We start from the raw sequence: 49,391 nt of genomic DNA, 5'->3' as shown, positions 1-49,391 counted from the left end.
CCTGAAATATTGAATACAGACCAAGGCAGTCAGTTCACCAGTGATGCATTTATTGATGTATTGAAATCAAATGGCATTCAAATCAGTATGGATGGTAAAGGTCGATGGGTAGATAATGTGATGGTTGAACGATTATGGCGGAGCGTTAAATATGAAGAGGTGTATCTCAAAGCTTATAGCAGTGTCACAGATGCGAAAAAGCAATTGAGTGCATATTTTGAGTTTTATAATCTGAAACGACCTCATTCGAGTCTAGACAAAATGACACCAAATGAGTTTTACTATGATCAGCTACCCCAACAAAACAAGGTGGCTTAACTAGAGCGGAATATCACTTATAAATACGCTTTTAGTTGTTCAAACAAGTGGAACCACCTCTGAACCGATGCCAGTAATACCGACGCATATGCCCAAAAACCCACCAAAGGTAACCATTGGATCAAGACCGGCCCACACGTCATGATTGTCGGTGCCGAATCTGGTTTTTATAACATGTATCCCCAAAATGCCCAGCCAGATACTGCCGTACCTTATGTCATGTGGCCCGGAACGCCTTATCAGCACTTGATGATTCCGGTTAAATAAAGGTCATCGTGCGCTGTCGTGGTCATGATTCTTTAAACGCAGATTATCTTTGGAGATAAACACTTTATCTTGTATTGCAGCGGTTTGCTGAGTATGCCGCTGCAATTTAAATCCCGTTCAGGACTGCAACATGCCGCTGCGATTAGATGTGATGAACTTAACACCTATACCTGTAGTCAATTGGAAGAGCTAAAGAATATAGCCACCAAGACCTGTACAAATTAAAAAATGATGCGACTTGGATTTGCTTGTTTTTAAAGTTATTTTACCGCTAAGGACTATCCAGTGTCGCCATTTCTATGAATGATTTTGCATCATTCTTTTGTAATTTGATCTTTATTAATATCCTGATCGGTATTCAGCCATTCAATTTTTTTCACCCGATCGTTCACGATGGTAATGGTGTAAAGCATATTTTCAACTGTATAGGTATAGTCCATGGCTAGATAATGGTTTTTTCCTTCTTTGATTTCATGTGTGCTCATGGAGTTGGGGGATAAAGACATACGGTTTTGCATGTCGGAATAAGAATCTCCCAAACTGATGGACTGACCAGAAGGCGTGTGGATGGATGATGTCTCATTCGCTGCGTGATTAAATGACACTACTGACAAAAAAATCACTGGAATTATATATTTAAGTAACATGTTATCCCCAAAATAAAATGACAATCAAAACAATTTATCAATATAAAGAACAAAATAGCAGCATGTCTGTAGCAGAATTATTAACAGAAATAAGGCTGGATGCTGGATAAATTAATCTGACCTGAAGCTGTTTTACCGCCCTATATGCTTACTAGGTAAACGACTTAAACAAGGGTTTTGAAGACATAAATAAAAATACAATATGAAATAGTCCAAGCTATCGATTTATTTGGATTTATTCATACATTCATCAAGCTATAGAGAACTATGCTTAACCTTCGAGGCATTTAAAGCTAAACTATACTATTCAGCTGTATGTCCGTACTTGGAGTAAACTTATGTCGTGGCTTTCTTCGCTTAAATCTGTGTTTTCACCCGCGCAAGAGGTGAAGGAGGAAGAAATCCAGAATGTGTTACAGGGCTATATCTTGCCCAATTCCAAGCATGCCCTGAAAGACCGGATTACTCAGGTCAATGTAGAAGGTCAGGTATTACAAATCACTCTTCATACTTATCCTGAAGAAGCTGATCATTTACAACAAATTCATGATGATTTGGCCGATGCACTGGAAAAATGCGGCATCCGGGAACTGAATATGCATGTTATTCAACAAAAGCATAAACAGGATGAAAGCTGTTCTAATCCTGAGCATGGCAAACAGGGGCATAGCTGTGCAAGTGATGCACAGGCTTCAACGGCAGCTTCAGCGCAAAAACTTCCCCCTGTGGTAGATGCTGCCGGACAAACTGCTCCAGCTGAAAGCAAAGCTGCAGAAGATCCGAATAACCCACCAATCCAGAAACCGGCACCGCAGCAAAGAGATGTGCCCAAGCATCCACGCATTCAAAATGTGATCCTGGTTTCATCAGGTAAAGGGGGAGTGGGCAAATCGACCACCACCGTCAATCTTGCATTGGCTTTACAGAAACTTGGCTTAAAAGTCGGTGTTCTGGATGCAGATATCTATGGGCCGAGTATTCCAACCATGCTGGGCAATGCCGGACGTACGCCCATGATTGAAGCAGAAAACTTTGTTCCGCTGGATGCCTACGGTATGGCAGTACTCTCGATTGGACATCTAACCGGAGATAACAATACCCCGGTTGCCTGGCGTGGTCCCAAAGCGACTGGCGCTTTAATGCAATTATTTAATCAGACTTTGTGGCCAGACCTGGATGTATTGATGATTGATATGCCACCAGGGACAGGGGATATTCAATTAACTTTGGCGCAGCGTATTCCGGTGACCGGGGCAGTGATTGTCACCACCCCGCAAAATGTTGCCTTACTGGATGCAACCAAAGGCATTGAACTGTTTAATAAGGTCCAGATTCCGGTAATTGGTGTAGTGGAAAATATGTCGACCCATATCTGCTCTAATTGTGGTTATGAGGAACAGATTTTTGGTACAGGTGGAGGTGACAAATTGGCTGAACAATACCATATTCCTTTACTCGGGCGTTTACCGCTCAATGTGCAAATCCGTGAAAATGCCGATGCTGGTAAACCTTCTGTACTCGTGGGGGATGATGCAGCTGAAAGTTATATGGCGATTGCGCAAAAAATTGCCGATCAATTGCCGAAAGTAGAAAAACCACACAATAGAATTTTTTAAATTTACTGTCTGATTAAAGCAATATTTTCGAAAAGCCCAATGTTGTTTGGGCTTTAATTCCTTTAATTTTCTCTTGATGGGAGGAAATAAATCGGGGGATCAACAATTAGACAGAAGTTTATTTTATTGTTAAAGCGAATATGAATAGGCTAAATAGTGAAATATAGTTAAAAGATGCAATGATTATTGAAAATATCGGCGCCGTTTATGGTGCTGAATAATATTCCATCGCCACAATAATCGGGTAATCACGAAGAATATAATTGCAAAGATGAAAGCCTCTAGTACCAACCCGAATAATAAAATTTTCGCCAGACTCAAGTCGATGTGTCCATGCCCAAAGTGGGTGATAGCGTGGCTGATCTGATGCAACACCCCCAGCATCATATCCTGATCAATCATATTGACCTGGAAAATTTTGCTGCCTAACCAGAACCCCAGATACAGAATTGGAACCAGGGTAAAAGGATTGGTCAGCCAGGCAAGACATAAGCTCACAGGTAAATTGACTTCAAATAGCAATACCGTCAATACAATCAAAATACTGTGAAATGGTAAAGGTAGCATGCCCCAAAACGTGCCAATAAAAACAGCTTTTGAAATGGACTTTCTGTTCACATACCAAAGTAAAGGATTTAAGGTACGCTCACCAAAAATTTTCATTACTTTCATCCCTGCAACTTTTTGCGGTGAGGGAAGCCAGGACTGAAAGAACTGTTTTGCCATAAAAATAGGCCGCTTAAATGATGATGTATTGTGCCTGAATCGATCCCTCAGAGACAGATCAAGCCAGATAAATATAAATGATCAACCTTAAAATAGTATTTGTTGAAATTTTTTTTAACAAATGACTCAGGAGTTAAACTACAAAAATAACTTTAATTTATTGAAATTTAATAAATTAATAAAACAGATTGGGCAATTTTAAAAGATGTGAAATTTCTGATTTGCCAAGTACAATAAACTGATTTACTCTTCGTGCACTCTATAGAGAGATCGCATATGATTTCATGGTTATTCATTGGTTTAGTCATTACCATTCTATTGACGCCTGGTCCAACAAATACCTTGCTTGCATCTTCCGGCATTCAGGTCGGTGTACGTAAATCATTACGATTGATTCCTGCTGAAGCGATTGGTTATTTAATTGCAATTACGCTTTGGGGCATGATTATTGGTAGCGTTTCAACTCAATTTAAAATACTTCCTACAATCTTACAGCTCATCAGTGCAGTTTATATTATTTTCCTCGCCATTAAACTTTGGAAAACTGCTGATATTGAAGCAAGTTTTAATTTGCCGACCATCCGTGCCCGCGAATTGTTCTGTGCAACTTTACTCAATCCTAAAGCCTTACTGTTTGCTTCAGCTATCTTTCCAGGCACAGCCTGGCTAACGCTGAATAATTATTTAGTTCATATTGTCATGTTTCTGCTACTGATTGTGCCTATTGCTTTGTTTTGGACATTTATAGGTTCAATTTTGGCTTCTAATAAAGTACGCTGGTTAAATCAATCCAATTTACAAAAGACTGCTTCTATCATCTTAATCAGTTTTTCAATTCCATTAAGTTATTCTGCTATTTTGAGTCTTTAAACTTTTAAGTCTTGAAATTACGGCGATGAAAATATACATTTTGTAAAAAAACACCTCATCGCCTGATCATTATTTTCATTGTAGCCAATTTCAGTTAAAGTACAGCGCAATAATCGAATTAACTATTTTTGGATTGAAATAATGGCAATTAAGTCTGATCGTTGGATTCGCGAAATGAGCGAAAAACACGGCATGATTGAACCGTATGCGGAAAACCAGGTACGTTATGATGAAACTGGTGAAAAACTCATTTCTTATGGTGTTTCAAGCTATGGTTATGATGTTCGTTGTGCACGCGAATTTAAAGTATTTACCAATGTTCATTCAGCAATTGTCGATCCAAAAAACTTTGATGATAAAAGCTTTATCGACATTGAATCCGATGTCTGTATTATTCCGCCCAATTCATTTGCTTTGGCCCGTACCGTAGAGTATTTCCGTATTCCGCGTAATGTTTTGACTGTATGTTTGGGTAAATCGACTTATGCACGCTGCGGTATTATTGTGAATGTCACTCCACTTGAACCAGAGTGGGAAGGACATGTGACACTGGAATTTTCAAATACTACCAACTTGCCAGCGCGTATTTATGCAGGTGAAGGCGTTGCGCAAATGTTGTTCTTTGAATCTGATGAAGTATGTGAAACTTCATATAAAGACCGGGGTGGTAAGTATCAAGGACAAACCGGTGTGACTTTGCCAAAAGCATAAATATTACAAATAATTGAATAAGCGGATCATTTTGGTCCGCTTATTTTTTGCTTGCTTCATTCATCGGAAACTGTGTTCATTTGCCTAGTTTTTTTTGCAATTGCAATAATATTCAGCATAATAAAAAGTTGAACAGACTTGGTCAGAACATTGTCGTCATGACAAATAAATAAAAATTCGACATACCAAGCATAGGACGAATTAAAAAATAATGATGCGGAGCATCTGATAAAAAGGAAGGTCGTGATGACTCAGAGTTGGAATAATACAAGATTTAAAAAATCTTGTTTGGCGAGCATGCTCGCAGCTTTACTTAGCCCATCAGTTTATGCGCTTGAATCCTTGTCAGATGATCATCTTTCTGAAACTACAGGTGAAGGCGTTGCTTTAGCCCTTGAAAATTTTAAGATGGTCTTTCAAGGTCCAAACGAAATTTCACAAGCTTCAAGTTATGGCAAAGGAATTGCCGATCCGGGACAGTATGATACGGGCTTTATCCGAATTATTCCGACCGGTGAAAATTATGAGCTGCTTGGTCAGCGTGCTTATACTAAAATTTATAATAAAGCTTATACGGATGCTTACTTAAGCGGGAAGGCTGCTAATTATAATGGTGTTTACGAAAATACTTATCAATCTGCTTATAATACTTATAGAACAAATAATTATACGACTGTTAACACAACTGTAAAGAATAACTATACAGCAGAATATCGGGGGAATGTGGTACAAAGTTATGTCGACTCTCCTTTGATGAAGCAATATTATCAACAACGTTATGATGATTATTATGATGGGAATTTGTGGCCATTAAGTGTAAAAGATGATGGTACAACTGAACCGGGGTCTGCCGAATCGACATTATGGTTAAAAGACAAATCCCAACAATATGCTACAAAAAATACATTAGAAATGATTGAATTGCTTTATGGCAATCGTTCAACTGAAAGTATACCTACAACTACCTATTCACAGAGTGTAACCAGGCAAAATACGATCGACACCACTGTTGCGAATCAACTGGAAGCTAAAACCCAAGCAGTACTTAATCAACAAGCCGCTGAATATGCGAAAAGCGTAGCCACTACAGCAAGTAATACTGCACTTGCTGAGGTTGAAGCTGAAGCCATTCGATTGGCAAAATTGGCAGCAGCTCAAGCTACAGTAGGAAGTTTAAGAACCAAAGCAGACGTTTTTATTTATGGTCTGGCTCTTTCTAAAAGTGATGGGTCCTTAAGTACCCGATACAGTAATCAAGGTTTTAATTGGGGAACAGCAGCAAATCCATGGCTGATTCGTGCAGGTAATGTGGATACGATTCAGTTTGCAAAAGGCAATAAGGCCAATGTTGGTTATATCGCATTGGAGGCACCTTTAAAGCTAAAAGGAACAGATACCAGTGATACTTTTAAATTAGGCTTCTGGAGCGATATTTTTTCACGCCAATTAAATTCAAGTAATATGGTGGATCCGTTAACTGGAGCACCCACTTCTGGACTAGATAAAGATTATCGTTTAAGAACCCAGTTTATTGCCAATGGCTTGAATTTAAATGGGTCACAAGTTCGATTATTCCAAACATTACCAGCAACGAGCAATGCCAATTACAATCAAACTTTAGGCATGGCTGCAATTTTACGTTTAAATACTCATGATGATCCATCCACGCTAAAAGCAACGGATGCCGACCTGGATGCTCGTGGAATTAGAATGAGTACTGCTGCAAAAAAAGGCCCGGACAGCACTCCTGATCTATATGATGGTACCGCCGTCACTCCAGCGATTGACCGCTCATTAGCCCCTATATTTAATAATGTGGAAGGGATGTATTTATATAGTCCCAATATTAACTTGGTATTGGGGAATATGTATCAGCCTTTTATTTTAGGTTCTGAAGGTAACAATATTATTTTAGAAATTACCCGTATTCCAAATGTGCCAGAAATATATTCACAAATTTATACTTATTATAGTGACACAGACTCAACAACTGTATTGAAAGATAAAAATAATCAGAATATTGCGATGATCGATAAAGATGGAGTGACCTACACGAAACTTTCTGATTATTTAAAAGGTTCAACCTGCAATGTTTATAGTTGCGGTACTGAAATTGCCACGACGGCAAATAATATTACTACGACTTATCAAGGCCGAAATGCAACCCATAGTAGTATCAGTATTGGTACAGTAGAACGGTCAGCTACAGGTAATTTGTTAAACGCGAACAAAACTGCAGATGCAACCGGGGTTGTCTTTAAAAATATTAATGGCCAGGCGACAAATTTAGGCTCAGTTGCAATTGATGGTGTACTCATTCAGCACCTAAAAATAAAAACAACAGGTTTATAGGAGAATAGGCTATGTATTCACGTATTAAAACTTCTATCCTGAACCTGGTTTGTTCAATTTCTATGTTGGCTTTTACCCCTATTGCAAATGCACAGTTAGTAGGTATGGCTAATGATGAGATGACTGATATATCCGGACAAGGTGGTGCAGATTTAAGTTGGACTCTATCGTTAAATCATCGCTATGCTAAAGATTTATCTCTAAAAAATATTTCAGTTTTTGATGCAACAGGTAAGGCAACAGAGGCATTTTATACTTATAGTTGTACTGATAATGTATTTTGCCGTTTAGCGATCGCACCGAATAATCATAAAGATGCTGCGGGTAATAAAAAATGGTTGGTTTTTAAAGGCATTCAAGGCACCTTACAAATTGATCAGTTTTCATTAGATGGTGCGACCATTATTAACCGTGACGGTAATCCTCAGACTGCATTACAAATTTCTTTTTTTGATGATAAGCCACTGAAAATTAGGAATTTAGGTTTTAATACTTTGGCGGTCGAAACAGGTGATGCAGGTGTTGAAGGGTATGCCAATAATATGATTTATAGCACCTATACAGAAAAAAAATCTGATGGAACAACAGTTGCAGGCTTAGATGTACCGACGTTTGATAAAAATACAGAAAAAGGCTTTATGGGCTTAAATACGCATGGCAATTTGCATATGTCAGGTAATTTAAAAATATTCAGTTTTAACTGTACAGGTGCAGGAACTGCGCGCTGTTAATTGAATAAAGCCAGATAGGGATATAAAAATGAAAAAAATAACAAAGTTAAAAATACTTACGGCAAGCATTTTGATTGCACAACAAAGCCATGCATTTGAGCAACTTTCCGATGATTATCTTGGCTCAGTAACCGGGCAAGATGGTATCAGCATTACACATGAGATCTCCAAGGCAACTATAAATGCTGTCAATTGGGTTGATTCTTCTTCAAAAAGCAATGCCAACGATTCATTGCTACGTCCTGATACTATGAAAATGGGGCTGAAAGATGTGACCCTGTCAGGTGTCAATAATCAATCGATTATTTCTACGCTTGACTTTGATGTGGGGGCAACTGATCGAGGGGCGGGGATTCGCATAGAAGCCAATATTTATCCATTTGAATTAGCTGTTAACAACCTCATGTTACTGTGTACTGATGCAACTAAATGTCAGACTTCTGAACAAAGTTTGGGTTCTCTCGATATCAAAACCAGTTCACCACTTCGTTTACTTCTTCAAACGCAAGCAGGATTATTTAATCGAGATGAAACGGCACACCTTAATTTTCAATTGCAAAATGCCAGTATCAGTCATGGTTTAAACGGGCAAAAGCTCACTTTGAAAGATTTTAACTTCAATTTTTCTGGTGATGGCTATATGTATCTGAACTCTTATCAAGAAAGAACATCAAGCAGTTACATGGATGAAGGGATTGTCCTGACCACAAAGAGTCGTAATGGTGCGACAGATCATGTTGTAATGTTTGGACGAGTGGATGACAGCGATCCTGTCGCCAGTGCAAATTCACTGCCTGGTCGTGATACGGTACATTCATCAAGAACCAAGGCAACCAACCCAGGGATAAATATTGACCTGCGTTATGGCAGTGATCCGAATCAGCAACGAAATTTAATTCGTATGGGAGCATCGGGTGCGGTAACCAATGCCACAATTTTCTTAAATGCCAATCAAAGTGGGATTACAGATTTTGGCCGTACTTCAACAGCGACGTTAACAGGTTATGATGCGGTAGGGCTAGGCGGGCTGCATTTTGGTATTTCTGCCGATTTTACCCGTGAAGGGAATGCACTTTTAGGTACGAATCAGCCCCCAACAACCCTTGAGATTGGTCATACTGGTAATGGAAGTTATGCCATTGAATTTTCCAATTTATCACCATTAACTGTTCGTAATTCGAGTTCTAACACAGATTTAAATACCAAAAATGCCTATATTGATTTTGGTGACATTTATATTAATGCGATACAAGCAAAAAGTTTAGATTTTTTAATTAACGATAAAATTAAAAAGACTTTAGGGGTGAGCAATTTAGTTCAGACGCAGCAATTATCATTGCTTGAAAAAGCTAATGACTTTGCATTAATCGCTATACGTGGTATGGATTTTCAATCGATTGCACGTAAAGCACGGTTTATTGCGGATAACTCTTTAGCTGAAATTACTAATGATACCAGTAGCTGGGGAATTGGTATCCCTGTTTATAATCTGAATGCGAATGTTGCGCTTGCAGGCACAGAATATACATCAAAAGTGGATGGTGGGACTAAAAAAGGAATCGCCTACAATGTGATGGCAACTACCGATGGTTATGGAATTGACACAAAAACGGGGGCAGCGAGTACCACATCATTAATTTTAATCGATGGAAAGAAAGGGCTGCACAATGAAGAAGTAAATTACTATGCCGGTTTACGTAATATTGATGCATTTGTCAAAGCCAAAGGCGTGATTGGTTACGAAGAGCAAGGAATCTACATTAGCGCCGATGATTTGTTTGTCGCTGCAAGTGCAGAAATGGCGATTGGTCAATTACCTGGTTCGCTCTATAACTGTACCAGTGGTTCTGTTAAATGTGGCAGTGTCGTTCCTGTTGATAATTTCGCCCGCAAAGATGATGTGCTGACTTCCATTGCTTTTAAACTGGATGGTAAAGGTGATTTGTTTATTATTCCCGGTATGAATGATAATGCAGAAAATAACTTTTTATCTTTCCGTGCTAATTTTGAATTTAATGCATTATCAGACACAGATAAATTGAACCCCAATATTTTGGGAAGCTACTTTAGTTTGATTAACGAAGATGTTGATGCGAATAACACGGTTGTGAAAACTTCAAGTATTAATTTGAATAAATTGCAAGGTGTTCTAGCGCTTGAATCACAAGTCAGGATGCAAAAAGATACTGTGGTATTTGATAATAAAGTGGATATTAATCCGGCCAAATCTTTGAATCAGGTATTCAGGACCGAATTATCGATGTCTACCATGCCGAATCAAATGCAGAAAATGGCAGATATTGCAATTACAGGGGGAAGTATTAGAAGTAATTTAGGTATTACTCCACGTTAACCTGTTTGAGAATAAATAAAAGAATAGGGATAGAATTTTATGAAAAAATTATTATTGGCAAGTTTGATTACTTCATCTATTGCAATACCAAGTTTAAGTCATGCAATGGTTGCTATGGATGATGATTCATTATCTGATGTAAGTGGTCAAGCATTATTGTCTATGGAATATAACGTGGGTTATAACGTTATTGATGCTAAAGGACAAAATGTAGACCAGACGAATCTGGGATTTTATAAATTGGGCCTGGAAGCTGAAATGGAAATCAACGCCAATATTAAAAAGCTACAATTAGGTTGTGGTGGGGTGAATGGTATTGGCAAATGTGATATTGATATTGATAATATTTCTTTAAGTGGCTTGCAAGGCGCAAACTATACCTCTGATGATCGTGCGGCAAGCTCAGCCCTTATTACCAATCCATTTGTTGAGTTTGCTATTAAAAATCCAAAATCTGCTTCTACTCGTGAGGTTCTTGGCTTTCGTTTAAGTGCTGAAAAAATTGCTGGCTTAATGACAATAGGAACAGAAAACAGTAGTACGCCTAATGGTATTAACTCCTTTAGTGGTTATATGAAAACCAAGGCCTCTTCTGGGGTGGCAATTACAGATCCTCGAATTATGGATTATGCAGCAACGGGTCAATATATCGAAGGTGCTGTAACGGGAACATTGGTTGGTATTCCTTTAGAATTGCATTACAAGTCAAATGATTATTCATTTAACTTATCTTCAACAACTGCACCTTTTACCATTCCATCTACGATTGTATCTGGAACACGTATGACAGAGGCCGTCCTAAAAGGAACAGGAACAGTAAATCAAATAGATTTTTCTGGACCTTTAGCTGCACAGATTTCAGCATTAGGTTTAAATCTTACTTTGAACAAACAAATCGATGGTTATTTAACTGGTTTAAAGACTGATATTACAGTAAATCAAAATTTAGGTTTGATTCATTCTTTGTATTTAAATAACGCAAGTTCATTATCACTACAGACACAGCAAATATTGTGGCCAGGTGCATCGGTTGCTGCCAATCGAGGGTGGTGGTTAGCAATTGAAGATGAAGTGGATTTAGGGAGTATTAGTCCAACAACCAATGTAAAAATTACCGACGAAGTGCTTAAACAAACGATTGCAGGAATTAATCACGACTTAACCTCTAAGCCGCGTGCATGTGGCGATTTACTGTTTGGATGTGTTGCAGGTACCGGATTATCTGTGGGTGAAATTAAAAATCCAACACTTATTGATTTTCCATTACAGAACTTAACCTTGCAAGGACAGAACTTTAAGTCTAACTGCTTTGGTGGGCTGAAATTCTGCTAATGAGGAAATAAAAAATCCCGCACTTAGCGGGATTTTTTATTTTAAGAACAACTACTTTGCAATTTTAGCGAGCAATTCTTCTTTTGAAATATTGACAGATTCAGCATCACGGCGACCTTTATATTCAAAAGTCCCTGCATCCAAACCTTTCTCACCAATTACAATACGGTGTGGAATCCCGGTAATTTCAAGGTCAGAGAATTTTACCCCTGGACGCTCGTCACGGTCATCCAAAATCACGTCATAATCCGCAGCTTGCAGTTCTGCATAAAGTGCTTCAGCAGCTTCCAAAGTACGTGGTGATTTATGTGCATTCATTGGAACAATCGCAACTTCAAACGGTGCAATTGCAGAAGGCCAGATAATCCCTTTGTCATCGAAGTTCTGTTCAATGGCAGAGGCTACCACACGCGTTACACCAATACCGTAGCAACCCATGGTTACAACTGTCGGTTTGCCGTCTTTACCAAGCACTTTGCAGCCTAAAGCTTCAGAGTATTTTTGGCCCAGCTGGAAGATGTGACCGACTTCAATACCACGCTTAATTTGCAGTGTTCCTTTACCATCTGGAGATGGATCACCTTCCACCACATTGCGCAAGTCATACACTTCAGTGAATGTCGCATCACGTTCCCAGTTGACACCTGTTGCATGTTTGTCGGCTTCATTAGCACCGGCAACAAAATCAGAAAGCACAGATGCCGCGCGGTCAACAATCACGGTAATGCCTTTTTCAACCAGACCTTGTGGACCAATGAAACCAGTGGTTAAGCCAAGCTCAGCAATTTGAGCTTCAGTTGCGAATGTTAAAGGTGCAGCAATTAACGGATGCTTTTCAGCCTTAATTTCATTCAGTTCATGGTCGCCACGTAAGAATAAAGCAATTACTGGAGTAGCTTTACCTTCTTCAGCAATACCTTGAACGAGTAGTGCTTTTACAGACTGCGCAGCATCGGTACCTAAGAAGGCAGATACATCGGCAATGGTTTTTTGAGCTGGTGTATCGACCAGTTTTAATTCCTGAGTTGCGGCTGCACGCTCACCGACAAGAATTGCTTCAGCCATTTCAACGTTGGCAGCATAATCAGATTCGGTAGAGAAGGCGATATCATCTTCGCCACTTGATGCTAAAACGTGGAATTCATGTGAACCTGAACCGCCAATCGAGCCAGTATCGGCCTGTACTGGACGGAAGTCTAAGCCCAAGCGGCTAAAGATGCGGCAGTACGTGTCATACATCACGTCATAGGTTTCTTGTAGTGAAGCTTGATCGATATGGAAAGAATAAGCATCTTTCATGATAAATTCACGTGAACGCATCACACCAAAACGTGGACGAACTTCATCACGGAATTTGGTTTGCACCTGATAGAAATTGATTGGCAGCTGTTTGTAGCTTTTCAATTCGTTACGCGCAAGATCAGTGATCACTTCTTCATGTGTTGGACCAAGCACAAAATCATTATTATGACGGTCTTTGAAACGTAACAGTTCTGGACCATATTGCACAAAGCGGCCGGATTCTTCCCAAAGGCTTGAAGGCTGGGTTACTGGCATGAATACTTCCAGCGCTCCGGCACGGTTCATTTCTTCACGGACAATCGCTTCAACTTTATTTAGCACGCGTACGCCCATCGGCAACCAAGTGTATAAACCCGAAGCCAATTTACGAATCATCCCCGCACGTAACATGAGCTGATGTGAAATTACTTCAGCATCATTTGGGGTTTCTCTTAACGTAGCAAATAAAAAGCGACTCGCGCGCATGGAAACTGTCCTAATAATTAAGCGTTAAAGCATAAGATTATACGATAAAAAATGAGGTGAACATTTCAGAATGTCACCTCATGTCAAGTGGGTTTATTATGCCATGATTTTTCGGATTTGGCGCGTCATAAAATTCTTCAAGTCATCCAGGTAGGTGAAGATCACAGGAACCACAACCAGAGTCAATAGGGTGGAGGTGATTACGCCCCCAATCACGGCATGGGCCATGGGTGCACTTTGTTCGCCACCTTCACCCAGACCCAATGCAAGAGGAATCATCCCCATCACCATGGCACTGGTGGTCATTAAAATAGGGCGTAGACGGGTTTTTCCCGCTTCTATAATGGCATCATAACGATCAACCCCACGATCCATGGCTTTTTTGATGAAGTCAATTAACAGGATGGCATTTTTGGTCACTAATCCCATCAGCATGATAATGCCAATAATGGAAAACAGGTTCATGGTGGAATTAAACAGGAATAAAGCCAGAAACACCCCAATCAGCGAGAGGGGAAGGGAAGCCATAATCGCAGCAGGATGAATGAAGCTGTTAAATTGTGAACCCAGTACAATATAAATAAATACAATGGAAAGGGTAATGGCGGTTAAGGCATAACCTGCCGATTCCGCCATGTCTTTATTTGCACCTTGAGTCGCAAAGCTATAACCGGGTGGCAAATCAAAGTTATCTTCAATTTTTTTAATATCCCGCCCGATATCACCGGCAGGTCGTCCAGCGGTATTGGCTTCGACCAGAACTTCACGAGCCAGATCACGACGGGTAATTTGTGAGGCACCCAGCGTTTCGTTAAACGATGCCACGCTTGCCAGCGGTATTAAAATAGGTTGACCTGAAGCATCGGTTTTTTGTGAATTCAGATAAAGATTTTCAATGTCGCTCGGCAGGGTGCGTCTGTTTTCCGTCAGGCGAAGATTAACATCATAAATTTCACCTTTTTCATCTTGCCAGGTGGTAACGTTGTCGCCTGCAATTAAGGGACGAATGACATTGGCGATTTGATTGACAGAAAGACCTAAATCACTGGCAAGGACACGATTGATATGAACCGCCAAGGTGGGCTTAGGTTCTTTAAGTGAACTTTCAAGATCGACGATACCTTCGACTTTGGAAATTTCTGCCAGAAAGCGATCGGAGATTTTTTGCAGTTCGTTCAAGTCGGTGCCTTTAATGGAAATCAGGATCGGTTTTTGCCCTCCCGAAACCGTTTCATCTGCCGAAGCCACCGAGGTAATGGTAATACCCGCTACACTTTGCAAGCGCTGGCGAAACTCATTATTCAGTTGGGTCAGGGTCTTATCACGCTCCAGACGAGGAGTGACCTTGACTCGTATGCTGACATGGTTTTTACCACGATCTGTTACCCCATTGATAATGCTGTAGGTATTACGTACATCTGGATGCTGGCGCAGAATCTTTTCCACTTGCAGTAACTTGGCTTGTGAATACTCGAGTGAGGCATCTACAGGTGTTTCAAATTTAATCCGAATTTCGTTTTTATCTGGAACAGGAACAAATTCCGTACCAATCAATTTAGATAAACCCAATGCACCAAAAAGTGAAGCTACAGCCACTATCAGGGTTAAAATACGGAAGTGTAGTGCCAGCTTTAACAGTTTTTCATAGTAATGACTTAAATGATCAAGCCTGTTGGATATCCAGTTAAAGAAGCACTTGATTCTGCTGGGTTTCTTTTTGGGATTATGTTTTTCAGCCCAGTGTGCAGAAAGCATGGGATCGAGGGTAAAGCTGACAAACATTGAAATCAGCACGGCAGCACTGACCGTTACGCCAAATTGATAGAAGAATTTACCGATAATACCTCCCATAAATGCAACCGGTAAAAATACCGCAACAATGGTCATTGTCGTGGCTAAAACCGCCAGCCCAATTTCTTTGGTGCCATCGAGTGCTGCCGTTACTGCATCTTTGCCCATATCGGCATGACGGACAATATTTTCCCGCACTACAATTGCATCATCAATCAACAGGCCAATACTGAGGGATAATGCCAGTAAGGTCATCATGTTAATAGTGAAGCCGAAAGCCCAAATAAAGGTTAATGTCCCCAACAGGGAAATCGGTAAAGTCAGTCCGGTAATGGCAGTGGAACGAAAAGAACCCAAGAATAGCAAAACAATCAGAACAGCGAGAACCGCACCTTCAATAATGGTCCGTGCCACATCTTTAATACTGCCACGAATGCCTTTGGAGCTATCGACGGCAACTTTAGCCACAGTACCCTCGGGTAGCTGTTGCTCGATTTTTGCTAGGGCTTTATAGCTGGCATTGACCACATCAATTACATTGGAATCCGAATTACGCAGAATATCAATCGCGACCGCAGCTTTACCATTTAAATAAGCACTTGATTCCAGATCGGCTTGACCATCTTCAATGCTTGCCACCTGTTTTAGAAAAATAGGAGCACCATTTTTATTGGCAATAATCAGGTCACCAAACGATTGCGGGTGAATCACTTTGGATTTGATTTCCACCACCAGTTCAGACGTCGGCTGTTTTAAGGTTCCCCCCGGAACCTCAATATTTTCACCTTTCAAGGTATTGATGACTTTATCTACACCAATATCAAAGCTTTGTAGTTTATGCGGATCGACTTCAATACGAATCTGGCGTTGTGCATCGCCCAGTAAATTGACTGTACCCACGCCCGGCACGGTTCGAAGTTGCGGGACAATCTGCTGACTTAAATAGGAACTCAAGTCTCGTAACGGCATGGTCTCTGATTCAAACACAATCGATATCACCGCATTGGCAGTAGGGTCATAACGTTCAACAACAGGATTCTTAATTTCATCTCGAAACTGGGCGGTAACTGGAGCAATCTTATCGCGAATATCCTGGGCGGCCACTGCAGAAGACATATCCAGATTAAATTCGACAATAATGGTCGACAGCCCTTCACTAGACTGGGAAATAATCTGTTTTAAACCTGAAATGGTATTGATCTGGTCTTCCATTTTTTTTGTAATTTCAGATTCAATGGTTTCAGGGGAGGCACCCGGATAGGAGGTATAGACCACAACAAATGGAAAATCGACATCGGGAAATTCTTCTACGCCCATGCGTTGCCAAGATGCCAGCCCCAGTACCAGTAAACACAACATCATCATGATGGTGAAAACAGGATATTTAACGCTAATTCGGGTAAACCACATAAGAACAATCCTGTACTTATTTTTTATTATTTATTGATGACGACCGCTTGATGAATGTCCTGGTCATTAAATTTAATACGGCTAATCTGGTCGGCGTTTTGCAGTCCTTGCACGACAGCCAAATTGTCCCGATAGCGCTGTTCCAGAATGACCAGATTGACCTTTTCAATTTTGTTCTGGCGGATCACCCAGACATAGGGTTTATCTTTGATATTCTGGATCACATCGAGCGGAATGAGCTGACCTGAAACTTGAGTCGAAGCAAGAATGTTGCCTTCCACGAAAGAACCAATACTCAGTGAGTTAATGGTTTCATTCGGTCGGGCAAAGAATTCAATCTGGCGACTGGCAGGATCGGCAATAGGGGAGATGCGTGTTAAAACAGCAGTCAGTTGAGCTGGATTGCCTTGAATGGTGTATTCAATATGCTGTCCCACTTTTAAAGCGGCTTGCATGTCACTTGGCAATTTGGCCTGAATTTCTAGCTGACTCGGATCCACGATTTCAAACAGGGTCTGGCCAGCAGCAACGGTTTGACCAGCATCGACTTGGCGCTGTGTAATTACTCCGGAAATGGGACTATAAATAGTCCCTTCACGCTCGGCTTTTTGGGCAATATTGACACTGGCCTGTTGCGCATGCACATTTTCCAGTTGCGCCTGATAGTCAACAGCAGCCTGTTCATATTCAACTTTGGAGATAAAACCTTGATCCAATAAGCGTTGTTTGCGCTGCATCATATTTTTAGCCAGATTTGCCTGCGCTTGTGCTGCTGACAAATTGGCCTGAGCTTGCGCTAAACGTGCAGCATTATCTTGATTATTCAGGCGAACCAAGATCTGTCCCTTAGCGACTGACTGTCCGACCTGGACATAGACCTGGGTTGCAGTGGCAGTGACCTGAGCCTGTATGCTACTTTGATTGACTGCACGAAGCGTGCCGGTAAAAGCACTTTTTGCGACAGAAGTGCCATTCTTCACGGAAACTAGATCTTTTTCAATTAATTCAATTTTTGTTGTGGTTTCTACAGGTTTTTCTATTTCATTTTTTTTGCAAGCTGTTAGAAATAAAATTAAACACAGAACGCTGCCGGTTAAATATTGCTTATGGTCACTTAATTTAGATTTTTTCATATGCTGTCCAGATAGCATGTAGCTTCATCCTTTTTATTTATTGTGACTTAAATTAAGTGCTTCATAGCCTAAATACAATTTATTCAAGCGCTTTTAAGCGAGCGATAATATTGTCGTATTTTGCTTGAGTATTTCGATAGTTAATTTGTAATGATTGAATCGTTGCTTTTTTTGCTTCAATATTCTTTTGATTATTCTCGATTGTATTTTTCAAGCTGGCTGGAATGTCTTCAGCTTTACGTAAATGTTCAATCTGTTGACGCTTAAAATAAATACGGTCAGTTTGTAATTGCTTTAACTGGTCTTGCTGAAAGGCAATTTGCTTTTTGATGCCGGTTAATGCGTCATTACGTTTTGCGAATGCAACTTGACTATTACCATAAGCCTTTTTTAGTTTTAAGTCCGCTGCCTGCTGTCTGGCGTGGGCTGCACGTTGCGGTGCCTGTTTAATATCGGCTTCAGTATTATAGGCACGATTACGCCGGATGACCTGCATGTTCTGGTCCAAAGCTTCGTAGCCATAGCGAATATGATTGGGGGTGACATTGGTGCTAATATTGGCTATACCCTTACTGTCATAATAGCGATACCAGGTGGCTTTAGGTGGCGGATTTTCAGCATATGCGAATGCCGATTGCAAAACCAGAAAAGAAAGAAAAATGAATCTAAAGTTCATTTTTTTTTGTGCAATGAAAGCAAGTTTGTATTTAAACTGACTTTGCATTGTAACCCCCGAATAAAAGTTGACTAAATTACTTATTTTAAAAGTAATAAATGAGCTATATTAGACTCAAAATAAGTAATAAAAAACCTCTGTCTGTCAAAAAAAAATCATTGGTCGATGGAAAGTGTGAAGTCGTTATTGAAAATAGACTAAAGTGAGTCTTCGTGCGGAAAATGTTCATTGAAAAGGCAAGTAAAGATATGTTAAAAATGTTTGTAACTTGTAATAAAATTTTTGACTAAAATTGTTTGTACATTCTAAAAATGGGAAGGATCATTAAATGGACGAAAAATTCCAAAATCTAAAAGTGATGGTGATTGATGATTCAAAAACCATTCGTCGTACAGCAGAAACATTACTCCAACGTGAAGGTTGTGAAGTCGTGACCGCAGTAGACGGGTTTGAGGCTTTGGCAAAAATTGCTGAAGCAAATCCGGATATTGTTTTTGTAGATATTATGATGCCACGTTTAGACGGTTATCAAACTTGTGCATTAATTAAAAATTCGCAGAATTATCAAAATATTCCAGTCATTATGCTGTCAAGTAAAGATGGTTTATTTGACCAGGCAAAAGGTCGTGTTGTTGGTTCGGATGAGTATTTAACTAAACCCTTTAGTAAAGATGAATTGTTAAACGCAATCCGCAATCACGTAACAGCATAAGTTTATTTTTATTGGGGAAAAGCATGTCACGTATCCTTATCGTTGATGATTCACCTACGGAAACATTTCGTTTTAGAGAGATTTTAACCAAGCATGGCTTTGAGGTGATTGAAGCAGCAAATGGTGCTGATGGTGTCACAATGGCACAAGCAGAATTGCCAGATCTAGTGCTCATGGATGTGGTCATGCCTGGTGTAAACGGTTTTCAGGCAACACGTCAGATTGCCCGTGGTGCTACTACTAAACACATTCCGATTGTGATTGTCAGTACCAAGGACCAAGCCACTGACCGCGTTTGGGGGAAACGTCAGGGGGCAAGTGATTATTTGACCAAGCCTGTAGACGAAAACCAATTAATTGATGTGATTAAACAACACCTCAATGCAGGATAAGCTCTATGGCAGCAAATGGATTTATCGAATTACTTCGGATTGCTAAACGTGGTAACAAAAACTACGTTACAACTGAAAATGAAGTAAACCGATGGTCAGGCATTGCTTTTGAGATGATGGGGCAATATTTTGTTGCCCCTTTGGGTGAAGTATCTGAAGTGATATATCCACCAAAATATACTCCGGTTCCAAATACTCAGTCATGGGTGATGGGACTGGCCAATATTCGGGGACGTTTACTTTCCGTCGCTGATTTGGCGCATTATATTTCAGGACATCGAAGTCAGTTTTCACCGACTCAAAAAGTATTGTGTATTAGTCATAATGACCATTATGTCGGTTTGGTGGTAGATCAGGTTTTGGGGATTCAACACTTTAATAAGAAGAGTTTCTTTTCTAAAAACAGTGAATTAGATAGCAATTTACAAGAATATTGTCAGGGTTATTTTTATCAGCATAATCAGCACTGGCATGTTTTCTTATTTAGTCGTTTATTGCAAAACCCAAAATACATGAATGCCTCTATAAAATTTATAAATTAATAGTCGCAAGCTAAAGAATGATAGCGCAACTCGGGGAGAAGCTGGATGGGCTTTAAACTTAAAAAGAAAAATACAGGTGAAGGCACCAGCCATAATGGCGGGAATGCTTTAGTCGCAAAGATTCAATCACAAACAGAGCAATTATCACGTGTATTTGGTGACAGTGAAAAGTCCAAACCATTAATTTTGGGGGCAGCATTTTCTCTGGTCGTAGCACTCTTCCTGTTATTGTACTTATTCTATAGTGTACCGCGTAATAATGAATTGACACGTAGTGTGGGTGATTTGCGTCTATTGTCACAAACCATTTCACGTCAGGCAACTGATGCAACTGCTTCAGGAACCAAAGAGTCGATTGATAAATTAATTAAATCGCAAAAAGAATTTGCTGAAAACCTGGAAACGGTTAAAGATATTCATCCACATACAGCTGCATTGGTTGAGGTGGAAAAGCAGTGGAAATCGCTATCAGAAGGGATTGATTTAATTTCGTCTCAACAGAAAATGATTAACAAGCTGTACGATACCAATATTGCAATTGGTGAGTCGATTCCGGGAATTCAGGCAGAATATAACCTGATGGTTGACCAAATGGCGCGTCAAAACATGCCGTCTAACCAGGTGGTTATTGCCAAAAACCAGGTATTCATTGCGGAACGTATTTTGCGTTCGATCAGTTCGGTACTCACAGGTAACGATAACTCGCGTGAATCTGCGGATGACTTCAGTGCCGATACTGAAACTTTCGGTTCTTACCTCAATGCCCAGCTCAATGGTAGTGCAGAACTGGGTGTAGAACGTATTGATGATCCGGCATTGCGTGAATCACTGACAGGCATTAAAAGCGAATATGATGATGTACTAAAATCAGCTTCTGCAACAATTCTTTCAAACTCGGCGCAAATTGTAAAAGTACGTCAAGCTTCTGCTGCAATTTTTGCCCAGTCGGATGAATTGTTAGCCAACCTGAATAAGCTATCTGGTGGTTCGAGCTTGGCTATTGCGCTTCCTGCCTTGCTTTTAATCCTGTGTCTGGTTGCTTTCCTGTTTTCTGTATTCAAGTTGCTTGCATTACGTGGCCAGTCAGATAAACAGCGCGTGGCAAACCTGCAAGAAGAATATGACCGTAACCAGAATGCGATTTTACGTTTACTGGATGAAATTGCCGACTTGGCGGATGGTGACTTGCGTTCATATGCAACGGTATCGGAAGATTTTACCGGAGCAATTGCCGACTCCATTAACTTCGCGATTGACCAGTTACGTGACCTGGTATCACGTATTACTGAAACGTCTCAAGAAGTTGCGCAATATACAGCGAATACCCAAGGCATTACCCACCAGCTTGCTGAAGCATCTGAACACCAGGCACAAGAGATTGCCGGTGCATCTGCCGCGATTAACGAAATGGCGATGTCTATTGACCAGGTATCTGCAAACGCGGAAGAATCTGCAGTGGTTGCGGAGCGTTCGGTACAAATTGCTGCCAATGGTGCAGAGGTTGTAAACCGTTCTATTGAAGGTATGGACACCATCCGTGAGCAGATCCAGGAAACATCTAAACGTATTAAACGTCTGGGTGAATCTTCTCAGGAAATTGGTAACATCGTTGCCCTGATTAACGATATTGCCGACCAAACCAACATTCTGGCATTGAACGCTGCAATTCAGGCATCTATGGCGGGTGAGGCTGGTCGTGGTTTCGCCGTGGTAGCCGATGAGGTACAGCGTCTTGCGGAACGTTCAGCCTCTGCAACCAAACAGATTGAAGGCTTGGTAAAAACCATTCAGACAGATACCAACGAAGCCGTAATTTCGATGGAGCAAACCACTTCCGAGGTTGTTCGTGGTGCAAGCTTAACCAAAGATGCCGGTGTGGCACTGGATGAAATTCAAAACGTATCGACCAACCTGGCGCGATTGATTGCCAACATTTCGGATGCTGCAAAACTTCAGTCTGCTTCTGCTGGTCACATTGCGACAACGATGAATGTCGTACAAGAAATTACCTCGCAAACCACAACAGCAACCTTCGATACAGCACGTTCGGTATCGGAACTGGCAAATATGGCCGAATCATTACGTGAATCTGTAACCGACTTTAAATTACCTGACTAAGTTAATTAAAAAGCGTTGCAGTGATATTCCCTGCTTTTGGGCAGGGGATATCTATAAGACACAGATCAAGCATCGACAAGATGAACTTAACTTCAAAGTTAGGTCTCGCGTGATGGTGACAATTAAGTTTGAGCAACCTTCTTGGTGGCAGATAAACGTAAGAAGCCTAAGCTATGAAAGAAATATTAAAAAATTTAGTTGAAACGACTACGCTTCCTGAAGATAGTTATCTTGATCAAGATGCAGAAATTCTAGAAATTTTTGTTGAAGAAATAGAAGAAATCTTCGTTGAATTAAGTACTTTATTTACAACTTGGTTGGAAAATCCGAATGACCAAGAAACTTTAACGACCATTCGCCGTCATTTTCATACCCTTAAAGGTTCTGGCCGTATGGTTGGAGCAAAATCTGCGGGTGAGTTGGCATGGGCGGTTGAAGATACTTTAAATCGGGTTATTTCCGGCACAGTACCTTTGGACAGCACAGTTCAACGATTTGCCCAAACTGTATTTAATATTTATCAATACAAGTTATACCCAATTTTTAAAACTGTTCAAAATGCTGATATCGACTTAAGACCTTTAGTATTATTGGGGCAGCAAATTCAGCAGCAGGTCAGTTTAGAACCTGCACTAGAAGAATTGCTTGAACTGTCTAGCACACTGACCAGTGTCAATAGTCTTACTGGTCTGGAATTGCAGGATCAATCATTTAGTGAAGCAGCGCCTGAAATGGCAATCGAAACTACTGCTACAGCAGCGTCAGTCGCAGCAGACGACAACAATGATATTGAAGAAACGGTCGCGATCTTTATTGAAGAAGCAGAAGAACATCTGCTCACGATTGACCAGTTCCTGAAAAATGAACAGGAACAATATCAGGATTATAATGGCCTGATCCGTGCCTTGCATACCTTGCGTGGCAGCTCTTCTATGGCACATATTGATCAGATTTTTGCAGCCAGTACCAAGGTTGAAAACTTATTTAAAACACTTTTACAAGAAGAAATTGTCTCTACCTCCAGCCAGACTGCGTTGCTAATTCAATATGCTGAATTTGTCCGTGATTATTTACATACTTTAAGACAGGGTCAGACTCAGAAACTTGATGCGATATATGCCACCTTTAATTCGGCATGGGACGACTATGGTTTCAGTTCTGCAGAAGTGGATGAGGACGTTAATCCGCAAGGTCTGGTGTCCAAACTGGTCGAATTGAATATTGATTTACTTCTGGATGCCGAATTCGAATTTGAAAAACGTGCCAAAGTAGAATATCCGGAATACATTCAGGCCTTAAGCCAGCAGGCACAGCAATTATTGGACAATACTGATAATCGTGCTGCGATGGGCATCTATCAATTTACCCATGAATTGAAGTCTGGCTATGAAGCTCTGGTATTAAAACCGGAACTGCTCAATATCGACTATGCATATGATCTGTTTGGGCAGGCACATCAAGAGTTCATTCATCTGTTTGATACACTGGCGGCAGGTCAGCGCGTTATTTTAACGGAAGATATCCAGAAAGTTCTGAATGATCTGGCAGCCTTTGTTCAGCAGGATCTTGAACAGTTCGAAGTTCAGGAACCGAATCCTGAAACTCAAGCTGAAGCCTCACCAGCTGCTGCTTCAGGTATTGTAGATCTGGCACAGATTTCACAAAAAATTGGTTCAGACCGCGAACACATGCATGCTGCTGATGCAAATCGTGATTTTGATGAAGATTTGTTGGATATCTTCCTGGAAGAAGCAGAAGAATTACTGGGCGGGATCGATCAAGACTTGAATACCTGGTCGAAAGATCCGTCCGATACTGCAGCACTGAATAATTTAATGCGTTATTTGCATACCCTTAAAGGGGGTGCCAATATGATTCAGGCGACTCATATTGGCTTAATTGCGCATGAATTGGAAAGCATTTATGAACGCGTGATCCGTCATCAAATTGAGGTCAATCCGCAACTCATCAGTATTATTCGCTTAGTACAAGATGATGTATCAGACCGTATTCAAGTCATTCGCGATGAGCAGATTGATTATTCAGGTGCTGAATCGATTGAAATTTTGCGTAATATTCAGGCGATCGCTCAAGGTAGTGTGGCTGTAAGCACCGCAGTTGCGGAAGTCGAAGTTCAGGCTGAACCTGAAGTTGCAGCTGAAATTGAAGAACTTGAAACTGCAACGACAGTAGAAACAGAAATTGAACCTGAAATAGCTGCTGAAGTTGCCTTGGCAAGTCCAGACCATGTTGAAGAGCCGGATGACAGTATCCGTTTAATTGCAGAAGAAACCTTCTGGGAAGAAGCAGAAGAAATTCTGGAGTCTACAGATAGCCTGTTGAAACAGTGGTTTGAGCAGCGTAGTGACCGTAGCTTGCTGCTTCAATTACAGCGTGCAGCCCACAGTTTGAAAGGTGGCGCACGTATGGTGGAAAATGAACCAGTAGGGGCAATTGCTTACCAGCTGGAAACCACCTTCGAACGCTTTGCGGTGCATCAGTTCAACTCCAATGTTTATGACCTGTTATTGCAAACGACTTTGGCATGGTTAAAGCAGGCTATTTTCGAGCATGATTACAGTAATTTTGACAGCGTCAAATTAAGTTTAGAGTCGATTGAATTTGTTGATGTCATTGCGCAGTTACCTAAGCGCGTGGCCGAATCTGATACGCTGTCTACGGCTAAAGTCTTTGAATTTGTTCAGGGTGATGGTACCGAACCTCCAGCAATGATGGGTGAGTGGGATACAAGTAATCAACAGGACAACAGCAATGAAATGATCCGTATTTCTGCCGATCTGGTCGAGAAAATGATCGACTTGTCTGGTGAAAATGCGATTAACCGTTCACGTATTGAAATGGACTTGGGACAGTTTAGTAATACCCTGAACGAAATGGAACTGGCGATCAAGCGTCTGGCTGACCAGTTACGTCGAATGGAAGGTGAGCTCGAGTCTCAAATTATTGCCAAACATGGTGATAATTCACGTTATGCCGATTTTGATCCCCTGGAGATGGACCAATATTCATCATTAAACCAGTTGTCAAAATCGCTGGCGGAATCTGCATCTGACTTGGTCGATTTCAAGACGACCCTGTCAGAAAAGATTCGTGATACGGAAGGTTTACTGTTACAACAATCCCGTATTCAAGCCGAGATTCAAGAAAGCCTGATGCGTACCCGTCTGGTACCATTTGATCGTTTATTGCCACGGTTACAACGGATTGTGCGTCAAACCTCATCGACCCTGAACCGTCCGGCCGAGCTGGTGGTGCAAAACACCGAAGGTGAATTGGACCGTAACATTCTAGAGCGTCTGGTTACACCGTTCGAGCACATGCTGCGTAATGCGATTGACCATGGTCTGGAAGACACTCACGTACGACATGAGTTACAAAAGCCTGAAGTCGGGAAAATTGTTCTCAATATTAGCCGTCAAGGTACAGATGTACTGGTGTCATTCAGTGATGACGGTAAAGGGATTGATGAAACAAAAATTAAAGAAAAAGCACTCAGCTTGGGTTTAATTAAAGCCGATCAATCCATGGATAAGCAGGAAATCCTGCAATTAATTTTCCATCCTGGATTTACTACTGCCAAAGAAGTGACCCAAATTTCCGGACGCGGTGTAGGTCTGGACGTGGTGCAAAGCGAAATTAAGGCGCTGGGCGGGCATATTTCCATCGATTCTGAATTGGGTAAAGGGACCACCTTTACCATTCGCGTACCAACTACGGTGGCGGTGAGTGACGCCTTGATGGTTAAATCAGGCGACCAGCAGTTTGCGATTTCACTGGCACAAATTGACCGTATTGTACGTATTGCACCATCAGCACTGGAAAAATATTTCAACAGTAAAGACGACTTCTTTAAAATTGATAACACCAGTTACAAACTGCGTTATTTATCCGAATTTGTGTCCAATCAGCCTTTACCACGTTTAAGTAATGTTGCCCATTCTTTACCTGTATTGCTGATTAAAGGCAATAGTGGTCAAACTATTGCACTACTTGTGGATCAGCTGATTGGTTCGCGTGCACAAATTGTGGTGAAACCGATCGGTCAGCAATTCTCAAGTGTTGGCGCTGTTGCCGGAGCGACTATTCTAGGTGATGGTCAAGTCTGTCTGATTCTGGATGGTCAGAATATTGCCCGACAAATTCAGAACACCCAACGTCTTAAACATGTGTCTGATCAACGTGAGCATTCGCGTTACAGTAATACACGCCGCCTGATCATGATTGTGGATGACTCGGTGACAGTACGTAAGGTGACCTCACGTTTACTTGAACGTCAAGGCTTTGATGTGGTGACGGCCAAAGATGGTATTGATGCCATGGAGCAGCTGGAAAATGTCAAACCAGACTTGATGTTGCTGGATATTGAAATGCCGCGCATGGACGGTTTTGAAGTCACGAATCTGGTTCGTCACCATGACGTGCATCAAAACTTGCCTATTATCATGATTACGTCAAGAACAGGCGAGAAGCACCGTGAACGTGCATTCAGTCTTGGGGTAACGCACTATATGGGTAAACCGTTCCAGGAAGCGGAATTGCTGGAAAATGTGGAAAGTTTGTTAGAAATCAGTCAGGGATAACTCAATGAGCCAAAATAGTGTTTCAAACTCTGCTGTTGACCGAATTTCACAACAGGAGTTACACCACCTTATTACGGTATCTACCGGATTTATCGATACCTATATTATCGATTGTTATGGTAAGGAAGCGATGATTCTTCCGCAAAACATTGTCTTGTCTGCGCTGGATAGCGCTACACAGGTGCCTTTTGTGGAATGGCATGAATTGAAGCTGCCAGTGTATGCTGTGAATGATCCGGAGCGCAAAACGGGTGTAGCATTGGTCATTGAAGGCGATGATGTCAGTCAGCGTTTTGCCCTGATGTGTAATGAGATGCCAAAAACGATTCGTCTGCGTATTTCTGAAGTGGTAGATGAAGAACGCACGGCAACAGACCCTGATGTATTCCAGTATGTACGGATGGGAGATCAGGTGTTTTATGTGCCTAATCTCGAACACATTCAGTCTTCTTTAGGATTGTAATGTTGAAGCATTTATAAAAGGTGGGTAATAAAAAAGGAACTGTTCAGTTCCTTTTTTATTTTATGTGGTTACTGTTTTAGCGAGCTAATAAGCCTTCTAGAATTTGTTCGTAAATTTCAGCAAGCGGTTCCAGGTCAGCAACATTTACATGTTCGTCAATTTGATGGATGCTGGCATTTAATACACCGAGTTCCAGCACCTGTGCACCTGTAGGGGCAATAAAACGACCGTCGGAAGTACCGCCACTGGTAGAAAGTTCAGTTTCAATACCGGTGACATTACGAATGGCATTTTTAGCAGCATTGACCAATTCGCCTACTGGGGTAAGGAATGGCAAGCCAGATAATGTCCATTCAATATCATAATCAAGATTATGACGGTCTAGAATTTCTAAGGTACGTTCTTTTAAATGTTCAGCAGTCACTTCAGTTGAATAACGGAAGTTAAATAAAAGATTCATACTGCCCGGAACCACGTTAGTTGTACCGGTACCTGCATTGATATTGGAAATTTGGAAAGATGTTGCAGGAAAATATTCATTGCCATTGTCCCACACCGTATCGCACAGTTCAGCCAGGGCTTTAGAGGCAGTATGAATCGGGTTGATGGCAAGGTGAGGATAAGCCACATGTCCCTGTTTACCTTTCACGGTTAATTTAGCATTCAATGAACCACGACGACCATTTTTGACCACGTCACCCAACTGTTTGGTACTGGATGGTTCACCAACCAAACACCAGGTCATTTTTTCATTACGGGCTTCTAAAGCTTCCACAACTTTCACGGTACCGTTAATGGATGGACCTTCTTCATCGGAAGTAATGAGAAATGCGATAGAACCTTTATGGTCTGGGTGTTTTGCCACAAAACGCTCTGAAGCCACTACCATCGCTGCCAGTGCTGTTTTCATGTCGGCACTGCCACGTCCATACAGTTTACCATCGCGAATTTCCGGTACAAAAGGGTCCGAATTCCAGGCATCTAAACTCCCGGTAGGTACCACATCGGTATGGCCTGCAAAACATAAAACAGGTGCTTCAGTACCTTTACGTGCCCACAGATTGTCCACGTCTTCAAAACGCATCGGTTCAATATTGAAGCCGATTTTTTCCAGACGTTCCGCCATGATATTTTGGCAGTTATGATCGATTGGTGTTACAGAAGGCTGACGTAGCAGTTGCAGGCTTAAATCAAGGGTAGCGGAAGAGGTCATGCGATTTTCATAAGTCGATAAATTTGTCTGCACTATAATAGGCGAATATGTCCTTGAATGTGAATGACTGCCCTAAAATTGGCATAAAAAAACCCTATCTTGGATAGGGTTCTGTGTGCTGAAGACAAACTAGTTTTTGCGGATTTCCTCAGAAGTTTTTTCTGCAGTATCGGTTACAGCCTCTCCAGCTTTAGATACATCTTTACCCATACCTTTAAACGTATTACAGCCAGTTAAAGCAAATGCAATAATGAGGGAAGCAGCAAGAATTTTTTTCATCATCATCTCCAAGTCATTCATTATTTTGATGTGAATTCAGGTTAATTAATACACAGTCTAAACAATAGGGTTTTTTGATGGTAGAAAAGTAAGCATTTGTTATAAAAATAGACAATTCTCATAAAATTGGCGATGTATTGCTTGAGAGAGTAAAGGTGGATTGCGGTACATATAGAAATTATTTTGATCTTTTTGCAGATATAAGTCGTTACTCCACCACTGTGCGGTATCGCTACTGATATGCTGCTCTGGACAGATCCATTCGAGTCGCTGTAAGCGGTAAAATTGAGCATTTTGCGGAGGAATATCGCTTCCCCAACAGCCTAAACGTCGCTGTCGATTGACCCAGTTGGGAAGGCTGTTTGTTGTGCTTCCAATAGGTAGATAAAGTTGCCCTTTGAGTACTGCGAAACGCTGCTCAATGTTGTGTTCCAGTGCATCCTCAAACTGAAACTGCTTTTGGCTAAAGTGATTTAATTTTCGCAATAAAGTATCGCTGCGGTTTAAGCCATACCAGTAGGGCAAAGAACAATCCCGTTCTGCCAGATAATATTTTAAAGCCACTTCCCAGTGTTCAATGGCTTGGGTTTCGGTATTCAATAACAGAAAATCGAGTTCACCCAGAGTTCTGGGTCCTGCAATTTTCTGAATGCTATGACCGATTAACTGATACGGATGATAGTCTTGGTCGAGCAACCAGAACCAGACCAGCATTTCAAAACGCAGACCCAAACGTGTACTTTTCAGCTGCTGTAAAAAGCTTTCTAATTCTTGTGGATGCTGATCTAAATAAAGCAATCTGGAGTGATAATTCTGAAAATGGCTACGCCATACGGCATCATCATGAAATTGAAAAGCATGCTTGAGTACCATTTCGGACGGGATGTGGGATAAAATATTTGGACTGCATACACAAAAGGCCAGTTGCCGAACCAGTAAATTTTTAAATTGCAGCCAGGGTTCTTCAATATGAGAGACTTGATTTAAAGCAAACATAGCAACCCCGGGCGATAAATTAAAAAGTGCAGAATGACAACGGATAATATGCAAAAACACTTTATACTACCGCAATTAGTTGTATAGGGTAGTGCTATGAAAATGTTGTTTTGGCGAAGTTTAGTGATGATTTTTGTCATCCTGGGCTTTATCGGGGCACTTTTACCGGGTATGCCAACAACAGTATTTCTGATTTTAGCTGCCTGGTCGGCTTCGAAAGGCTGGCCGCAAATGGATGCCTGGTTGCTGAATCATCCTAAATATGGGGCGACCTTAAGGGCATGGCGTGAAAATGGCACCGTACCACGCAAGGCAAAATGGTTCGCCACTATCATGATGATGATCAGTGGAATCATCATGTTATTTACCAATGCACCGCTTTTGGTGAAAATCTTCACTGACCTGACCATGCTGACAGTGGCCATCTGGTTATGGCTACGTCCTGAACCTTCAGCAGAACCAATCAAAGATGGTGAGTGATTTTGTTATGGCATATTCTTTAGAACAGGCGGATATATGGATTGACTTAGCTGAGCAAAGTTTGATCTTACCGAAACATGACAAGACTTATGTCATCTCTACAGGCAAAAACGGGATTGGCGAGCAGGAAAATTCCGGCAAGACTCCTCGGGGCTGGCATAAAGTGGCGCTTAAATTTGGTCATAATGCTCCGAAAAATGCGGTGTTTAAAGCACGGCAGCAAACTGGTGAAGTCTATGATGCAGCATTGGCTGCACAATATCCTGAACGTGACTGGATTTTATCGCGTATCCTTTGGTTAAGTGGTCTGGAAGAAAATTTTAATCAGGGTGAGGGCTGTGATACCTTTCAGCGTTATATCTATATTCATGGCACCCCCGATACAGAGCCTATGGGGATTCCGTTGTCACATGGCTGCATCCGGATGCGTAATAAGGATGTGATTGAATTATTCGAACTGATCACTGAGGATGCTTTGGTGTTTATTTCAGAACAGCGTTTGAATTTGAAGGATGGTACACAGGCAATCGCCGATTAATAATGTGATAAAGTATTAAAAGCTTAATACCCAGCTGAATATATAGCAGATAAAAAATGGCGGTATTCGCCAGCAGTTCAAAAAATATTGCAATATTTTGCTTAAAAATGACTCGGTGATTTTTGGGTTTTTACGGAAAATAGTAAATAAGTTATCGAAATTGTTTGTTTTTATAGCAAACAACCTATTTTTTAATCACTCAAACGTAAAAAACCAAAAACAGTCAGAAAAGCGTTTGACAGTCTGTCAGGATTCTCTATAATGCACCTCATCAAACGATGAAGACGTTTAAAGGGCGCTTAGCTCAGTTGGTAGAGCGTCTGCCTTACAAGCAGAATGTCGGCGGTTCGATCCCGTCAGCGCCCACCAAGCTCTTTAGCGTTAAGACACTTTAGTGCAGCGGTAGTTCAGTTGGTTAGAATACCGGCCTGTCACGCCGGGGGTCGCGGGTTCGAGTCCCGTCCGCTGCGCCACTTCAGTTCTTAATATTCGTTTGCCACAATAGTGACATTGTGTAAGTGCAGCGGTAGTTCAGTTGGTTAGAATACCGGCCTGTCACGCCGGGGGTCGCGGGTTCGAGTCCCGTCCGCTGCGCCATTTACATGATAGACCTTTTGAGGGCGCTTAGCTCAGGTGGTAGAGCGTCTGCCTTTCCAGCAGAATGTCGGCGGTTCGATCCCGTCAGCGCCCACCAAGCTCATTAGCGTTAAGACACGTTAGTGCAGCGGTAGTTCAGTTGGTTAGAATACCGGCCTGTCACGCCGGGGGTCGCGGGTTCGAGTCCCGTCCGCTGCGCCATGTACATGATAGACCTTTTGAGGGCGCTTAGCTCAGTTGGTAGAGCGTCTGCCTTACAAGCAGAATGTCGGCGGTTCGATCCCGTCAGCGCCCACCATATCTTTTAAAGATATTTTCTTTTTCAGATATAACTTACTTAGAAATAAGTATCGTGATGCAGCGGTAGTTCAGTTGGTTAGAATACCGGCCTGTCACGCCGGGGGTCGCGGGTTCGAGTCCCGTCCGCTGCGCCATTTTTAAAATGTCTTAAATCCCTGAGTTTAAGATATCAATACCAAGACTACGCACTTCGCTTGTCTTGCGTCATAAAAAATAACGATGTTATTTTTACTCTTCAGGGCGCTTAGCTCAGTTGGTAGAGCGTCTGCCTTACAAGCAGAATGTCGGCGGTTCGATCCCGTCAGCGCCCACCATATATTCTCCTTGATCAAATTCTATTTTTCTCCTAAAATCCTTAGTTAATAATAATTTTAACTATTGAAAAATCATGAGAAATCCATATCAACGCAAGGCTGCGTCTAAGACCCAAAATAATACTTATAATGCCCAAGAAATCTATAAAAAATTTGTTGAAATGATTGTAGGCCAAGGTTACGTCCATGCCCTGTATGATGATGGTTGGGCATTATGTGCAACGCCTACCGGTCAGCGTGCATTTGCTATTTGGCAAAGCAAAGGGCTGGCAAAATTGCTGGTGAAAGACAATTGGGCAAATTATCATGTTGAGAATATTTCACTTAAAGATTTTGTTGAAAAAGTCATTCCTTTTTTACGTCAGGAAAGTACCTGTGTATCGATGGATTTGACACCAGAAGGGCAAAATGTGCTGGTGGCACCAGAAAAATTATTATTGGATATCAAAAATTATCTGTATCAGATTTACCTGCAAAAACCTGAATTGTTTAAAGATGAAAAACTGCCTTTACCCCGTAGCATTCGTTTGAACTGATTTTAGTATTCCTGTAACAGCCAGCCACTGATAAAGGCAAAATATTCGCGTAACCAGGAGTTATAGCGAATATAAAGCGGTGTTGGGGCGCTAAGGGTAAATATCTGCTGATAACCTTGATGTTTAGCAATGGCTTTGGCACGTAAAATATGAAAGTCACTGGTGACAATGACAACTGGCTGCTTTAGGGAAATATGCTGCTGTGCCAGTAAAGGCTGCACATTACGCAGATTTTCTGCAGTGCTGGTACTTTTAGCTTCTAACAGAATACGTGATGGATCAATATGATGCTGTTGTTGCAGATATTCAGACATCACTGTTGCTTCAGCAATTTGTTCTTTAAATCCTAAACCTCCAGTCACGACCAGCACGGTTTCCGGGTAACGTTTGGCATAGGCAGCACCAACATCTAATCGCTGTTTTAAGGTGGGAGAGGGATGACCCTTTTCGATTCCACTGCCCAGTATAATGACTGCAGAGGCGGGCTGAACTGTATTGGACTGCTGAATGCTATATAGCAGATAACTGAAAAATATCACCAATGTGCTGAGCCAGAGAAAAAATCCCGCCCATGCACAGCGCCATAAAGTCTGTCTTAATTGCGTGCGCTGAATAAAGCTTTGAATCCGGTTAAAAAACAGGGCATAGAGCATGAGTCCAATACCGATGATCAACGGAAGAATAATGCCGAGATGAATTTTATCCAGTGACAGTAACCATAAGCCATCGAGAGTCAATATACTGCCGATAATCAAGCTCAGGTGACGTTTGAAGCTGCTGGACATAAAATTACTCTGGGTGAATGTTGTTGCTAGTTTAAACAAATTGGATACTTTAAGTATAAAAAAACCGGGTTCTGAGACCCGGTTTTTTTATTGACTTCAATGATTAGTAGACATCACGACGATAACGTCCATCTTGGCGTAGCTGGTCAACTACAGCTTCACCCAGAATGTCGGTTAAAGCCTGATCGACATCGCTGGCCATACCGTTGATGCTACCGCACACATAAATCACCGCACCATTCTTAACCCAGGCTTTTAGTTCCTGTGCCTGTTCACGCAGTTTATGATGTACATAGACTTTTTCTGCCTGATCTCGTGAGAAAGCCAAATCCAGGCGTTGCAACATGCCAGTGGTTTGCCAGGCTTCAATCGTGCTCTGATAGAAGAAGTCATGTTCACGCTGGCGTTCACCAAAGATCAGCCAGTTTTGCGTATAGTTCTGACGGATACGTGCATGTAGCAAGCTCATTAATCCTGCAAGACCGGTACCGTTACCAATACAAATGATAGGACGGTTGTCATCAATCAGGTGGAAAGATTCATTGTTACGGATATGCAGCGCAATCTTGCTATTTAACGGGGCATGCCGAGTCAGCCAGCCTGAACCCAGACCCAATTGGCCTTGAGCATCGGACTGTTGGCGCACCACTAAACGCAGAACTTGCTGTGAAGGAATACTGGCAATGGAATATTCACGTGAAGGCAGCATCGGAAGTTGCTCCAGTAAATGATCCATATTGGCAAAAGGTTCAACTTCACCGGTCAAATCTTTGTTCCATAAGGCCTGTTCAATATTGATCTTTAACGAATCTACAGAGGTATTCGGCTGAATTTGATGCTGCTGCATAAACCGGGCAATACGTTCAGCACTGTTACCGGGTTGAATCTCGGCGATATCACCGGCTTGCCAGCTCACTTCATGATCCGGCTTTAACTCGATATTAAAGGCTGGGGCACCTACGCTGTTCGGATTGAGCAGATCACGTTGGGTTAAAGTCCAGCAATCGAAGGTTTTTTCGATATTCATGGTTTGCAATTCAAGCTGGGTTACTTTTGCTAAAGTCGTATTCCATGCCTGAATCTGCTCTTGATTGGTATTATCCACTTCAATGATATTAAACAATTGCTGTGCACCATTCTGTTTTAACCAGTTATCAATTGCATGGCCAAAATGGCAGAAAGTGTCGGCATATTCGCGCGAACCCAAGGCCAATACTGCATAGTGCAGATGGCTTAAATCAGCTTTTTTGCGCAATATTTTTTTGGTAAAACCCGATGCTAAATCAGGTGCTTCACCGGTACCATAAGTACTGGCTACAAATAAAACCTGTTCAGTATTTTTTAAATCATCCAGACTTAAATATTGTACAGATTTTACACTTACAGACTGATGAGTCTGTTGCAGGCTGGTTGCTGTACGCCATGCCAGCTGTTCTGCCGTACCGGTTTGTGACGCATAGACAATCAGCCAGGGTTTTGCACGGGCATCAATATTGATCGCGGTTAAGCCATGACGTGCAGCTTGGGTTAGTTTCTTCTGTTTGCTACGTTTCAGATAAAGCATCCAGCCTGTAACAAAGAACAATGGCATACTCAGAGCAGCCAGCATAGCCATGAACTGGTAAACCGGACCAAAGAAGCTACCACGGTGCACCGGCAGCATACTGCTCATGATTTTTTCATTGAGTTTTTTATCTTCGTAAAGTTCCATCTCTTTAATGCTAGATGCTTGATAATCAAATGTGGCTTTGTTGCGTGCGCGTTCATGCTGGGGAATGGCATCGACAAAGCTAATTTCAAGTTCACCATTGGCTTTTTTCGGGATATTCAGGGTAATACTTGAATAATCACGGCCCACTTGAGCATTAAAGCCGTTCCAGCTTTGACTCAAAGCTAGATTGATCTGTTCCGGGCTTAAGCCTTTTTTCTCGCGTTTTTCACCAGGTTGAGGTTCAGCAGCTTTTTCAGGGTTGCCTGTAGCTGTATTAGGTAATGCTTTGCTCGAACCCTCACGGTTGCCGCGTGCTTCACCACCTTTTGGCGCTTCAGCTTCACCCTTGGCTTGCGGTTGTTCAACACCCATCACAGTGTACAAGCCGCTACGCCACCAGCCATAAGACCAGGTTAAACCGGTACAGGCGATAATCAGGAAGAAAATCACCACCCAGGTACCCACCACGGCATGTAAGTCCCAAATGAAATTACGGCCTTTTAGTTGAGGCTTGAGCATGAACCATTGTTTAACAGAATGTTTTTTCGGCCAGCGCAGATATAGACCACTGAGTACAAAAAAGATCAGCATGAGGGTACAGGCCCCGGTGATCTGCTTGCCGACGGGTCCAACGGTTAAATTGCGATGCAACTGCTCGATAAACTTGAAAAATTCTCGTCCTTTAATCTCAGGTAACACTTCGGCTGTGTAAGGATTAATCATCATGGTATAGCCTTTACGTGCACCTTCTTTGACAATATTAATGCTTGAAGATGCTGTCGGATCTTTGGCTATGGTGATGCTATTAATTTTCATTTCCGGATCAGTTTTTTGAAAATGCTGATACAGTTCGGCAGGGGTTAATTTATCTTGTTTTTCAATCTGGACGGTATAGCTAGCCGGATTGAGCCATTTCTGGATAGGCTGTTCATATGAATAAATGGCACCAGTTATCCCCATAATGGAGAGGATTAACCCGGCAGTAATACCAAGAAACCAGTGAATCTGGAAAAAGATTTTTTTTAACATAGCCGAAAAACAGGGTGAGAAACAGAATTAACCTGAATTATAGCTGAACTTTCCCAAAATGATATCGATTTAGTAGGTAATATTTATTCTCATTATCATTTAATTTTATCGGAATTAAAAAACCCCCAGTCTGGAGGTTTTTTAATGTCTAGCTTGCAGTAGCATTTAAATCTGTTTTGCTTCGCCCACAGTTTCATTCAAGTGCTTGCGGATAGTCTTGAAAGAAAAATTCTTTGAATCCATACGCTTTGGCAAGATATAAGCACCTTGTTGACCTTTAACCTTGAAGTTAATCAACATAAAGTCAGGGGTATTGTACCACTCATAAATATCTTTCCAGCCAATGGCACCAACACCTTCCTGTGCACCCATTTGCTGACGCATGATAATGCCGTGCGGCTGTACGCCCAAACGGATACCTTTAATTTCCTGTACCGGAAATTCATTCATCTTGCGTTTTACATACCATTCCAGGCCGAATTTACGGATCAGGAAATATGCAAGCACACAGACCAAAGCCACCCAGCAGAAAATGGTGGAATAGTTTTTCAGCAAGATGATACCGACAATGGAAAGTAGGGCAACAGCTGCCATGATGATCCAGGCTTTGGTGCCGATTTTATTGGTGCTACGCCAGATGGCAAGTTGCGCTTGACGTTGTTCAGCCTCAGAAATTTCATAGTTCACAGGCTGTAAGGTATAAGCGTATAAATTTTTCGCGGTCATAATGAAAATAACAAATTTAGAACTGTAAAAAGTTTAGCATTATTTATACCAATTCAGTGAGTATATTGTTCCAAAATCATCCTATTTATAATGAGGCTAATTCGGTGGCTTTTTCATCACGGTCATGGCTTAGACTTTGCTTTAAACGACTGAGCTGATTCAGAATACTGAGCATCAACGATAATTGCTGCAACACAATCAGAGATTTTTGATCCTCTTCATTATTTTGGTTTAAGCGTTGGCGTATGGTATTCAGCATATTTTGTGCCGTCAGGTCGGGCACTTCATCTTTTAGCAATGCCCCTTGAATGTCGTCCAGCGCTTGATCGAGGAGCTGCAAGACTTCCTGATCTGCAATTTTTTCACGATGTGCGCCCAGTGCAGCAATATAGCTGAGCAGGGTGTGATTCAAGCACAAAAATTCAAAAGCCTGGCTTTTTTGTGTCGGATCAAAATCAGGTTCTGTGGCCAGGGTCGAAATCAGTGAGGCCACATCTGCATCGTTATTATGCGCAGCACGACGTACCACACGATATTTCAAACCGTTATTACGGCCATTTTTGTACTGCTCAATCACTTCGGTCAAATATTCACATTGAGCGTTGAGTGAACGCCGGATATTGCGCGGTAAACGACGAAATTTCCAGTCGGGGAAGATAAAACTCACCCCAAACCAGGCCAAGGCACAGCCAATCAAGGTATCAATCATGCGCGGGAGGGCTGCGGCGAAACCCAATCCATCGAGGTTAAAGTTAATTAATGCCAAAATCGTGATAAAGGCGGTGGCCTGGGCATATTGCTTACTGCGTAATTCAAAGAACAGTACACCACTTAAAATCAGCAGTAATAATTGACCTTCGATCGAAGGAATAAAATACAAAATGGCATAGCCGAGAATAATGCCGACCAAGGTGCCAACAATCCGTAAACGCAGGCGACGTTTGGTGGCGTTAAAATTGGGTTGGCTGACAAAAAGCGCCGTTAATAGAATCCAGTAGCCATATTGAATCTGGGTAATCTGGACAAAAATATAACCAATAAACAAGACAATAGAGACACGAATTGCATGTCTAAACAGCACCGACTCTGGTGTTAAATGCTGTTTGATCCGAATCACAATATCATCCCAGCCTTTGAGATCATCATCTTTTAGCTGGTTTTCAATATGTTTGCTTTTATCTAACTTAATATGCCGCTCTGTTTCTACGTTGCGAAGCTGGGCATCAATCGACTTTAAATTTTGATAAAGAGAAAATAAGGCATTGACCCAAACTTGATCGTATTGCTGCTCGGCACGGAGTTTTTCCAGGGATATTTTTAAGTTGGCAAAGGCATGTTTAAAGCGCTTGTTATGCTGATAGGTTTCACGATTTAAAATACTGTGACCCAAGTCTTTACAGGCCTTACCCTGAATAGAAAGAATGCGTTGAAAGCGAAATAAAATGTCACTATGTTCAAAAACTTTGACCAGTTTTTGATAATCAATATGCGCTGAATCTGCACGTTCATGGATATCCTGAGCCACAAAATAATATTGCAGGCTGCGACGGGTATCTTTTTGTCCACGGTCACCTTTTAATCGGGTTAACAGGGCAGTTTTCATTTCATTGAAAATACCGACCAGTTTGCCATTTTCCAAAGACAGCTCAATCATGCTTTGCTGATAACTTTCTGGCGTCATGTCAACATCAAACAGGTTCGATTTGGCAAACAGAAAGTCTCCCAGTGATGAATAGCACTGGGACAGTTTGTCCTGAACCTGCCGAACCGGAAATAGCAGAAAACTGATGGTAGAAAGCAGGCCATACCACATCGCACCGGCAACCAACAGTCCAGCCTGCATATACCATTGATCAAACAGTCCAACCCCCAGCATTGAATAGACTGAAATGACTAGACAGCCATAGGAAATGGTCGCATAACGCCGTCCTAATGAGCCGAGCAGAATCCAGCCAATGCAGGACACAATCAGCCCTATGGCAAATAAAACGGGATGAGGAAATAAAAAATAAATCGAGGCGGCGGTAATAAAGAAACCGATGTAAGTATAAATCAGGTTCATGATCCGCACTGAAAAGCGGTCATCGATATCGCTTAAACCGGCAGCCACTACCCCTAAGGTCAAGGGAATGGTAAAAAGCTGTTGTCCCATAAAATAGGGCACAAAGGCAGTACCTGCAAATGCAATAATCATGCGCAGGTTATACATGAAGGTGGTATTGTAAGTCGCTTGTTTAAGACGCGTCAGCCAAGATTTCAAGTTATGTCCTAATCACTAAAGGATGTATGCATCAGGGAATGAAATTATGTGAAATTTCATTTTCAATCCTTAAAATAATACTATGTACAGTGTAAGCTTGTCTTTAAAGCCCCCATTTAAAAATTGAATATCGTTATGTCTGTACAGCAATCTACACGGCAGTATTCCACAGCATGGATCATGCTGCTGGCTTTATTGACCTCACTTGGCCCACTTTCTATTGATATGTACCTGCCAGCCTTGCCGCAAATGGCACAGGATTTTGGCGTCAGTACGCAAATGGTGGCCAATACTTTACCGGCTTATTTTTTGGGACTGGCTTTAGGGCAGCTGATCTATGGACCTTTGAGTGACCGGATTGGGCGCAAAACACCATTGTATTTTGGATTAACCCTGTATGTTGTTGCAAGCTTGCTGTGTATTTTTGCCAGCAATGAATGGAGCTTAATTGCTGCAAGGATTTTACAGGCTGTCGGAGGCTGCGTAGGGGTTGTGATTGCCCGGGCTGCCATTCGTGACCGTCTGGATATGCAGGCTTCTGCACAGGCCTTTGCCAGCATGATGATTGTGATGGGGATTGCGCCGATTGTTGCGCCGAGTGTCGGGGCAATGGTATTGACGTTCTTTAGCTGGCATGCAGTCTTTGTCTTTTTAACCTTGATCGGACTGATCTGTTTATTCTGCGTGCACTTTTTCTTTAAAGAAAGTTTGCCACCTGAACGCCGTTTAAAGCTGAATGTTGCTCAGATTATCCAGCTGTACGGTAGTATTTTTAAAGACCCGAGTTTTACATGGCCAATGCTGGCTGGTTGTTTTTCTGGCGGCATTTTATTTTGTTATATCAGTTCATCTGCTGCTGTGCTGATGGATCATTATGGATTAGCGCAACAGCAATTTGCTTATGCTTTTGGGCTGAATGCCTTTGGTATCATGCTGTTATCTGCGCTCAATAAAAGACTTGGCCAGCAATTTTCGGTCCTGAGTCGCCTGAAAATAGGCGGCATCATCCAGTTGCTTGGGGTCTGCATTTTATTCAGTGCAGGTTTAATCGGTCATAGTCCCTTATGGCTGGTATTGATTGGCATGTTCTGGGCAGTGGCAGGAATTGGTTTTACTGGTCCCAATGCGATGGCTTTGGCCATGTCGGAACAGGGTGCGCAAGCGGGGACAGCCAGTGCGATTATGGGAAGTATGCAGTTTGCCTGTGGTTTGCTCGGTGGCGTGATTTTAAATTTTCTGATGTGGGATTCACTGCTCAATATGGGAATTCTGATGTTGATCTTCGTGGCTGTGACTTTGCTTGCAATTCTGCAGTTCAGCAGACAATTGCAGGATAAAAGTTTAAATATTTAAATATCTGCATAGCAAAACAGACCTTTAAACTTATTCGTGCTAAAGGTCTGTTTGAGTTAAAGCTATTTATTTATTTATTTATCCATAAACGCGGCAATATCCATTTTTCCGGATAACTAGGCAAAGGTTTTCTTAAGGGTGCCCAGCTTGCCACGGTTAAAATGTTTTAATGATTTATGGATCACCTGTCTGATACAAAAAGCTCGTACCGCATGGCGGGCAGTTATGGCATCGTTTACATGCTGAAATGAGCTGTAAATTTATAAAAATGTCTTTTGAAATGAGTTTTTTAGCGCTGGGTAGTTATATACATTAGTCGAATGTCTGGTTGTTCGGCTTTAGGATGAATTTTTCTAAGTCTAAGAATATCCACATTATTTTTTTATTAGATCTGAAAATGAGATGATTTTTCAATCACTGTTCGGGAAAACTGATTTTAATAAAGTCTGAAAATTGCTAGATTTAGCACGATATGTGGATGTCACATATTTGTAATATTATAATATTTTAAGTTTTTTACTGTACTCAGAAGCTGAAAATGCAATGGTTTTTTAAGCTTATTAATTTTTGAAGGGTATTTTTTCATAGATTTATTGGGTTTTTAAAAAATCACTGAATGCATGGAATGCGAAATTTAACAAATCGGAGATTTTAAGAATGAGTCAATTACGTAACGGTAAATTTATTGCTAAAGGTTTAGCATTGGCAGTTACAGCAGTCATGGTTAGTACAGCACATGCCGGCACAGCTGAACAAAAACAAATTCAACAATTACGTCAAGAAGTTGAAGCATTAAAATCTTTAATTCAACAACAACAGCAAGTGCAGCAACAGCAACAAACTCAAATTGAGCAAGTCAAGGCACAGCCTGTTCAACTTGCAGCAGCACCTGCAGCGAAGTCTGAATCAGCATTAACTGGCTTTAAAACTAAAGCGGGCGCCAGTGTAAACCTATACGGTTTTGTTCGTGGTGATGCTAACTATATTATTGAAGGTGCAGATGACGACTTTAACGCAGTACACAAATCTGGTGGAGCAACTGCATTAGTTAATGACAAGCTTCGTGCTACCGGAAAAATGACCCGTTTAGGCTTAGATTTTAATACGCCAGTGGGTGATGCAAAAGTTGGTGGTAAAGTTGAAGTTGATTTTGCAGGAACCAATGAAGCATTGCGTATTCGTCATGCTTACTTAACCTATAATGACTGGTTATTCGGTCAAACCACTTCAAACTTCCTGTCGAATCATGCGCCAGAAATGATTGACCTTGCAACGAACGTGGGTGGAGGTACACTGCGTGTTCCTCAAGTACGCTATGGTCTTAAACTGGCTCCTGCTACCCAATTATTCTTGTCTGCAGAAGAAGCAGATAGTTCGGCTACAGGGGATACTATTAAATATCGTTTACCTAATTTAACTGCGAAATTAGTGCAAGGTTTTGCGGAGGGTAAAGGTTCCGTATCTGCACGTGCTTTGGTTGAAAATTATAAATCAACAGCAGCTGATGATAATAAAACTGGCTGGGGTGTAGCGGCAGGGGTTAATTATCAAGTTGCTGATCCTTTAAAAGTGTCTGCTGATGTTTCGCATGTAGTGGGTAACAGCAACTATTTATATGGCAGCAATTCAGCTTATGTTGTAGATCCGGCAAATAACAGTATTGAGCAGAATGAGTTTAATGCAGTTCAAGTCGGCGCAACTTATAAGATTTTACCTAACTTGCGTTCAACATTGGCTTATGGTGCATCGTTTGCTGACGATGGTACTGACTATGCCCGCCTCAATAAAACAGCGAATGAAAAAGTGCAACAAGCTTGGATGAACATTATCTATTCACCAGCTGCACCAATTGATTTAGGTGTGGAATATATCAATGGTAAGCGTGAAACATTTGCTGGTCAGTCATTCAAAGATAACCGTGTAGGTTTGATGGCTAAATATAATTTCTAATTCAAAACTGGAAATTTAAAAAAGAGGCGACTGGTTCGCCTCTTTTTTTATTTGAAAAATTATTTTTCATCTCCAGTTAATACCTCAGTGATCTCATTCGTATGAGAATCATCAGCGCCAGTCGTATGGGCAAAAGCCTGCTATAAAAAAGGTCAAAAGATGAGATAATATCAAGAGGAAGGCGGCAAATATATGAGCCCTGATCTTTTAAAAACTGAGAGCTTTTAAGGATAACTTTACGAAAGAATACAGTGTTACACATAGATCGTTCTTAAAATATACGCCTTTTTGCGAACAGCTTTATTTATCTTTAGGTGGTTCATGAGCAATATCAAATTTAGTTTTATTGTTTTGGCAGTATTGGGGTTGGGAGGCTGTCAAACGGTTGCCCAACCTAAGCTTACTGTTGGTTCGACAGGACTATCAGAGCCACCTGCTGCAGATGCTCAAGTTCGGGCAGAGCGTATTAATTTTAAAAAACTCAAACAGCAGGAAAACCGTCCTATTGTTGCCTTGGTACTGGGCAGTGGTGGTGCTCGTGGCTATGCTCATATCGGGGTCATTCAGGTACTGGAGCAGCAAGGAATACACCCGGATTTGATTGTAGGCACCAGTGCGGGCAGTATTGTGGGTTCAATTTATGCCAGTGGTAAAACAGCAGAAGAGCTGCGTGATATTGCTTTAAGCATGAAAGCCAATGATGTGCGTGATGTAAAGTTGGACATGAAAGGTTTTTTTGATGGCCAAAAAGTTGAAAATTATGTCAATCAACAAGTCAACAATATGCCCTTAGAAGCATTAAAAATCCCGATGTATGTGGTCGCAACGGAATTAAAACAAGGCAAAAAAGTCGTCTTTAACTATGGTAATACCGGACAGGCGGTACGCGCTTCCGTGTCTATTCCAAGCATGTTTATTCCGACCAAAATTGGTGCGGATGAATATGTGGATGGCGGTCTGGTGAGCCCGGTACCTGTAGGCGTGGCACGCGATTTGGGGGCGGATATTGTGATTGCTGTGGATATTCTGGCGCAACCCATGCATACCGAAACCAGTAATGTTTGGGGAATGTTCAATCAAAATATTAATATCATGCAGAGCCGTTTAGCTGAAGAAGAGTTAAAGCATGCAGATATTGTGATTCAGCCAGATTTAAGGGAAAAAGGGCATATATTTGATGTAAAAGGTCGTGCAATGACCATGCAAGCCGGAATAGATGCAACAGAAAGTCAGTTAAATGAAATTACCACTTTATTGAAACAGAAGCATTATCCATTTGGTCATACCATTCAGCAATTAAGCGCACAGGATTAAGTCCTTCAATTAATTGCAATGATGAAACCGAATCCCTAAGAGTCTCAGATTCATTATTGCAATGCTGTTAGGTTTTAGTCTGTCGTCATTTGGGTTTTGAGGGATAATCAATCAAGATGAATGGAATTCAACTGTAAAGATAAACTAATCAATTGATATTATTCAATAAAATCAACTAAGTGATGAAAGCTTTTGTATTATATAATTTTTATATAATATGTGTTTGTTCAATGATTTAAGTTTACCAGTAAATAAAAATTCTCTACACTGGAGTTTATTAAAGTCATAAAAGCATATTTCTGTAAGGATGGTTAAATGCATAACAGTAGTATGAACATAGAAAAATTTGCCATAGGTCAAAAAGTTAAAATGGCGAGTATGGAAAATCTGGTATTTACCGTGATTTCAGAAAATACTGATGGTACCTATAGTGTTGAGACCCAGCTCGACCAGCAAAATGTATTGAGCTATGGCAATATTTCCAAAGAAATGCTGCGCAATATAACACCTTGATATTAGTTTAAGCTGAGATTTGACTGGTCTGATATGACACGTTAGACACTAGCTCTGTGCTCAAATAGATTTAAATTTTGTTTGATTCCTGGGTATTCAAGTAATAATCACACGATATGTTTTAAAATATATAGCCATCTTTTTGTAATTTAATTTTTAGAACAAATATTCTATTAAAATCATGCTATAAGAAAAATGTTTATATCTCAGTGAGTTGGTAAAATTGATATATATTTTTTTGAATGATACCAAAATCACTATAAATAATAATGATGGGTTTATTGGCAATTTCGACATTTTATTTCATAGAAAAACGATATAATCATTCCTTATACTATTGTCTGTAAAAGAGTCTAGAGAACGCGATGTCCCCATTAGATCAAATTGCTCCAGCATTAGATGACCAGTCTGAATTAACCATGACAGTTTTAATGACTCCTGATATGGCGAACTTTTCAGGAAATGTTCATGGCGGAACAATTTTAAAATTACTGGATCAGGTCGCATACGCATGTGCTAGCCGTTATTCAGGCAGTTATGTGGTGACTTTGTCGGTGGATAAAGTAAATTTCAAAGAACCAATTCATGTGGGTGAACTCGTTACTTTTCTTGCCAGTGTCAACCATGTCGGCCGTACCTCAATGGAAATCGGGATTCGCGTAGAAGCGCAGAACATTCAAAAACGTACCGTACGTCATACCAATAGTTGTTACTTCACTATGGTAGCTGTAGATGAAAATGGTCAACCGAAACAGATTCCGCCATTGAAGCTGGACAATGACTGGAAACGTTGCCGTTTTGAGGCTGCTGAACATCGTAAAGTGGCGCGCTTGCAAGAAAGCCATCATCCTTCATGCAGTATTTATAAAAAAACCTCGCAATGCTAATGCTGTATTAAAACAGGCTAAACGCTGATGTTAAAAAGACTGCTTTAAAGCGGTCTTTTTTGATTTTAACGGGAAGATTGGAGCTGTACAGCAGGCAAAAATTAGCCTAATATAAAACGATACGTTTCGTTTCGTTTTTGGTGGTGAATGACTGAACTAGAAAAAACTTCGCGTCGCAAGCAATGTATTTTGCAGGCAGTGACTGCTGCATTGGAAGATGAGGATTACAGTCATTTAACTGTTGAAGATATTGCTGCACGGGCAGGGGTAGGAAAGTCGACCATTTATCGCTGGTGGAAGCATAAATCTGATCTGGTCTTTGATGCCTTTAAAGAGCACACCGCTTCGGTCTTTGATCTGGATTTTGAGCAGAGCCTGGAAGTTAATCTGAACCAGCAGTTGTTAAAATTGTCCCTTGCGCTAAATCATCCGTTAGGGCGAGCTTTATTGGTGGTGATGGCCGAGCATCGTGAAGCAGCCGGTGAGTTTTTCAGGCTGTATTTATTACCGCGTCGTGAGCAAACACGCAAGTTGATTCAACTTGCCATAGAGCGTAACGAAATTATTGCCGATTATCCATTTGAACTGATGCTGGATACGCTGTATGGGCCGATTCATTATCAGATTATTTTCTTTAATTGCATGCCAGATGAAACTTACATACACAATCTTGTACGTTTGGTGATGCAACCTGTTCTGGTTCAAAAGTAGCACCGGGCTACCGCTAAGTTGGTCATTATGTCTACAACAAACACTGAGCGTCTATGGAATAGCTCGTTTATATTATGCCTATGCAATAACCTGTTTTTATTTACCTATTATTATGCATTATTAACGGTCTTGCCGATTTATATCATGAAGGATCTAGGCGGGACGGTGAAGGAAGCAGGTTTGGCACTGACCCTATTTCTGGTTTCTTCAATTGCAGTTCGTCCATTTTCCGGACTGATTGTGGAAAAATTAGGCAAAAAAATTGCCTTTCGCGGCTCGGAATTGCTGTTTGTACTGTTTGCTTTTAGCTATTTATTTGCCGACAGTATGTGGGCCTTATTGTTGATCCGATTTCTTCATGGTATCTGGTTTAGCATATTAACTACGGTCACCGTGCCCATAGCAAATGATTTTATTCCAGATCGGCGTAAGGGCGAGGGCATGGGCTATTTTGTCATGTCGACCAATCTTGCTGTGGTATTTGGGCCTTTAATTGCCTTGACCGTGCTGCAGTTTACTGATTTTAAGATGCTATTTGCACTATTAACCGCTGTGATCAGTCTGGGTTTTATTTTTTGTTTAATCATTCCGGTACAACAGCAGGACAAGGTTGCCTTCACGGCTGAGACTCAAGAAAAAAACCGTCTGGGTTGGCATGACATTATTGAAACACGTGCTATACCGATTGGCTTTGTTGCCTTGCTGACTGCATTTGCCTATTCCAGCATTATGAGTTTCATTACCGCTTATAGCGAATCTAAAGCTCTGCTCGCGTATACCAGCCTATTTTTTATTGTCTTCGCCATTTCCATGATTGTAGTGCGGCCATGGGTAGGCAAAATTTATGACCGTAAAGGTGCCAGTGCAGTCATTTATCCTTCCTTTATTTTCTTTGCCATAGGCCTGGTCGTGGTCAGTCTGATCTCCAATCAATGGCTGCTCTGGTTATCTGCTATATTTATTGGCATTGGTTATGGCTCACTGTTTCCATGTTTTCAAACCATTGCTATTCAGTCTGTGCCAAAACAGCGTATGGGGCATGCCATTTCCACATTCTTTACCCTGTTTGATTTGGGCATGGCAATCGGCTCAGTCATTTTGGGATTGATGATTGCCTATTATGGTTATCAACTGAGTTATTTATTCTGTGCTGTAATTACTGTGCTGACTTTATTTGTTTATAAATACACAGTTTCGGCATCACTGAAGCAACCTAAATAAAGAGAGGTCCGGCACGTGGAATTACGTCATTTACGCTATTTTGTTGCAGTTGCACAAGAACTGAATTTTACCAAGGCGGCACAGCGCATGTGTACGGTACAACCATCTTTGAGCCAGCAGATTAAAGATCTGGAACATGAGGTGGGTGTTCAGTTATTGATTCGATCCAACCGTAAAGTTGAGTTGACTGAAGCGGGAAAAGTATTTCTGAAAGAAGCGCTGCTGAGTTTGGAGCATGCAGAAAAGGCGATTGATGCTGCGCGGAAAATTGCCAACCTGAGCAAAGACCAGTTGAATATTGGCTTTGTCCCTGTGGCAGAAATGAAAATTTTTCCCTATATCATGCCGAATATACGGGCTCATTTTCCCGACATCAAAATCAACTTTCATAGCCTGACCGATGCCAACCAGCTGAAGGCCTTAAAAAAAGGTGATATTGACATTGCCTTTACCCGCTATGTCGATGAATCGGATGAGCTGGAGCATGTACAGATTTTTAGTGAGCCGTTGGCTTTAATCGTGCCGAAGGATTCACCGATTGCCGAGCAGCGTCATATTAGTATCAAGAGTTTTAATCATCAGGATTTTGTCATTAGTGACGAAGATGCTTCACCGCAGTTGTACAAGATTATTACCGATTTCTTTAAGCAGGCTAAACTGGATGTCAACGTCGTACAGCACTCGACCAATATTCTGTTAAATGTCAATTTAGTCGGCATGGGCGTAGGCTGGAGCCTGGTACCGGCTTATGTGATCCCACTATTGGGCGATAAAATTATCGTGAAAAATACTATTGAGCCTTTACCGATGATTAACCTGTATGCCAGTTATCGTAAAGGGCAAAAAAATGAGCTGATTGAACTGATTTTAAAAATCTTGAAAGAACAGTTTTATATGGGTTTTTTTTAAAATAACTGTTTGATATTGCACGATGCTTTTAAAGCGATAAAAAGCATCGTTAACGAGTGAATGTATCGCATAATCATCAGCAACAAATAATCAAAGCGCTTTATACTTAAAAACTAAAATAACAACAGAGGTCGAATTAAAATGATGAAGCTGTATAACAATGCTCAGTCGCGTGGCATGACCGTGATGCTTTTATTAAAAGAGCTGGGTATAGAAGACCAGATTGAAGAGATAAACGTGCCCTATGAAAATATGCATCAGGCTGAATATTTAACTATTAATCCCATGGGAAAAGTCCCCTGTCTGGTCGATCAGGGCGTAGTGATTTCTGAAGTTGCGGCCATATTTACTTATCTGGCAGATAAATATATGGAAAAAGGTTTGGCGCCTGCCCTGGATGACCCCAAGCGTGGTGCCTATCTGAAATGGATGTTTTTTGCGCATGGTCCTTTGACTGAGTTTATGGATTTAAAAGGGCTAGGCGTATCGGACGAGCAAATTGAGCAAAGAAAACGAAGCCTGACCTTTGGTCATGAAGAGAGCTTATTGGCATTGCTAAAAAAGGGTATGCAAGAAGCAAATCCGTACTTGCTGGGTGATAAAATTTCAGCAGCAGATTTATTTCTGGGGTACTGGGTGATTTTTGCCATCTCTCTCAAAATATTGCCTTATCTGGATGAGTTCAAGCCGTTTATTCAGCTGCTGGCCCAGCGTGATTCAATGAAAGGTGTACCATGGTTGCAGAAAATAAATACTTAAATAATAGATATCTTTCATAAATCAAAAATATTCACTATTAGATTTTTTTAAATCAGCACAGCCTCATTTGATTGATTTAATTTTTTTACCTTCTCGTAGGCAATCTCTCTACTTTTGAAAGGTCAAAATGAGGATCTCAAAATATATTGTGAGTCCGCAGGAAAAACCTTTTATTTAACATATACGACCTCCTTAGCCAGTTTTAAGCACTGCTTTAAAATGCAGCGCAAGGGATGGGAAACGTGTGGCATCCATGCCACACTCATGAATCTGATATTGACTAAAATTTATTTTCAATTTTGGTTTTACGAACAATTTTTAGTTTCTAAAATGATGTATGGAAGAAGTCTAATAATTGACCTTAAATTTAAAGATTTTAGGACTTACGCATTGACAGATTCAAAAAAGTATTAAAATGCTTTATAAAGTATCTGTGATCAGACGAATTAAACATGCTTCTACAGCAACTTGTACATTACCCA

39 protein-coding genes and 8 tRNA genes are annotated in these 49,391 nt (G+C 41.2%); 34 read left to right on the top strand and 13 right to left on the bottom strand.

Features of this window, described 5'->3' with window-relative positions:
• Window positions 1–318 (top strand): integrase core domain-containing protein (locus tag ACE01T_RS08215; protein WP_395519096.1); only part of this gene is annotated, 318 nt, incomplete at its 5' end.
• A 581-nt stretch (window positions 319–899) separates the two neighbouring features.
• Here the strand turns inward: ACE01T_RS08215 and ACE01T_RS08210 are convergent.
• Window positions 900–1,232, bottom strand: a complete 333-nt coding sequence (locus tag ACE01T_RS08210; protein ID WP_086195998.1) for a hypothetical protein — start codon at window positions 1,230–1,232, stop codon at window positions 900–902.
• Between the two features lie 338 nt (window positions 1,233–1,570).
• Here ACE01T_RS08210 and apbC point away from each other — a divergent pair, with 338 nt between their 5' ends.
• Entirely contained in the window at window positions 1,571–2,848 is a 1,278-nt protein-coding gene (gene apbC, locus ACE01T_RS08205; RefSeq protein ID WP_086195997.1) for an iron-sulfur cluster carrier protein ApbC, read from the top strand.
• 183 nt (window positions 2,849–3,031) lie between these two features.
• Here the strand turns inward: apbC and ACE01T_RS08200 are convergent, their stop codons facing one another.
• Window positions 3,032–3,580: a DUF2062 domain-containing protein gene (locus ACE01T_RS08200; protein WP_373423504.1), complete on the bottom strand. Its 549-nt coding sequence runs from the start codon at window positions 3,578–3,580 to the stop codon at window positions 3,032–3,034.
• A 270-nt stretch (window positions 3,581–3,850) separates the two neighbouring features.
• On the opposite strand from ACE01T_RS08200, the gene ACE01T_RS08195 reads away from it, so the two are divergent.
• From ACE01T_RS08195 to ACE01T_RS08170, 6 genes are all read left to right on the top strand, one after another.
• A complete protein-coding gene (locus tag ACE01T_RS08195) occupies window positions 3,851–4,444 on the top strand; it encodes a LysE family translocator (RefSeq protein ID WP_395519095.1) in 594 nt (197 codons plus the stop codon).
• Between the two features lie 141 nt (window positions 4,445–4,585).
• Entirely contained in the window at window positions 4,586–5,155 is a 570-nt protein-coding gene (dcd, locus tag ACE01T_RS08190) for a dCTP deaminase (RefSeq protein WP_086174816.1), read from the top strand.
• 246 nt (window positions 5,156–5,401) lie between these two features.
• On the top strand, window positions 5,402–7,507 hold the full coding sequence (locus ACE01T_RS08185; protein WP_395519094.1) for a hypothetical protein: 2,106 nt from the start codon (window positions 5,402–5,404) through the stop codon (window positions 7,505–7,507).
• Window positions 7,508–7,542: 35 nt separating this feature from the next.
• Entirely contained in the window at window positions 7,543–8,238 is a 696-nt protein-coding gene (locus tag ACE01T_RS08180; RefSeq protein WP_395519098.1) for a hypothetical protein, read from the top strand.
• A 28-nt stretch (window positions 8,239–8,266) separates the two neighbouring features.
• Window positions 8,267–10,591 (top strand): DUF6160 family protein, encoded by a 2,325-nt coding sequence (locus tag ACE01T_RS08175; RefSeq protein WP_395519093.1) that lies wholly within the window; start codon window positions 8,267–8,269, stop codon window positions 10,589–10,591.
• 39 nt (window positions 10,592–10,630) lie between these two features.
• Window positions 10,631–11,923: a DUF6160 family protein gene (locus ACE01T_RS08170; protein ID WP_395519092.1), complete on the top strand. Its 1,293-nt coding sequence runs from the start codon at window positions 10,631–10,633 to the stop codon at window positions 11,921–11,923.
• A 51-nt stretch (window positions 11,924–11,974) separates the two neighbouring features.
• On the opposite strand, the gene ACE01T_RS08165 is transcribed toward ACE01T_RS08170, so the two are convergent.
• The 4 genes from ACE01T_RS08165 to ACE01T_RS08150 form a co-directional block, all read right to left on the bottom strand.
• A complete protein-coding gene (locus tag ACE01T_RS08165; RefSeq protein ID WP_395519091.1) occupies window positions 11,975–13,690 on the bottom strand; it encodes a proline--tRNA ligase in 1,716 nt (571 codons plus the stop codon).
• Window positions 13,691–13,786: 96 nt separating this feature from the next.
• Window positions 13,787–16,891, bottom strand: coding sequence for an efflux RND transporter permease subunit (locus ACE01T_RS08160; RefSeq protein ID WP_395519090.1), 3,105 nt, complete (start codon window positions 16,889–16,891; stop codon window positions 13,787–13,789).
• 26 nt (window positions 16,892–16,917) lie between these two features.
• Window positions 16,918–18,024 (bottom strand): efflux RND transporter periplasmic adaptor subunit, encoded by a 1,107-nt coding sequence (locus ACE01T_RS08155; RefSeq protein WP_227609453.1) that lies wholly within the window; start codon window positions 18,022–18,024, stop codon window positions 16,918–16,920.
• Window positions 18,025–18,103: 79 nt separating this feature from the next.
• Window positions 18,104–18,748, bottom strand: a complete 645-nt coding sequence (locus ACE01T_RS08150) for a hypothetical protein (RefSeq protein WP_180082160.1) — start codon at window positions 18,746–18,748, stop codon at window positions 18,104–18,106.
• A 280-nt stretch (window positions 18,749–19,028) separates the two neighbouring features.
• Between ACE01T_RS08150 and pilG the strand changes: the two genes are divergently transcribed.
• The 6 genes from pilG to ACE01T_RS08120 all read left to right on the top strand — a co-directional run bounded on the left by pilG (window position 19,029) and on the right by ACE01T_RS08120 (window position 27,528).
• Entirely contained in the window at window positions 19,029–19,412 is a 384-nt protein-coding gene (gene pilG / locus ACE01T_RS08145) for a twitching motility response regulator PilG (protein ID WP_086195987.1), read from the top strand.
• Window positions 19,413–19,435: 23 nt separating this feature from the next.
• On the top strand, window positions 19,436–19,804 hold the full coding sequence (locus ACE01T_RS08140; RefSeq protein WP_086195986.1) for a response regulator: 369 nt from the start codon (window positions 19,436–19,438) through the stop codon (window positions 19,802–19,804).
• Between the two features lie 5 nt (window positions 19,805–19,809).
• Entirely contained in the window at window positions 19,810–20,346 is a 537-nt protein-coding gene (locus ACE01T_RS08135; RefSeq protein ID WP_086195985.1) for a chemotaxis protein CheW, read from the top strand.
• Between the two features lie 45 nt (window positions 20,347–20,391).
• Window positions 20,392–22,464 (top strand): methyl-accepting chemotaxis protein, encoded by a 2,073-nt coding sequence (locus ACE01T_RS08130; protein ID WP_086195984.1) that lies wholly within the window; start codon window positions 20,392–20,394, stop codon window positions 22,462–22,464.
• A gap of 173 nt (window positions 22,465–22,637) precedes the next feature.
• The gene (locus ACE01T_RS08125) at window positions 22,638–27,065 is read left to right on the top strand and encodes a hybrid sensor histidine kinase/response regulator (RefSeq protein WP_180176435.1); all 4,428 of its coding nucleotides are present in this window, start codon (window positions 22,638–22,640) and stop codon (window positions 27,063–27,065) included.
• Between the two features lie 4 nt (window positions 27,066–27,069).
• Window positions 27,070–27,528 (top strand): hypothetical protein, encoded by a 459-nt coding sequence (locus ACE01T_RS08120; RefSeq protein ID WP_086195982.1) that lies wholly within the window; start codon window positions 27,070–27,072, stop codon window positions 27,526–27,528.
• Between the two features lie 76 nt (window positions 27,529–27,604).
• Here the strand turns inward: ACE01T_RS08120 and dapE are convergent, their stop codons facing one another.
• The 3 genes from dapE to ACE01T_RS08105 all read right to left on the bottom strand — a co-directional run bounded on the left by dapE (window position 27,605) and on the right by ACE01T_RS08105 (window position 30,016).
• The gene (gene dapE / locus ACE01T_RS08115) at window positions 27,605–28,741 is read right to left on the bottom strand and encodes a succinyl-diaminopimelate desuccinylase (RefSeq protein ID WP_180174809.1); all 1,137 of its coding nucleotides are present in this window, start codon (window positions 28,739–28,741) and stop codon (window positions 27,605–27,607) included.
• A gap of 129 nt (window positions 28,742–28,870) precedes the next feature.
• Window positions 28,871–29,020, bottom strand: coding sequence for an entericidin A/B family lipoprotein (locus ACE01T_RS08110; protein WP_086195980.1), 150 nt, complete (start codon window positions 29,018–29,020; stop codon window positions 28,871–28,873).
• 99 nt (window positions 29,021–29,119) lie between these two features.
• Window positions 29,120–30,016 (bottom strand): DUF1853 family protein, encoded by an 897-nt coding sequence (locus ACE01T_RS08105; RefSeq protein ID WP_395519088.1) that lies wholly within the window; start codon window positions 30,014–30,016, stop codon window positions 29,120–29,122.
• A gap of 96 nt (window positions 30,017–30,112) precedes the next feature.
• Between ACE01T_RS08105 and ACE01T_RS08100 the strand changes: the two genes are divergently transcribed.
• The 11 genes from ACE01T_RS08100 (at window position 30,113) to ACE01T_RS08050 (ending at window position 32,781) form a co-directional block, all read left to right on the top strand.
• Window positions 30,113–30,496, top strand: a complete 384-nt coding sequence (locus ACE01T_RS08100) for a YbaN family protein (protein WP_086195978.1) — start codon at window positions 30,113–30,115, stop codon at window positions 30,494–30,496.
• 7 nt (window positions 30,497–30,503) lie between these two features.
• Entirely contained in the window at window positions 30,504–31,034 is a 531-nt protein-coding gene (elsL, locus tag ACE01T_RS08095; protein ID WP_086196101.1) for a cell wall-recycling L,D-carboxypeptidase ElsL, read from the top strand.
• Window positions 31,035–31,327: 293 nt separating this feature from the next.
• A tRNA-Val gene (locus ACE01T_RS08090) sits at window positions 31,328–31,403 on the top strand.
• 27 nt (window positions 31,404–31,430) lie between these two features.
• Window positions 31,431–31,507: transfer RNA gene (locus ACE01T_RS08085), tRNA-Asp, on the top strand.
• 47 nt (window positions 31,508–31,554) lie between these two features.
• Window positions 31,555–31,631 (top strand) — tRNA-Asp (locus ACE01T_RS08080).
• 21 nt (window positions 31,632–31,652) lie between these two features.
• Window positions 31,653–31,728, top strand: a tRNA-Glu gene (locus tag ACE01T_RS08075).
• A 27-nt stretch (window positions 31,729–31,755) separates the two neighbouring features.
• Window positions 31,756–31,832, top strand: a tRNA-Asp gene (locus ACE01T_RS08070).
• A 21-nt stretch (window positions 31,833–31,853) separates the two neighbouring features.
• Window positions 31,854–31,929: transfer RNA gene (locus ACE01T_RS08065), tRNA-Val, on the top strand.
• Between the two features lie 59 nt (window positions 31,930–31,988).
• A tRNA-Asp gene (locus tag ACE01T_RS08060) sits at window positions 31,989–32,065 on the top strand.
• Between the two features lie 104 nt (window positions 32,066–32,169).
• Window positions 32,170–32,245: transfer RNA gene (locus tag ACE01T_RS08055), tRNA-Val, on the top strand.
• A gap of 74 nt (window positions 32,246–32,319) precedes the next feature.
• A complete protein-coding gene (locus ACE01T_RS08050; RefSeq protein WP_086195977.1) occupies window positions 32,320–32,781 on the top strand; it encodes a DUF2750 domain-containing protein in 462 nt (153 codons plus the stop codon).
• A gap of 2 nt (window positions 32,782–32,783) precedes the next feature.
• On the opposite strand, the gene ACE01T_RS08045 is transcribed toward ACE01T_RS08050, so the two are convergent.
• The 4 genes from ACE01T_RS08045 to yccS form a co-directional block, all read right to left on the bottom strand.
• The gene (locus tag ACE01T_RS08045) at window positions 32,784–33,566 is read right to left on the bottom strand and encodes a YdcF family protein (RefSeq protein ID WP_086195976.1); all 783 of its coding nucleotides are present in this window, start codon (window positions 33,564–33,566) and stop codon (window positions 32,784–32,786) included.
• A gap of 103 nt (window positions 33,567–33,669) precedes the next feature.
• Complete coding sequence (locus ACE01T_RS08040; RefSeq protein ID WP_395519087.1) at window positions 33,670–36,306, bottom strand: PepSY domain-containing protein; 2,637 nt, start codon at window positions 36,304–36,306, stop codon at window positions 33,670–33,672.
• Window positions 36,307–36,471: 165 nt separating this feature from the next.
• Window positions 36,472–37,032: a YcxB family protein gene (locus tag ACE01T_RS08035; RefSeq protein ID WP_086195974.1), complete on the bottom strand. Its 561-nt coding sequence runs from the start codon at window positions 37,030–37,032 to the stop codon at window positions 36,472–36,474.
• 85 nt (window positions 37,033–37,117) lie between these two features.
• On the bottom strand, window positions 37,118–39,292 hold the full coding sequence (yccS, locus tag ACE01T_RS08030; RefSeq protein WP_180176433.1) for a YccS family putative transporter: 2,175 nt from the start codon (window positions 39,290–39,292) through the stop codon (window positions 37,118–37,120).
• A gap of 135 nt (window positions 39,293–39,427) precedes the next feature.
• Between yccS and ACE01T_RS08025 the strand changes: the two genes are divergently transcribed.
• From ACE01T_RS08025 to ACE01T_RS07985, 9 genes are all read left to right on the top strand, one after another.
• Window positions 39,428–40,645 carry a multidrug effflux MFS transporter gene (locus ACE01T_RS08025; protein ID WP_395519086.1) on the top strand — a complete coding sequence of 406 codons (1,218 nt, stop codon included), beginning with the start codon at window positions 39,428–39,430 and terminating at the stop codon, window positions 40,643–40,645.
• Window positions 40,646–41,302: 657 nt separating this feature from the next.
• Window positions 41,303–42,595: a DcaP family trimeric outer membrane transporter gene (locus ACE01T_RS08020; RefSeq protein WP_395519085.1), complete on the top strand. Its 1,293-nt coding sequence runs from the start codon at window positions 41,303–41,305 to the stop codon at window positions 42,593–42,595.
• Window positions 42,596–42,916: 321 nt separating this feature from the next.
• Window positions 42,917–43,909, top strand: a complete 993-nt coding sequence (locus tag ACE01T_RS08015; RefSeq protein WP_395519084.1) for a patatin-like phospholipase family protein — start codon at window positions 42,917–42,919, stop codon at window positions 43,907–43,909.
• Between the two features lie 315 nt (window positions 43,910–44,224).
• A complete protein-coding gene (locus ACE01T_RS08010) occupies window positions 44,225–44,422 on the top strand; it encodes a hypothetical protein (protein ID WP_300046415.1) in 198 nt (65 codons plus the stop codon).
• Window positions 44,423–44,787: 365 nt separating this feature from the next.
• On the top strand, window positions 44,788–45,309 hold the full coding sequence (locus ACE01T_RS08005) for an acyl-CoA thioesterase (RefSeq protein WP_086174788.1): 522 nt from the start codon (window positions 44,788–44,790) through the stop codon (window positions 45,307–45,309).
• Window positions 45,310–45,456: 147 nt separating this feature from the next.
• Entirely contained in the window at window positions 45,457–46,020 is a 564-nt protein-coding gene (locus tag ACE01T_RS08000) for a TetR/AcrR family transcriptional regulator (protein ID WP_086195969.1), read from the top strand.
• Window positions 46,021–46,047: 27 nt separating this feature from the next.
• Window positions 46,048–47,241 carry an MFS transporter gene (locus ACE01T_RS07995; protein ID WP_395519083.1) on the top strand — a complete coding sequence of 398 codons (1,194 nt, stop codon included), beginning with the start codon at window positions 46,048–46,050 and terminating at the stop codon, window positions 47,239–47,241.
• A gap of 15 nt (window positions 47,242–47,256) precedes the next feature.
• Complete coding sequence (locus tag ACE01T_RS07990) at window positions 47,257–48,150, top strand: LysR substrate-binding domain-containing protein (protein ID WP_180082369.1); 894 nt, start codon at window positions 47,257–47,259, stop codon at window positions 48,148–48,150.
• Window positions 48,151–48,294: 144 nt separating this feature from the next.
• Window positions 48,295–48,909 (top strand): glutathione S-transferase family protein, encoded by a 615-nt coding sequence (locus ACE01T_RS07985; protein ID WP_395519097.1) that lies wholly within the window; start codon window positions 48,295–48,297, stop codon window positions 48,907–48,909.
• Window positions 48,910–49,391 lie beyond the last annotated feature (482 nt).

The organism is Acinetobacter uliginosus (assembly GCF_044130295.1).
Lineage (GTDB): Bacteria > Pseudomonadota > Gammaproteobacteria > Pseudomonadales > Moraxellaceae > Acinetobacter.
The sequence above is the reverse complement of the archived record's forward strand: the minus strand, read 5'-3'. Positions and strand labels throughout refer to the sequence as shown.

Excerpts from the sequence above, each read along its gene's own strand:
- ACE01T_RS08100 (WP_086195978.1), top strand. The coding sequence starts at position 30,113 with ATGAAAATGTTGTTTTGGCGAAGTTTAGTGATGATTTTTGTCATCCTG.
- ACE01T_RS08150 (WP_180082160.1), bottom strand. The coding sequence starts at position 18,748 with ATGCAAAGTCAGTTTAAATACAAACTTGCTTTCATTGCACAAAAAAAA.
- ACE01T_RS08000 (WP_086195969.1), top strand. The coding sequence starts at position 45,457 with ATGACTGAACTAGAAAAAACTTCGCGTCGCAAGCAATGTATTTTGCAG.
- ACE01T_RS07985 (WP_395519097.1), top strand. The coding sequence starts at position 48,295 with ATGAAGCTGTATAACAATGCTCAGTCGCGTGGCATGACCGTGATGCTT.
- ACE01T_RS08125 (WP_180176435.1), top strand. The coding sequence starts at position 22,638 with ATGAAAGAAATATTAAAAAATTTAGTTGAAACGACTACGCTTCCTGAA.
- ACE01T_RS08165 (WP_395519091.1), bottom strand. The coding sequence starts at position 13,690 with ATGCGCGCGAGTCGCTTTTTATTTGCTACGTTAAGAGAAACCCCAAAT.
- ACE01T_RS08210 (WP_086195998.1), bottom strand. The coding sequence starts at position 1,232 with ATGTTACTTAAATATATAATTCCAGTGATTTTTTTGTCAGTAGTGTCA.
- apbC (WP_086195997.1), top strand. The coding sequence starts at position 1,571 with ATGTCGTGGCTTTCTTCGCTTAAATCTGTGTTTTCACCCGCGCAAGAG.
- ACE01T_RS08015 (WP_395519084.1), top strand. The coding sequence starts at position 42,917 with ATGAGCAATATCAAATTTAGTTTTATTGTTTTGGCAGTATTGGGGTTG.
- ACE01T_RS08025 (WP_395519086.1), top strand. The coding sequence starts at position 39,428 with ATGTCTGTACAGCAATCTACACGGCAGTATTCCACAGCATGGATCATG.
- ACE01T_RS08170 (WP_395519092.1), top strand. The coding sequence starts at position 10,631 with ATGAAAAAATTATTATTGGCAAGTTTGATTACTTCATCTATTGCAATA.
- ACE01T_RS08020 (WP_395519085.1), top strand. The coding sequence starts at position 41,303 with ATGAGTCAATTACGTAACGGTAAATTTATTGCTAAAGGTTTAGCATTG.
- ACE01T_RS08195 (WP_395519095.1), top strand. The coding sequence starts at position 3,851 with ATGATTTCATGGTTATTCATTGGTTTAGTCATTACCATTCTATTGACG.
- ACE01T_RS08185 (WP_395519094.1), top strand. The coding sequence starts at position 5,402 with ATGACTCAGAGTTGGAATAATACAAGATTTAAAAAATCTTGTTTGGCG.
- dcd (WP_086174816.1), top strand. The coding sequence starts at position 4,586 with ATGGCAATTAAGTCTGATCGTTGGATTCGCGAAATGAGCGAAAAACAC.
- ACE01T_RS08120 (WP_086195982.1), top strand. The coding sequence starts at position 27,070 with ATGAGCCAAAATAGTGTTTCAAACTCTGCTGTTGACCGAATTTCACAA.
- ACE01T_RS08160 (WP_395519090.1), bottom strand. The coding sequence starts at position 16,891 with ATGTGGTTTACCCGAATTAGCGTTAAATATCCTGTTTTCACCATCATG.
- ACE01T_RS08155 (WP_227609453.1), bottom strand. The coding sequence starts at position 18,024 with ATGAAAAAATCTAAATTAAGTGACCATAAGCAATATTTAACCGGCAGC.
- ACE01T_RS08175 (WP_395519093.1), top strand. The coding sequence starts at position 8,267 with ATGAAAAAAATAACAAAGTTAAAAATACTTACGGCAAGCATTTTGATT.
- pilG (WP_086195987.1), top strand. The coding sequence starts at position 19,029 with ATGGACGAAAAATTCCAAAATCTAAAAGTGATGGTGATTGATGATTCA.
- ACE01T_RS08110 (WP_086195980.1), bottom strand. The coding sequence starts at position 29,020 with ATGAAAAAAATTCTTGCTGCTTCCCTCATTATTGCATTTGCTTTAACT.
- ACE01T_RS08135 (WP_086195985.1), top strand. The coding sequence starts at position 19,810 with ATGGCAGCAAATGGATTTATCGAATTACTTCGGATTGCTAAACGTGGT.
- ACE01T_RS08010 (WP_300046415.1), top strand. The coding sequence starts at position 44,225 with ATGCATAACAGTAGTATGAACATAGAAAAATTTGCCATAGGTCAAAAA.
- dapE (WP_180174809.1), bottom strand. The coding sequence starts at position 28,741 with ATGACCTCTTCCGCTACCCTTGATTTAAGCCTGCAACTGCTACGTCAG.
- ACE01T_RS08050 (WP_086195977.1), top strand. The coding sequence starts at position 32,320 with ATGAGAAATCCATATCAACGCAAGGCTGCGTCTAAGACCCAAAATAAT.
- ACE01T_RS08130 (WP_086195984.1), top strand. The coding sequence starts at position 20,392 with ATGGGCTTTAAACTTAAAAAGAAAAATACAGGTGAAGGCACCAGCCAT.
- ACE01T_RS07995 (WP_395519083.1), top strand. The coding sequence starts at position 46,048 with ATGTCTACAACAAACACTGAGCGTCTATGGAATAGCTCGTTTATATTA.
- ACE01T_RS08045 (WP_086195976.1), bottom strand. The coding sequence starts at position 33,566 with ATGTCCAGCAGCTTCAAACGTCACCTGAGCTTGATTATCGGCAGTATA.
- ACE01T_RS08005 (WP_086174788.1), top strand. The coding sequence starts at position 44,788 with ATGTCCCCATTAGATCAAATTGCTCCAGCATTAGATGACCAGTCTGAA.
- ACE01T_RS08105 (WP_395519088.1), bottom strand. The coding sequence starts at position 30,016 with ATGTTTGCTTTAAATCAAGTCTCTCATATTGAAGAACCCTGGCTGCAA.
- ACE01T_RS08140 (WP_086195986.1), top strand. The coding sequence starts at position 19,436 with ATGTCACGTATCCTTATCGTTGATGATTCACCTACGGAAACATTTCGT.
- elsL (WP_086196101.1), top strand. The coding sequence starts at position 30,504 with ATGGCATATTCTTTAGAACAGGCGGATATATGGATTGACTTAGCTGAG.
- ACE01T_RS08035 (WP_086195974.1), bottom strand. The coding sequence starts at position 37,032 with ATGACCGCGAAAAATTTATACGCTTATACCTTACAGCCTGTGAACTAT.
- ACE01T_RS08040 (WP_395519087.1), bottom strand. The coding sequence starts at position 36,306 with ATGTTAAAAAAAATCTTTTTCCAGATTCACTGGTTTCTTGGTATTACT.